Source organism: Thermomicrobiales bacterium, from assembly GCA_041390825.1.
Lineage (GTDB): Bacteria > Chloroflexota > Chloroflexia > Thermomicrobiales > UBA6265 > JAMLHN01.
Genome location: JAWKPF010000095.1, coordinates 1 through 54,627, shown reverse-complemented (window position 1 = coordinate 54,627; position 54,627 = coordinate 1). Strand labels below are relative to the sequence as shown.

Annotated in this window: 51 protein-coding genes; 19 read left to right on the top strand and 32 right to left on the bottom strand. The window is 61.4% G+C overall.

The features are described 5' to 3' along the window. A partial coding sequence (locus R2855_20420; GenBank protein ID MEZ4533372.1) for a DUF4158 domain-containing protein occupies window positions 1-868 on the bottom strand: 868 nt, incomplete at its 3' end. Between the two features lie 154 nt (window positions 869-1,022). Here R2855_20420 and R2855_20415 point away from each other — a divergent pair. After that, window positions 1,023-1,616 carry a recombinase family protein gene (locus tag R2855_20415; GenBank protein ID MEZ4533371.1) on the top strand — a complete coding sequence of 198 codons (594 nt, stop codon included), beginning with the start codon at window positions 1,023-1,025 and terminating at the stop codon, window positions 1,614-1,616. Here the strand turns inward: R2855_20415 and trbB are convergent. Further along, on the bottom strand, window positions 1,613-2,515 hold the full coding sequence (gene trbB / locus R2855_20410) for a P-type conjugative transfer ATPase TrbB (protein MEZ4533370.1): 903 nt from the start codon (window positions 2,513-2,515) through the stop codon (window positions 1,613-1,615). The genes R2855_20415 and trbB overlap by 4 nt on opposite strands. A 14-nt stretch (window positions 2,516-2,529) precedes the next feature. Here trbB and R2855_20405 point away from each other — a divergent pair, with 14 nt between their 5' ends. Both R2855_20405 and R2855_20400 read left to right on the top strand, forming a co-directional pair. Continuing rightward, window positions 2,530-3,249 carry a hypothetical protein gene (locus R2855_20405; protein ID MEZ4533369.1) on the top strand — a complete coding sequence of 240 codons (720 nt, stop codon included), beginning with the start codon at window positions 2,530-2,532 and terminating at the stop codon, window positions 3,247-3,249. Further along, complete coding sequence (locus R2855_20400; protein MEZ4533368.1) at window positions 3,236-3,526, top strand: hypothetical protein; 291 nt, start codon at window positions 3,236-3,238, stop codon at window positions 3,524-3,526. Before R2855_20405 ends, R2855_20400 begins: the two co-directional genes overlap by 14 nt. Before the next feature lie 21 nt (window positions 3,527-3,547). On the opposite strand, the gene R2855_20395 is transcribed toward R2855_20400, so the two are convergent. The 3 genes from R2855_20395 to traA are packed head-to-tail and all read right to left on the bottom strand — an operon-like array spanning window position 3,548 to window position 8,527. Next, window positions 3,548-4,678 carry a conjugal transfer protein TraB gene (locus R2855_20395; protein MEZ4533367.1) on the bottom strand — a complete coding sequence of 377 codons (1,131 nt, stop codon included), beginning with the start codon at window positions 4,676-4,678 and terminating at the stop codon, window positions 3,548-3,550. Between the two features lie 10 nt (window positions 4,679-4,688). Next, window positions 4,689-5,333: a conjugative transfer signal peptidase TraF gene (gene traF / locus R2855_20390; protein ID MEZ4533366.1), complete on the bottom strand. Its 645-nt coding sequence runs from the start codon at window positions 5,331-5,333 to the stop codon at window positions 4,689-4,691. Then, on the bottom strand, window positions 5,216-8,527 hold the full coding sequence (gene traA / locus R2855_20385; GenBank protein MEZ4533365.1) for a Ti-type conjugative transfer relaxase TraA: 3,312 nt from the start codon (window positions 8,525-8,527) through the stop codon (window positions 5,216-5,218). The genes traF and traA overlap by 118 nt, the downstream gene beginning before the upstream one ends. Window positions 8,528-8,781: 254 nt before the next feature. Between traA and traC the strand changes: the two genes are divergently transcribed. Genes traC through R2855_20365 form a run of 4 tightly spaced genes read left to right on the top strand, consistent with a single transcriptional unit; the run spans window position 8,782 to window position 11,518 of the window. After that, on the top strand, window positions 8,782-9,045 hold the full coding sequence (gene traC, locus R2855_20380; protein ID MEZ4533364.1) for a conjugal transfer protein TraC: 264 nt from the start codon (window positions 8,782-8,784) through the stop codon (window positions 9,043-9,045). A 4-nt stretch (window positions 9,046-9,049) separates the two neighbouring features. Continuing rightward, on the top strand, window positions 9,050-9,265 hold the full coding sequence (gene traD, locus R2855_20375; GenBank protein MEZ4533363.1) for a conjugal transfer protein TraD: 216 nt from the start codon (window positions 9,050-9,052) through the stop codon (window positions 9,263-9,265). Next, on the top strand, window positions 9,252-11,174 hold the full coding sequence (traG, locus tag R2855_20370) for a Ti-type conjugative transfer system protein TraG (protein MEZ4533362.1): 1,923 nt from the start codon (window positions 9,252-9,254) through the stop codon (window positions 11,172-11,174). The genes traD and traG overlap by 14 nt, the downstream gene beginning before the upstream one ends. A 47-nt stretch (window positions 11,175-11,221) precedes the next feature. Continuing rightward, window positions 11,222-11,518 (top strand): WGR domain-containing protein, encoded by a 297-nt coding sequence (locus R2855_20365; protein MEZ4533361.1) that lies wholly within the window; start codon window positions 11,222-11,224, stop codon window positions 11,516-11,518. A 68-nt stretch (window positions 11,519-11,586) separates the two neighbouring features. Here R2855_20365 and R2855_20360 read toward each other — a convergent pair whose 3' ends face one another. From R2855_20360 to R2855_20275, 18 genes are all read right to left on the bottom strand, one after another. Next, on the bottom strand, window positions 11,587-11,904 hold the full coding sequence (locus R2855_20360) for a DUF736 domain-containing protein (protein ID MEZ4533360.1): 318 nt from the start codon (window positions 11,902-11,904) through the stop codon (window positions 11,587-11,589). Between the two features lie 620 nt (window positions 11,905-12,524). After that, the gene (locus tag R2855_20355) at window positions 12,525-13,388 is read right to left on the bottom strand and encodes a hypothetical protein (GenBank protein ID MEZ4533359.1); all 864 of its coding nucleotides are present in this window, start codon (window positions 13,386-13,388) and stop codon (window positions 12,525-12,527) included. Next, window positions 13,388-14,317, bottom strand: coding sequence for a zincin-like metallopeptidase domain-containing protein (locus R2855_20350; protein ID MEZ4533358.1), 930 nt, complete (start codon window positions 14,315-14,317; stop codon window positions 13,388-13,390). The genes R2855_20355 and R2855_20350 overlap by 1 nt, the downstream gene beginning before the upstream one ends. 275 nt (window positions 14,318-14,592) lie before the next feature. Continuing rightward, a complete protein-coding gene (locus R2855_20345) occupies window positions 14,593-14,778 on the bottom strand; it encodes a hypothetical protein (protein MEZ4533357.1) in 186 nt (61 codons plus the stop codon). A 315-nt stretch (window positions 14,779-15,093) separates the two neighbouring features. Next, the gene (locus R2855_20340) at window positions 15,094-15,432 is read right to left on the bottom strand and encodes a hypothetical protein (GenBank protein ID MEZ4533356.1); all 339 of its coding nucleotides are present in this window, start codon (window positions 15,430-15,432) and stop codon (window positions 15,094-15,096) included. A gap of 59 nt (window positions 15,433-15,491) precedes the next feature. Then, window positions 15,492-16,016: a hypothetical protein gene (locus R2855_20335; GenBank protein MEZ4533355.1), complete on the bottom strand. Its 525-nt coding sequence runs from the start codon at window positions 16,014-16,016 to the stop codon at window positions 15,492-15,494. Window positions 16,017-16,221: 205 nt separating this feature from the next. Beyond that, complete coding sequence (locus tag R2855_20330; protein ID MEZ4533354.1) at window positions 16,222-16,809, bottom strand: hypothetical protein; 588 nt, start codon at window positions 16,807-16,809, stop codon at window positions 16,222-16,224. A 702-nt stretch (window positions 16,810-17,511) separates the two neighbouring features. After that, window positions 17,512-17,775, bottom strand: coding sequence for a hypothetical protein (locus tag R2855_20325; protein MEZ4533353.1), 264 nt, complete (start codon window positions 17,773-17,775; stop codon window positions 17,512-17,514). Window positions 17,776-17,971: 196 nt separating this feature from the next. Next, window positions 17,972-18,838 carry a hypothetical protein gene (locus R2855_20320; protein MEZ4533352.1) on the bottom strand — a complete coding sequence of 289 codons (867 nt, stop codon included), beginning with the start codon at window positions 18,836-18,838 and terminating at the stop codon, window positions 17,972-17,974. After that, on the bottom strand, window positions 18,835-19,308 hold the full coding sequence (locus R2855_20315; protein MEZ4533351.1) for a hypothetical protein: 474 nt from the start codon (window positions 19,306-19,308) through the stop codon (window positions 18,835-18,837). Before R2855_20315 ends, R2855_20320 begins: the two co-directional genes overlap by 4 nt. Window positions 19,309-19,399: 91 nt before the next feature. After that, window positions 19,400-21,064: a ParB/RepB/Spo0J family partition protein gene (locus R2855_20310; protein ID MEZ4533350.1), complete on the bottom strand. Its 1,665-nt coding sequence runs from the start codon at window positions 21,062-21,064 to the stop codon at window positions 19,400-19,402. Between the two features lie 318 nt (window positions 21,065-21,382). After that, on the bottom strand, window positions 21,383-21,676 hold the full coding sequence (locus R2855_20305) for a hypothetical protein (protein ID MEZ4533349.1): 294 nt from the start codon (window positions 21,674-21,676) through the stop codon (window positions 21,383-21,385). Further along, window positions 21,663-26,765, bottom strand: a complete 5,103-nt coding sequence (locus R2855_20300; protein MEZ4533348.1) for a DEAD/DEAH box helicase family protein — start codon at window positions 26,763-26,765, stop codon at window positions 21,663-21,665. Before R2855_20300 ends, R2855_20305 begins: the two co-directional genes overlap by 14 nt. An 87-nt stretch (window positions 26,766-26,852) precedes the next feature. Beyond that, window positions 26,853-27,263, bottom strand: a complete 411-nt coding sequence (locus tag R2855_20295; protein ID MEZ4533347.1) for a DUF3085 domain-containing protein — start codon at window positions 27,261-27,263, stop codon at window positions 26,853-26,855. After that, on the bottom strand, window positions 27,260-27,856 hold the full coding sequence (locus R2855_20290) for a DUF1419 domain-containing protein (GenBank protein ID MEZ4533346.1): 597 nt from the start codon (window positions 27,854-27,856) through the stop codon (window positions 27,260-27,262). The genes R2855_20295 and R2855_20290 overlap by 4 nt, the downstream gene beginning before the upstream one ends. A gap of 128 nt (window positions 27,857-27,984) precedes the next feature. Continuing rightward, the gene (locus R2855_20285; GenBank protein MEZ4533345.1) at window positions 27,985-28,959 is read right to left on the bottom strand and encodes a DUF3991 and toprim domain-containing protein; all 975 of its coding nucleotides are present in this window, start codon (window positions 28,957-28,959) and stop codon (window positions 27,985-27,987) included. Window positions 28,960-29,158: 199 nt separating this feature from the next. After that, complete coding sequence (locus tag R2855_20280) at window positions 29,159-29,356, bottom strand: hypothetical protein (GenBank protein ID MEZ4533344.1); 198 nt, start codon at window positions 29,354-29,356, stop codon at window positions 29,159-29,161. 336 nt (window positions 29,357-29,692) lie between these two features. Next, window positions 29,693-30,082 (bottom strand): DUF4345 domain-containing protein, encoded by a 390-nt coding sequence (locus tag R2855_20275; protein ID MEZ4533343.1) that lies wholly within the window; start codon window positions 30,080-30,082, stop codon window positions 29,693-29,695. Window positions 30,083-30,490: 408 nt separating this feature from the next. On the opposite strand from R2855_20275, the gene R2855_20270 reads away from it, so the two are divergent. After that, entirely contained in the window at window positions 30,491-30,853 is a 363-nt protein-coding gene (locus tag R2855_20270) for a hypothetical protein (protein ID MEZ4533342.1), read from the top strand. 26 nt (window positions 30,854-30,879) lie between these two features. Beyond that, a complete protein-coding gene (locus tag R2855_20265) occupies window positions 30,880-31,860 on the top strand; it encodes a hypothetical protein (GenBank protein ID MEZ4533341.1) in 981 nt (326 codons plus the stop codon). 10 nt (window positions 31,861-31,870) lie between these two features. Here R2855_20265 and R2855_20260 read toward each other — a convergent pair whose 3' ends face one another. From R2855_20260 to R2855_20250, 3 genes are read right to left on the bottom strand one after another with little or no spacing between them, the layout of a single operon-like run. Further along, window positions 31,871-35,131, bottom strand: coding sequence for an error-prone DNA polymerase (locus R2855_20260; GenBank protein MEZ4533340.1), 3,261 nt, complete (start codon window positions 35,129-35,131; stop codon window positions 31,871-31,873). Continuing rightward, window positions 35,128-36,651 (bottom strand): DNA polymerase Y family protein, encoded by a 1,524-nt coding sequence (locus tag R2855_20255; protein ID MEZ4533339.1) that lies wholly within the window; start codon window positions 36,649-36,651, stop codon window positions 35,128-35,130. The genes R2855_20260 and R2855_20255 overlap by 4 nt, the downstream gene beginning before the upstream one ends. After that, complete coding sequence (locus R2855_20250; protein MEZ4533338.1) at window positions 36,566-37,327, bottom strand: ImuA family protein; 762 nt, start codon at window positions 37,325-37,327, stop codon at window positions 36,566-36,568. Before R2855_20250 ends, R2855_20255 begins: the two co-directional genes overlap by 86 nt. A 183-nt stretch (window positions 37,328-37,510) precedes the next feature. Between R2855_20250 and R2855_20245 the strand changes: the two genes are divergently transcribed. The 4 genes from R2855_20245 to R2855_20230 are packed head-to-tail and all read left to right on the top strand — an operon-like array spanning window position 37,511 to window position 42,569. Then, window positions 37,511-39,580: an ATP-dependent helicase gene (locus tag R2855_20245; GenBank protein ID MEZ4533337.1), complete on the top strand. Its 2,070-nt coding sequence runs from the start codon at window positions 37,511-37,513 to the stop codon at window positions 39,578-39,580. Window positions 39,581-39,592: 12 nt separating this feature from the next. Further along, window positions 39,593-40,267: an SOS response-associated peptidase gene (locus R2855_20240; GenBank protein MEZ4533336.1), complete on the top strand. Its 675-nt coding sequence runs from the start codon at window positions 39,593-39,595 to the stop codon at window positions 40,265-40,267. Between the two features lie 14 nt (window positions 40,268-40,281). Next, entirely contained in the window at window positions 40,282-41,415 is a 1,134-nt protein-coding gene (gene dinB / locus R2855_20235) for a DNA polymerase IV (GenBank protein MEZ4533335.1), read from the top strand. Further along, window positions 41,412-42,569 (top strand): hypothetical protein, encoded by a 1,158-nt coding sequence (locus R2855_20230; GenBank protein ID MEZ4533334.1) that lies wholly within the window; start codon window positions 41,412-41,414, stop codon window positions 42,567-42,569. The genes dinB and R2855_20230 overlap by 4 nt, the downstream gene beginning before the upstream one ends. Here R2855_20230 and R2855_20225 read toward each other — a convergent pair. Genes R2855_20225 through R2855_20215 form a run of 3 tightly spaced genes read right to left on the bottom strand, consistent with a single transcriptional unit; the run spans window position 42,547 to window position 45,073 of the window. After that, window positions 42,547-43,368, bottom strand: coding sequence for a hypothetical protein (locus R2855_20225; protein MEZ4533333.1), 822 nt, complete (start codon window positions 43,366-43,368; stop codon window positions 42,547-42,549). The two genes, R2855_20230 and R2855_20225, sit on opposite strands and share 23 nt — an antisense overlap. Window positions 43,369-43,400: 32 nt before the next feature. Then, on the bottom strand, window positions 43,401-44,270 hold the full coding sequence (locus R2855_20220) for a nucleotidyl transferase AbiEii/AbiGii toxin family protein (protein MEZ4533332.1): 870 nt from the start codon (window positions 44,268-44,270) through the stop codon (window positions 43,401-43,403). After that, window positions 44,267-45,073, bottom strand: a complete 807-nt coding sequence (locus R2855_20215) for a type IV toxin-antitoxin system AbiEi family antitoxin (GenBank protein MEZ4533331.1) — start codon at window positions 45,071-45,073, stop codon at window positions 44,267-44,269. Before R2855_20215 ends, R2855_20220 begins: the two co-directional genes overlap by 4 nt. 164 nt (window positions 45,074-45,237) lie before the next feature. Here R2855_20215 and R2855_20210 point away from each other — a divergent pair, with 164 nt between their 5' ends. The 3 genes from R2855_20210 to R2855_20200 all read left to right on the top strand — a co-directional run bounded on the left by R2855_20210 (window position 45,238) and on the right by R2855_20200 (window position 47,634). Then, window positions 45,238-45,768 carry a hypothetical protein gene (locus R2855_20210; GenBank protein ID MEZ4533330.1) on the top strand — a complete coding sequence of 177 codons (531 nt, stop codon included), beginning with the start codon at window positions 45,238-45,240 and terminating at the stop codon, window positions 45,766-45,768. 86 nt (window positions 45,769-45,854) lie between these two features. Continuing rightward, window positions 45,855-47,147 carry a HEPN/Toprim-associated domain-containing protein gene (locus R2855_20205; GenBank protein ID MEZ4533329.1) on the top strand — a complete coding sequence of 431 codons (1,293 nt, stop codon included), beginning with the start codon at window positions 45,855-45,857 and terminating at the stop codon, window positions 47,145-47,147. Next, window positions 47,140-47,634, top strand: a complete 495-nt coding sequence (locus R2855_20200) for a hypothetical protein (protein ID MEZ4533328.1) — start codon at window positions 47,140-47,142, stop codon at window positions 47,632-47,634. Before R2855_20205 ends, R2855_20200 begins: the two co-directional genes overlap by 8 nt. Window positions 47,635-47,705: 71 nt before the next feature. Here R2855_20200 and R2855_20195 read toward each other — a convergent pair whose 3' ends face one another. Together R2855_20195 and R2855_20190 are read right to left on the bottom strand one after the other, a co-directional pair. Beyond that, window positions 47,706-48,449, bottom strand: a complete 744-nt coding sequence (locus tag R2855_20195; GenBank protein ID MEZ4533327.1) for a DUF1889 family protein — start codon at window positions 48,447-48,449, stop codon at window positions 47,706-47,708. 18 nt (window positions 48,450-48,467) lie between these two features. Continuing rightward, on the bottom strand, window positions 48,468-49,529 hold the full coding sequence (locus R2855_20190) for an alanine racemase (GenBank protein MEZ4533326.1): 1,062 nt from the start codon (window positions 49,527-49,529) through the stop codon (window positions 48,468-48,470). 47 nt (window positions 49,530-49,576) lie between these two features. On the opposite strand from R2855_20190, the gene R2855_20185 reads away from it, so the two are divergent. Next, a complete protein-coding gene (locus tag R2855_20185; GenBank protein MEZ4533325.1) occupies window positions 49,577-52,072 on the top strand; it encodes an AAA family ATPase in 2,496 nt (831 codons plus the stop codon). Here the strand turns inward: R2855_20185 and R2855_20180 are convergent. After that, entirely contained in the window at window positions 52,023-53,138 is a 1,116-nt protein-coding gene (locus R2855_20180) for a hypothetical protein (GenBank protein MEZ4533324.1), read from the bottom strand. The two genes, R2855_20185 and R2855_20180, sit on opposite strands and share 50 nt — an antisense overlap. Window positions 53,139-53,191: 53 nt before the next feature. Here R2855_20180 and R2855_20175 point away from each other — a divergent pair, with 53 nt between their 5' ends. Continuing rightward, window positions 53,192-53,848: a hypothetical protein gene (locus R2855_20175; GenBank protein MEZ4533323.1), complete on the top strand. Its 657-nt coding sequence runs from the start codon at window positions 53,192-53,194 to the stop codon at window positions 53,846-53,848. A 524-nt stretch (window positions 53,849-54,372) separates the two neighbouring features. Further along, on the top strand, window positions 54,373-54,627 hold a 255-nt coding region (locus R2855_20170), incomplete at its 3' end, for a hypothetical protein (GenBank protein ID MEZ4533322.1).

Sequence of the window (54,627 nt, the reverse complement as noted above, 5' to 3'; positions counted from 1 at the left end):
TGAGCTTTTGGCCGAGCTTGATCACCTGCGCCACGATTGTCGCGCGGCGACGGCTGGCATTGAAGTCGCTGGCGAGCCAGGCCGGCGTGGCGTCGCCCTCCCGGATCATCTGGTCCCATCGTCCGGAGGAAATGCGGGCCTGCAAACGAGGATCGATTCCGAGCGAGCGCAGGAACGTAATACGCTCCGTCAAACCGACCAGATTGCCCGCTCCGGGGGCGTCGGGAGCCGAGCGCAGCCAATGAAAGCGCGTCTGTCCGATCGCCGGATCAACGTCCAACAGGGCATCGAGGGTTTCAAGCTTTTCCGGATCGAGATCCGAGATCAGCGCGTGCTCTGCGCGGCGGCGGGCGACAGCGCGCGCTGCCAACCCCATGCGTTCGATCATGTTCACCGCCGGCAGGAGAACCCGGCGCTCCCGGAACGTGGCAATGATTGCCTTTGCGATCACCGCCCCCTTATCTGTTGTTGAGGCTGCGTCGATGGCTGCCATCAGCGCCGCACGACGGTCATCGGCTGTCGGGCTTCTCATTTCCAGATAGCCGAGCAGGTGTGCGATGTGATCGCGGCGAGTTTCCTCACGGCGGGCGTAGAGATCAAATAGTCTGGGATCAGCGTCGATCTGTTCGGCGACATAATTGAGCATCGCGCCCGGAGGAGTCTCGTTCGGCATGAGCGGCCGGCCAGGATGGCGCATCAGACAGAGCTGCACCGCAAAACCGATTTGGTTGTGCTTGCGCCTGCGAAGCTCGATTTCCAGCCGATCGGCCGGCGACAGCGAATAATGGCGGATCAGGCTGTCTTCGTCGGCTGGAATGTCGAAAAGCTCCTGACGATCCTGAACTTTTAGAAGCGTCCGTTTGGCCATCTTTTACTCCTGCAACTCTGTACCGCTGGCCCAAGCCTCTGTTCGGAAACGGACGATTGCGTACAGGGGCAAAATGACCTGTCCACAAACTATCTTGACAGGCTTTTGAACAGGAAGGATATTTCGGACAGCCTATTCGGACGAAATTGACCCCATGCCACGTACCTTCGCCTATGTCCGCGTCTCCACGATCGGGCAGACCACCGAAAACCAGCTTCAGGAAATCGAAGCAGCCGGCTTTCACGTCGAACCGCGCCGCATCGTCACCGAGACGGTTTCCGGCAGCACCGCCATTGCGCAGCGCCGTGGCTTTTCCCGGCTCATGGATAAGCTGGAGTCCGGGGACATTCTCATCGTGACCAAGCTCGACCGGCTCGGCCGTGATGCGATCGACGTCAGCACCACCGTCAGGACGCTGGCCGAAATGGGTGTGAAGGTCTATTGCCTCGCACTCGGCGGTGCCGATCTCGCCAGTTCGGCCGGTACGATGACCATGAACGTGCTCAATGCCGTCGCACAGTTCGAACGGGATTTGCTGATCGAGCGGACACAATCCGGTCTCAAGCGCGCCAAATCGGAAGGAAAGGCCCTCGGCCGCCCTTCGAGGCTCAGTGAAAAGCAGAAGCAGGATGTGCGCGGTGATCTCGCGAAGGGGATGAGCGTTTCAGCGATCGCCAGGAAATTTGCCACCAGCCGACAGACCATTATGCGGGTTCGCGACGAAGGTTCACGATCCGTTCGACCTTAGCGTACGATTTTGCACTGCTCTTGTTCCGACCCCGCAAGGTGCATTTCACCGGCGTCGAGGTCGATCCCGTCGTCCCCGAACAGCGCACCGGCGAGAAGATGCCGAGCCACCGGGTCTTCGTCGGCCGCGCCGAGATCGGCGCCGCCTGGTCGGAACGCTCGGCTGAGGATCGGGCCTACCTCTCGATCAAGCTGGACGACCCGAGCTTCACGCAGCCGATCTACGCCCGGCTCTTCGAGGACGAAGGCGCAGATCTGGCTGACACGTCGCCCTGTGGGCGTCCTCTCGATGAAGATCACCATGTCGACCGCCTCGCCGATCACTTCGGGCATCGGCGTTGTGCTCACTTCCGCGACGAGCTGCTCAAGGCGCGTCAGCGCCGCGTAGGCGCTGTTGGCATGAATTGTGGCGATGCCGCCGGGGTGGCCGGTGTTCCAGGCCTTAAGCAGCGTGAGTGCTGCTCCATCCCTCACCTCGCCAACGATGATGCGGTCTGGCCGAAGACGCATGGTCGACTTGAGCAGCCGGCCCATGTCGATCGTGTCGGAGGTATGCAGATAGACGGCATTGTCAGCCGAATACTGGATTTCTGCGGTGTCTTCGAGAATGACCAGACGATGTTCGGGAGAGATGTCGACGATCTCGCCGATGATTGCGTTGGTCAGGGTTGTCTTGCCAGAGCCAGTGCCGCCGGCGACAACGATGTTGAGGCGGTTTGCAACCGCGTTGCGGATGATCCTGGCCTGCGTCTCGTTCAGAATGTCGTTCGAGATATAGCTGTCGAGTGCAAACAGTCTGGTCGCCCGCTTGCGGATGCAGAACACCGGGGAAGGCACGACCGGCGTCAGCAGGCCCTCGAAGCGATGTCCGCCAATCGGCAATGCCTCGTCGCTCCGCATCCACAGGCAGGGCCATGAGAGCGGTTCTGCTTGCCCTATTGGCTGGCCTTGCGCTCCCGGCTCCGGCCAGCGCCGAATGGAGTTGTGCTGACGCGATTTATGCATCCGAACTTTGCCCGTGGTTCGGTGAGGCTGCCGATGGTTATGCGGCGCCACAGGTGGCGATGCGATGGTCGAGCGACGGCTATCTTCCCGGCAGCGCCGTCGGACGCTGGAACGACGGCATTTATGTCATCGTCAGCCTTCCCTTCACCGGGCCGTCGGACGCCGCCGCGCTATTGCTCGACATCGGATATGAACCGCATTGGCAGCCGGATGAGGCGCGCACGCTCATGCCGGTGGCGGTGGTCGTGCGGCTGGGAGACGAAGAATGGCGTTCCGACACACCGGAGCGTCTGCCGCCCACAGCGACCAAAGTGTCTTGGCACTATCTCGAGCCTTGGCTCTATGTCGAGGAAGACCTCTACCGCTTCACGTTCGGCCCCGATCTTGTCGCCACCATGTTGGCCACGAGCGCCGCCACGCCCCGGAATTATGGAAACCTCTACGACGATGCCGCCCGAGGTGTGCTGCGCTTCGAAATACTCTTCCGCGACGCCGATGGTGGCATGGTTTTATCGGACGACATCATCGAGATCGACAGCGGCATATGCGAGGAGCGTTGTCAGCCGCGCCTGTCTCTTGCCGGCTTTGCCGAGGCATACGAGGAGAACGTGGCGGATGCCAGTAGATGACCATGTGCCGGAAATCGGGCCGTCACCCGCTGTTCCGCCGTCCTGGTTCGACCGCCTGACAGGCGGAGAGATGCCGCCCAGCGTCGCCGCCGCCGCTGCACTCGACGATTTCGCGGTTGATTTGTCCCTGGCGCCGCGCTGGATGCTGGAAACCGGCTCCGGCGGCAGGCTTGCGCTGAACGTCCGCTCCCATCGTCCGGGGGAACATCTCGATGTCCTGGTGGAATACGCCGGGGACCGTGTGCGGGTCTGTGGCGACTTCACCAAACGAGTCTAATTTGCTGTCGGTCCAGTTCTGTCAGCCGTTGAAAGCCGACACGACAGGTAGACCGAAGAGCCGGGCCCAAGCAACTACTGCTGCATGTTGGATGGAAACAATGTTTGTATCCCCAGTCCACCAGCCGTTCCCGGTTGCAACGATGAGATCGGGAGATATCAGCATCGACTGCAGAACAGGCCACATGATCAACTGCTCGTAGCAGATCAACGGTGCGATCGACTTCCCGGAGAAACTGCCAGTTGGATTGTCAAAAAAGTGCGCGACAGCACCACCGGAGGTCCAGGGCCGCCACATTGAAATCGGCACCGGCATGCGCTCACGATAGACGATCTCGCTTCCTCTAGAGGTGAGGGTAACCATCACATTGTCATAACCGTCATCACCGACGACGATCGCGCCGCCGAGGACTGCTACATCGAGTTCGTTCAGGCCGCGCATCCAAAGTCGTTCCGCGCTCGCCGTCCAGATGCCGAGGGCGCTTTCAGGCAAGATGATATGAGTTGCACCGGCCTCAGCCGCTCGACGCACCAAGGCAATCGTTGCGACATGCTGATTGTAATCCGCGAACTCGCCCGCCGCATACTCAAAGTCCGTGTTAATCCCAATCCAACCGCCTGGAACGCTGACTAGCGCCCAGTTCATCACCGACAGCGCCCATGATCCGGCGAGCACTATTGTCGTAACCGTCCACGCCTGCGTCGTCATGGCCAACAGACAAATGAGGACCGCAATAAGCCCAACCCATCCCCATCCTGGAAATAGCACGCCGGCCGCGGTGATCGGGCTGGCCCACCCGACGATCCCGAATGGCGGCACGCTCATCATTATCGCCGCGACCGCGTAACGAACGGCTTTGGGCCATCCGGACCGAGGTGACCACAGTACGGTGTGAACCAAGACGAATGAAAGAGACGCCGCGACCCAAAGCACGAGACCTAGCCACATATCTGTCGCGTAGAAGATTGAAACGCCAACAGGCAAACCACGCGAAGCCGCCATGAAATACGCCATCGAAACCAGACCGGCGACGAGGCGCGACGGCGAGAAAGCCCAAAGCGCAGGAAACAGACACGCGACCGGAAGCAAAAGCACCTCGCCGCTCCATCCAATGGTGCCGACCGCCGCGGCCGCGGCGATGAACATCGCCATGGTGAAGACGCTACGGCTTGAAGGTGAAAACCGGTTCGGCCAGGCCGAGAACACCTTGCGCCGGGATCGGCCCGAAATATCGCGAGTCATAGGACCCCTCATAATCTGAATGAAGAAACAGCATGCCCGTCGGCACCACGCCCCCAGCGAACGGCCGTAGCGATCGCCCTGCTCCGTCGATCGGCTGCAGGTCCGAACTCGGAAGTGGATGCCCGTCTATCGTCACCGATGAGGCGATTTCGATCTCTTGCCCTGGCAGAGCGACGACGGTTTTGATCAGCGGACTGCGCCAACCGGGACAAAGACCTGGGCGGATGTAGCCGCGCTCGGAAGCCAGATTGAAGGTCGCCGTCTGAGGCGGGCAGATGAAGACCAGATCCCCGACACGAACATCACGGTGGAGCGCATGGATGCGCCAGAGACCGAGCGGATAGCTGGGCGATAAATTCACGCGAAGTTCGACGCCATATCCCGCGGCGCATAGCGCGATCGGAAAAGAGGCGAGAGCTGCAACGATTGCGATACGTCGGCGCCGGTTCACTGGTTGAGACCCTGGCTCTGCCGCTGGGATTGGCGAAGGGCCTCGCTCTGTTTCAGTGCCTGTTGCGTTCGCTCGTGCGCGGCGACCTGCTGCCCGGCCCGCATTACCGGCCATGCTGCGGCGACTTTCTGGCGCCCGCCTTGCTGCATCCCCTCCGTGGTCTTTTCGAAGGCAGGACCAGACGCATCTTTGGCGGCATTGCCTAGGAAGGTTCGCTCGCCGAACCGCTCCGAAACCGCCTTGTTGAAGGTGTCGAGCTCAGCCTTCACCATGCGGTCGGCCAGCGCAAATCCGAGCGCGGCAGGAAGGTCGTTCCTGTCGATGGCGTCCCGTACCTTTTCCATTGCGCGCGCCGCCGCCGGCGACAGAGACGGGATATCGATCGAGGTGCGTTTGCGATGTCGTTCCTCTTCCAACCTGTACTTGGCCGTCACCCTCCTCCTCATATCGAGATAGCGTTCGAGGTCCTTGCGCAGTGCTGGCACATTGGCTTCCGCCACACGACGGTCTTCGCGATCCGCGCGACTCGCCAGGAGCCCTTCTCGACCCTTGAGCGCACCGAAGCTCGCCGCATTTCGTTCGATCTCGCCGAGGCGCTGCCAAGCAACATTTGGGTCTTCGACAACGGCCTCCATGCGCATGGCCTTGAAGGCGCCTTCCGGATCCGCATAGACGAGACGAATGCGGTCGGAAAAGTTGTCCCATTGCTTCTGTAATGCCGGATCGGATTGCAGCTTTTCGTCGGCAGCGTCGTTGACCGACATGGTGAAACTGGAAATGCCCTTGACCATCGGCTCGGCCTTTCTGGGTGTTTGAGGAGATTGTTGAAGCGGGCGATCGGCAAGCCCGAGCCGCGCGCCGGCGGCCCGAAGCCGTGCACCAAGATCGACCAGTTTCTGTTTCTGCCGGATCGTCCACTGCACGCGGTCACGCATCAGCGTCCGCGCGACACGCACGAGATGCAGACCGCGGTTGTTGGCGAAGCGTAGCGCCTGGGCGTAGACCCGCCCGCTCGCATAATCGAGCGTGACTTCCTTGGCGTTCTTACGGGACAGAAGCTTCTCGAGTCCGCCGGCGAGATGGAAAGACCGGCTGCCATAATAGAGCGCCGCGTCTTCACGATGCCGCGTCATCGCGACATAGGTCAGATGCCGGTCGAGCGAGAGCGATGCGAGGACCTTCACCCGATCAACGGTCGCGCCCTGGGATTTATGGATTGTGGTGGCGTAGCCATGATCGAGGTTGCGGTAGAAGCGCTGATCCACGGTAACCTGTTGTGCGGCCTCCCCTTCGCCGATGCTCGCAACGAGCCGACCCGAACCGGCTTCCATGACCTTGCCGATCATCCCGTTCTTGACGCCGAGTGAGCCCTCGTTCTTCAGAAAGACGATCTGGTCGCCGGCGGCGAAGTGCCTGGTGCCGTCTTCCGTCTTGAACTCACATCCCTCATCCACCAGGCCGCGTTCGACCAGCTTCGATCGGGCCATCTCATTGAGCTGGCGAACATCGCGGCGCAGATGCGCGAGGATCAATGTCGACTTGTCCGGATCGTATTCGCGGTTCCAATCTTCGATCAGGGTTTCAATGGCATCGGCCTTCAATGCCTTGCCGATGACTTTGTTCTTCGCCTTGTAGGCAGACAGCGCCGCGCCAACGCGCCCGCGGGCCAGGTCGAGCGAGGCGGCACGCATCCAGTCTTCTTTCTGGCGATAGATGGTTTCGAGCTCGGCATAGCCGGTGCGCTCGACGATCGCACGGAAGGCTGCGCCCGCCTCGATGGGCTGCAACTGCTCGGCATCACCGACCAGGATGAGCTTGGCGCCTGATTTCGTGACGGCCTCGATGAATGTGGCCATCTGCTTCGAGGCGACCATGCCCGCCTCATCAAGAACGAACACCGTCTTGTCGTCAAGACGTCGCCTGCCCTGTTGCCAGCTCAATTCCCAGGACGCGAGCGTGTGTGAGGCGATGCCCGCCTCCTTCTCCAGTCCCTCGGCCGCCTTTCCCGAAAGTGCTCCACCGACCACTTTGTAACCGGCCAGTTCCCAGGCCTCGCGAGCGGCTTTCATCATCGTGGTCTTGCCCGCCCCTGCCCGGCCCACCACGGTGGCGATCCTCACAGCACCCGCAACATGCTCGATGGCGATCCGCTGCTCCAGGGACAGCCGGTCGTGACGACCAAACACGGTTTCCAGCACGCGGGATTTGACAGCGAAGCCGCTCTTTCCCGAAAGCCAGGACGCACGGCTGACCATTTCGGCTTCGAGCTTGATCATCGCGCGTGTCGTCAGCCGGGCCGGAACACGCGCCCCTGTAGCGAAATCGACAGTCTCATCGGCGAGCTTCAGGCAATCCGGGCTTTCCATGATCCGCGTAAGCAGTTGCTGGAAGCGCTGAGGATCGTCGATGTAGCGATGCAGCACCTTGGCGATGTCGCGCAGATCGAAAACGCTCTTCTCCGAGGTGAGAATGTCGAGCACAAGCTCGGGGCGGGCCTCGATCCGCTGTGCGTTGTTTCGTCTTTGCGCCTCATGCAGAGCCAGACGCTCGAGATCGGCTGCCTTCCCATCCTTGCCGGCCTTGCGCTGCAGTGCCTTTGCCGCTACCCCGATATGGGTGGTGGGAACGACATCGATTCCACGCTCGGCGTAGGACCGGCCATCGACCCGGATTTCCAACCCGGCCATTGCGAGATGATGGTTTTGCAGATCAAGCCATCTTTGCCGTTGCTCGAGGAACTCGGCTTTTTCACCGGACCAGAGCCGGTATTGGATCTTCCCGGTCTTTGTTCGCAGAGGCTGACCGTCCGGTCCGATCACCGTGACTTTCTTTGGACCGAACCCGTCCTGGGTGAGCGGCCGCAACGTGGTCATCAGGTGGATGTGCGGATTGCCCGGATCATCATGGAAGACCCAGTCGGCGACCTGCCCGCGTGCCAGCACCTGTTCGAGCACGAACTGCCTGACGAGCGCGATGTTCTGCTCGCGGGAGAGCTCCACCGGCAAAGCGATGATGAACTCCTTGGCGAGCTGCGCGTCACTGCGTCTCTCGAAGGCCTCGACCCTGTTCCAGAAGGCTTCGGCGGCTCCCGCCACCGACCGGTCCGCAATCAGTATGCGCGCCCATTCCGGTGCATCGAGCGGGAGCAGGAACTCTTCATGGGCAAGATTCTTCTTGTTGGAATAATCGACCGTGCGTGCTTCCGCCTCGTGCTCCATTTTCGCGCAATGACGGTAGGCGGCCGAAAGAACCGCACTGCGGCCATCACCGCGTGAAATGAGCTGGGGCGTGAAATGCGTGATCGCCACGGGCCATCAAGCTCCTGAGAACAAGTCCAACCTTGTTCCGGGAGGAAGGCCCCTGCCCTCGGCAAGGGCCGCCCGCAGCACGTCGTCCAAGCGACGTATTACTGCGCCCTTGGACGCATTCCTTCGGAACGCTGGGATCATCTCTCAAAGCGTCGGCTTCGCCGACACGGCATTTCTGCCGGGGTGCGCTCAGCGCGCACTCCGGCGATCCTGCTCACGCCTTTCGGCATTCGCACTCAAAGGGAGCAGACGGAATGAAGAAGCCCGCATCGAAAATCCGAGCCGATATCGCCAGGCTACAGGAGCAGCTCAAAGTCGCGGAAACGCGCGAAGCCGAACGGATCGGACGGCTGGCGCTGAAAGCAGGCCTCGGTGAAATCGAGATCGACGATGCAAAGCTCGTCGCGGCCTTCGAGGAGATCGCCAAGCGATTTCGCGGGGGCGGGACCCAGCAAAGAAAGACCACGTCCGCGCCGGACACGACTGGCGCGGCTTCGGGGCAGAGTAGCGAGGCTTGAGCGCATGCGACAGGCAAGCCAGACAGAAGCCCGCAGGAAGGACACCCGCGAGAAAATCCAGCTTGGCGGCCTGATCGCCAAGGCGGGTCTTCGCTATGAAAAGCGCGCGCTCCTGCTCGGACTGCTGATCGACGGCGCGAGCCGGATCAGGTCCGATGACGAAGAACGCAAGCGCCTGATGGCGATCGGCGAAAAGGCGTTTTCCGATGACAGTGAGTAAGCTCCTTGTGCTGATCGCCGCACCGGTTCTGATGGTCGGCACCTGCATCGGCGTCACCGGCATCGAAACCTGGTTGGCCGGGTTCGGAACCAGCTTGCAGGCGCAGCAGACACTCGGCCGGATCGGGCTTGCCCTGCCCTATGTCATTACCGCCGCAATTGGGGTGATCTTCTTGTTCGCGGCGCGCGGCGCCGTTGCGATCCGCGCCGCCGGGCTCGGGGTTCTGACCGGCGCGGTCGGTGTGATCGCGATCGCGGCGATCCGTGAGTTCGGCAGGTTGAATGCTTTTGCCGATTCCATTCCCGAGGGGCACAACATCATCGAATATGTCGATCCCTCTACAGGCATTGGTGCAGCAATCGCCATGATCGCCGGCGTTTTCGCCCTGCGGGTTGCATTGCGCGGCGATGCCGCCTTCGCGACCATGAAGCCGCGCCGGGTAAGCGGCAAGCGGGCGATCCACGGCTCGGCCGACTGGATGGCGATGCCCGAGGCCAAACGCATGTTCGGCGAAGCGGGCGGAATCGTTGTCGGCGAGGGCTATCGCGTCGACAAGGACAGCGTTGCGAGCCGGACGTTTCGCGCTGATGTGAAAGATAGCTGGGGCTCGGGGGGCAAGTCGCCGCTCCTGTGTTTCGATGCGTCTTTCGGATCGACCCATGGCCTCGTCTTCGCAGGATCGGGCGGGTTCAAGACCACCTCGGTGACGATCCCCACGGCGCTCAAATGGGGCAGCGGCCTCGTCGCGCTCGACCCGTCCAACGAGGTCGCGCCGATGGTCATCGATCAGCGGCGGCGGGCCGGGCGCGAGGTCTTCGTGCTCAGCCCGAAGGACTCGTCGGTCGGCTTCAACGTGCTCGACTGGATCGGCCGCTTTGGCGGCACGAAGGAAGAGGATGTCGTTGCCGTCGCGAGCTGGGTCGTCACCGATGTCGGCAAACAGATCTCCATGCGTGATGACTTCTTCCGGGCCTCGGCCCTGCAGCTCATCACCGCGCTGATCGCCGATGTCTGCCTCTCGGGGCACACGGAGAAGGAAAAGCAGACGCTCCGCCAGGTGCGCATGAACCTCTCCGAGCCTGAACCCAAACTGCGCGAACGGTTGCAGACGATCCACGACAAATCCGAGTCCGAATTCGTGCGCGAGAACGTGGCGGCCTTCGTCAACATGACCCCGGAAACATTCTCCGGTGTCTACGCCAATGCGATCAAGGAAACGCATTGGCTAAGCTACCCGAACTATGCGGCCCTCGTTTCGGGGTCGAGCTTCTCCACCGAGGACATCGCAGGCGGCAACACTGACATCTTCGTCAACCTGGACCTTAAGACGCTCGAGGCGCATCCCGGCCTCGCGCGCACGATCATCGGCGCCTTGCTCAACGCGATTTACAATCGGAATGGAGAGACGAAGGGCCGGACGTTGTTCCTTCTCGATGAGGTCGCACGGCTGGGTTACCTGCGCATCCTGGAGACCGCGCGGGACGCCGGTCGCAAATACGGGATCAGCCTGCTTCTCCTCTTCCAGTCGATCGGTCAGATGCGCGAAACCTATGGCGGGCGGGATGCGACATCGAAATGGTTCGAGAGCGCGTCCTGGATGTCGTTCGCGGCGATCAACGATCCGGAAACCGCGGACTACATCTCGCGGCGTTGCGGCAACACGACCGTGGAGGTCGACCAGCTCAGCCGCACATCACAAATGTCTGGCTCGTCGCGAACACGCTCAAAGCAGTTGGCCGCTCGGCCGCTGATTTTGCCTGAGGAAGTGCTGCAGATGCGCGGCGACGAGCAGATCGTTTTCACGGCGGGCAACCGGCCGCTCCGGTGCGGGCGCGCGATCTGGTTCCGGCGGGAGGACATGAACTCGGTCGTTGCGACGAACCGGTTTCATCGGGAAGACCGAAGATGAATGGCGTGAATCGATGACGGGCTATCGATTCACAGAACTGATTGGACATGGGAATCCGTGTCGGCCAGACTCTTCCCATGTCTTCACGCGAAGCCGAGCCAGTCCACCTACGCCGCATCGACCTGGCACAGAACATGCGGCGATTCTACTGCCTCTCCGTTCAGCCGACGCTGTTCGGCGGTGCATCTCTCATTCGCGATAGGGGCAGGATCGGAACGCGCGGCCAGACGATGATGGAGACATTCGATACGGCCGACGATGCCGATCTCGCATTTGACTGTCTGGAGCGAAGCAAGAGGCGCCGCGGTTATCGCGATGCCTTTCTGGTGGAGCAGCACCAATAGGTGCGATCGATGAGCGCTGACACGCGAAAGGCCCCGCCTTGCGGCGAGGCCCTTGTCTTCTGGGGAGATCAGTCGCGCTTGCTGTTCGGGCGCGACCAGATCAGCTGCATGCCGTCTTGACCTTCCACCTCGACCAGGGTGGCGTAGATCGGAGCCGCGAAGCTCGGGTCGTCCAGCTTGACCGATAGGTAGTCGCGTTCGGTCTCCTTGGCCTGCTTCTGCCACCCGGCGCCCAGTTCGACGTTGCCGGAGAAGATGCGGAACTGCGGGCCATTGTCGGAGGGGTTCTCGACGCGCTCGAAGCGGGCCTTGATGTTGAGTGCGAGAGTGTTGATCTGACCGGTGAAACCGTTCTTGGTGGTGGTGAAAGTGCCGATGTTTGCCATTGTCCTATTCCTTTTCAATGTTTCGGGCCGCGTCCATCGCGGCCTCGATGGCTGTCGAAGAGACCGGAAACGATCGGCGCGCATCCCGAAGGGACCGCAATGAAATGGAGGACGGCGGTCCGGGGCTTTCTTGTTTCGCGAGGAATGGCGGCGCAGCCGCCAGGGGAAGAAAGTTCCGGCCCGCCGTTGCGACAAGCCGGGCGAGGCGAAGCCGTTTGCCGGTCAGACATGCCAAATCGAGACCGCGTTGGGCGAGCTCCGTGAGAGACGACGGAAAAAGGAATAGGCCACGACATGGCGAACATGCTCACCGCCACCCGTCACGGACGCACAATCGGCAGATCGACCTCGGCAGAGTGCAAGGCAGCCCATTTGCCGGATCGGGAACTCCGCACCATTGGCCAGCCATCTGCCAATCTCCGGTGACCGAACGCGCGACCGGAAAAAAGACAACAGGCATCCGTCCGAAAGTGGCGTCCCTCTGCAAGGTGCGCGGATGTTGCGGGGGTTCTCCTCCTGCACGGCATGGTGAGTTTAGGCGAGCGCTGCAGGTGCTCCGTCGTCCCGGACCATCGCACCGAACTCTGATGACGAAAACCCGCCGCCAAAGCGGTCTGACATTAAACGCCGCATATTCCCTCGCACTCGTTCGGCCAGAGATCGAGCTGGCCGTGATCGGCCAGCGTCGAGAGATCGGCCTCCTCGAGAGGAACACCGGACCGGTGCAAGTAGACCTCGCCGCGAATGCCCCGGATGCCGGTTCGGATCGCGCGGTCGACATCAATCGCATCGCGCCAGGCCTCCTCGTCATGATCGCGCATGGCCCGCCATCGGGGATTGTCATGGAATGGACAACCGATGCAGGCCGATTTCGGCGGGTCGGGATAGCCGCACTCGCGCAGCCAGGCGAGGCAATCGCGGCGCGTCATACGCTCTTCGATCAGCGGCCACCGGTTGCGCTGCCAGGCCTCCCGGCTCGGTTTCATGCGGATCACCTCGTCAAAGGAAATTCCGATCCATTGCTCGACAACCGCGAAGGTTGGCGAGCGTTTCCGGGTGAGCTGGACCAGTTCGCGGACCTTGCGGCGGATCGGCTCGATCTTGTAATCGCCGGTGCATTGGCGACGGATCATGCCGACGGAGACATTGCCGCGACGATCGACCGACCGCGCGAAGGCCGGGATCGATGCCCATCTTTCGCCGCGACCGGCGGCAAGCAGATTGTCCCGTATGTTGGCCGGCCCGACGATGAAGACCGGAAACGGCAACACGTTCGGCGACATGAGCCAGTCGAGATGCTCGTAGACGGCTCTCGGCTCCCAGCCGGTATCGGCGAAGATCGCGCAATCGGGCATGGGCCCAACCGCGCCATGCGCCGCCATCAGGGCGAGCGTCGTCGACTGGACGCCGGCTCCGAGCGACAGCGCGCGCAGTCGGATGGCGGAGGGCTGGCCCTCCGCATTCGTATTCGGGAGGGGAAACATCAGGCCGCCTCCCGCTCTTCGATTGCTGCGGCCGGTTGGAGCCCATGGAGGTAGGCGACCGCCCGCTGTGCATGCGCTGCTGCCTGGAAGATCGCGCGTTTGTCGTCCTTGAGTACGTGCAACCACGATTGAAGGTAGCTTGCGTGATCGGGTCGGGGCTCGAGTTCCGGCACGATTCCAATATCCGCGCACAGGAAGCAGCTCCCGAGCTCGGCAATGAGTTCTTCGCGGGCGCGTTCGGTGCGATCCTTGTGATAGCGCGACAGATCGCGCCCGACGCGGTGGGCTGGCGCCGTCCAGTGGGTGGCCTCATGGCTGAGAACGGCGACGTAGGATTCCGCATCCCGGAAGCTCTCGAATGGCGGCATCTGGATGTGGTCGCTGGCGGAAGCAAAGAAGGCTTTGGTCCCGCCATGGCGGATCACTGCACCGGTGTTTTCGAAGAATCGGTCGGCATGCTCGATCCGCGACACCGGATCGATGATCCTGTCCGGGCGATGGTAATAGTGCTCGGGAAGGCCGTCGATCTGATCGCAATTGAAGACGGTATAGGTCTTGAGAAACGGGATATCGCGCTCGATCTCGTCGCCACGGGAATCCGTTTCGGTCTTGGTGAAGCGGCTGGCATAGACGACGGTCGCGCCGGTTTCGCCCTTGCGGACCTGCGCTCCGATCTGGCTGGCCTGACGATACGTCATCCAGAGTGGCGCTTCAAAGCCGCGGGCGAGACTTTCCGACCAGAGAAGGAGGACGTTGATTCCTGTGTATGGCTCGCCGGAATGCCGGAGGGGCCGCGTGATCCGGCCCTCCAGCCCGCTTACGCTCCATGGCTTCATCCAGGGGCGGACACCGTTTTCCAGATCGGCGACGATCGTCTCGGTGATCCGCGCATAGATATCGATACGCGGGCTCTTCTCTTTCCTTTTCATTTTCAGACCTTCTGATTTTCAGGACCGCGCCGATCGCGGTCCGTCACGAGGTCCGCCAATGGCGGGGCTTAAGGCCGTAGCGGCACCCGAGCCGGGGCCCCGGTGCGCGTAGCGTGGCCGGGTGGCGAAGGGCCGGAACGAAGAGGAGGACGGCGAAGCCGTTGCCGGTGCTGCCGGCGCCGCCCGGACCTTACCCGGGACGGACCACGGTTGGCGCTGCCGAGCAGCCAAGGGCGCCGCCTCGCGCCGCCCTTGAGGAGTGGGAGGATTGGTGGTTAGTGGACCGATTGACCGCCCGTGTAGGGGTCGTATTCGAAGAGGATGACGATCTCGGCATCTTCGACTTCGTCGGCGGGGAGAACGCCGTATTCGTCGTCGGACCTGAAGAGGACGATCGGGGTCATGAGGGTGCGGGCGAGGTTCCAGGCGTGTTTCTGGGCGAGGGAAAGATCGTGCTGCATCTGAGGGCTCCATCGTTGGAGCGGGCCAATCCCGCTCTTGATGGCTCCGTCAGTGTGCGGCTTAGCGGACGCGATCACCGCGCAGGCCAAAGCCAAGCGGCCGCCGCTTGCGAGCGGACCCTTTATGGGTTGATCGTGGAAGTCCGCGCCGCACCAGGAATGCCATCCCTCAAAGAGCGGGATTGGACTGCGTCCGAGATAGAGGACCGGCCATGTACGATATGATTTTCACGAAGAGGCCGTGAACCGATCTGCACTCGCACCGGCAGTGACGTCTTTGCGTCTGGCTGAGCGAACCGGTAGGCGGCGGGCCAGTCAGGCCTGGAAAGGCGTTCGGAGAAGTTGGAGACGCGTATCCGAGGTCGGCGCAATTCCTTCCATGGATATCGCAAACTCGTCCCAGATCCGGCCGATAAATTGCCTTGCATCGCAGTCTTCGAGGAGAACCGGCATCTCGGGATCAACCTGGGGACAGAGCAAAACGCCAAACTGGCCGTGCGGGAAGTGAATCGCGACGGCATGCCTCATTGTCGACAGCGACCGAAAGTAGCTGGTGCCAAACGCGCCAAATGCTGCCTCGCCGAGCGGAAGGGCAGTCCAAGTTTTTGCCGGAACGTGGATGACCTGGCTGCCGGTGTCGAGCTCACTCTTCAATTCGTAGAGAAAAACGCTGTCATTGTTGGCGTCGCAGATCCGATGATCGAGATACGCCTCTATGTGGAAGTGACGATCTCGGGCAAGTCCGGGTTTTCGATGACTGTCTTGAACGCTGAGCGCATTCTCTCTTGTGTCGTGCCGTCCGCCATCTGGTGAAACGCTGCTTGATACGCTTCAAACCCATGCTGGCTACCGATCCACGCATTAGGCGCATCGGCGTTGATCGCCCCATCCTTGATCGACACGATCACTGGCTTGCGGTCCTCGGACACGCAAAGAACGAACTCGCAGCCCTGGTCTGATTGCCGGTGGATGTCGAAAAGGGCAGCAACCAGTTTTGGGGTGTTCCACTCCGAAAGGTTCGTCGCAATGAAGTCCTTGAGGAACTTCGTTGCGAAGGCGGATTGCCCAGCAAAAGAGAGGCAAACATGAGGATGCAAGAATACCGTTTTCAGCAGTCCGGCGAGTGGCAAATTCTGGCGGAAGTGTCTTTCGGTCGACGCTCCAAACTCGTCGGTGACCTTCGAGTCTGACTGGATAAAGACGTCATCTCCTTCTTTTCGGCATACGACAAGTGTCACGATCAGTTCCTCGGTCCGACATAGCCTTTATACTTCGGAGTCGTGGAAAAATCTCATCATGGTGCCTTATTCTGCAAGGTCGGGTTGGAAGCGCTCGAGATGATTGTCGATAACTCGGGTCATAGCCACGCCACCGAGAACGTGGCACCTGTTGCCAGGATCGAGGCTTGGTAGCCGGGCGGAGCCGAAGCTCCGCCCGAGCGGCTCAGCCCAGAGCCGCCATCTGGAGTTCGGCCGCCCTGCGGTCGACGGTCTGGCCGGGATTTTCGACCTGGCGCTGGAAGGGCTTCCAGGTTTCGCCAACGATCTCTTCGTAAGCCGTTACAGTGCCCTCGGCCGCGCAGCGGAGCGCATGGGCCTGAATGCCCATATCGGCCGCGAACTCTCGCTTGCGTTGGGCATTGCTGTCGAAACCGACTGGTCCGCCGAGATCCTCGTCGCGGGTATCGTTGGCCGACTTCGCAGTCGCGTCCCGAGCTTCTGAGACCGCGCGGGAGTAGAATTGACCGGCACCGTGGGCGGAGCCGACATAGGAGCCGACGATGCGCTGCAAGTGGATCTGCATGGCCCGGTCACCGAGGCCTTCGTTCAGGGATTCGGCCGTGTCGACGATAATCTTGTGATGGAGATCGCGAATGCCGTCGCTGTCGATGACGGGAAGGCCGAAACTTTCGGAGATGAGGGAGGCCTGGGCGCTGTCGGGGCAGGCGAGCCGGACCATTTCAAGGGATGCGCCCTTGCGGAGCTGGACGATCTTGCCGGATTGACGGGAGGGACGAGCGTTGCTGGTCATGTGAGGTCCTTTCCTTCACGATTTGACCGAAGGCTCGAGCCGGCCCCTGCCGGCCCTCCCTTCGGGCGCGGGCAAAAGAAACCGGCGGAAAGACGGGGGCTTCAGGGTCCGCACGGACCGGGACGAGCGAACCTGTCCTGCGGGCCAGCAGGGCTTATCAAGCCCTCGCGCAGTCCCGCGGGGCCGGTTTGGCGAGGATGGTGCGTGCGGCCGCATCGCGGCGCGTCAGCGGCCTTGAAGGCTCCGGCCGCCGGTTTACGACCGCGACCAGAACCGAAGGGAGGCCGGAAGGGGTGGCATTCCACCGGCATTCAATGTGAAGGAAATGACCGTGGCCGGTTGGCATATGCTCCTGCCGTCATAATACGGCTTGCGCATCCGCTTTGGTGGTCGGCCCGTTGCTGATGGTCTTTGCCCTGACGGCGAGGATCGCCCACTCCTGTCGTGAGAGCTTTCGGTTGAGGGCATCGATTTCGCTGCGCCGCTCGAAGCTGAGCTCATCGACATAGGCTCGGAATGTGGCCTCATCGCCCCGGGTCCATCGCGATCCCCCGCGCGTCCGCGATCTTGCCTTCGTCCTGGCGGTCGTGGTCATGCGTTCCGCCCTGGCCGAAATCTGCCGTTCGATCCGTTCAAGGTGCGCCCTCGTCTGCCGGTGCGCCAATTCCATCCGACGCAGCAGTTTCGCTCGCTTGGCGGCCATCATGATGCGGCCCTTTTCGGCACGACTCGGGGCCATTGCGGGAATTGCGTGGTCCCGGGCCTGTAGTCGGACGGAATGGTAACCGGAGCCATGGACGCAGCCAGGTCTTCGCCGGCGACGGCCCAGTCGAGGATGCCGCCTGTAGCCGGCACACGTGCTGCGGGCTGGTCGAGTTGTGCCTCGAGAGCGGCAATGATTTCTGCACGCGGATTTGGGCCGTTCGTATCGACGACAAGGTGGATGGCAACGATGAAGGTGCTCATGAAGAGGGTCTCCCTTTTGGATGGACGAATTCGGGGGCGCGGATCGAGATGAGAACGGCGCGTTTCCATGCGTCGGCGCCGACTAGCCGAGCGCTGTGGCGCCTGTGATGGATGACGAGCCGGGGATGGGCGCCCTCGAGCCTGAAGCCGGCGCGCCAGCCAAAGGCTGAGGCGATGAGTTTCCAGGGAACCGGCATCACCGCCCCCATCCGACAAAGCTCGACGGACCTTCGTAGACTTCGTGCCGATCGGGATCGACGACGAAACCGAAACGACCGATCTCGTATTCGCCGGACGGAACGAGGAACCGGCGTTGCTCGGCCTCTCGGTCCCGGTGGCCGCCGAGGGTCGCGACAACCTCCACATGACGGTCGTGATGTTCGGACCTGATGGCGGAGATCACGATCCAGTCGCCGGCGTGCCGCGCATGAAAGGCACGCCGATCCTTTTCATGAGACTGGCCGGGCGCGAGCACGGTTACGAAGATCGCTTCCCAGGCATCGGGCCAGCTGTCTTTCACGGTCTGCTCGGCGCAACGCCGTTCGAAGCTCGTGAAGAGATGCGGAAAGCTTAGCGCGACGATCGCCCATTCCGCGTCTTCCTCATACCAGCCGCTGGGCCGGCGAAGTCGCCGGTCGACCTTCGCATTGCGGTCGGCGGCAAGATGAAAACCGCCATGGCCAGCGGTCGAATGGCAGACGACACCCTCGGCAAACACCGTCGCGCCCTGCGACGGTCCCCACGGCGTGTTTGCGTGGGAGCGGATTTCTTGCCGTCCGAGCGCATGCTTCTCACAGGCGTGCCCGGCCTGTTCGAGCACCTTGGCGCGGAACGCCTCTTGATCGGCGAGCACACCGCCATGCCCGTAGAAGTCCTTGCGGAGCAGCTCCTCGAGCGGGCGGCGTAATCGCCAGGCATGCCCAAGAAAGTACGTGTCGGCGCGACCGGGCAGCATGGCGAAAGCGGTGTCGCCGAACTGTGCGACCGGAAACCCTTCGACGCTGGTGGCGAAACGAACCTTCGGCCGCGACGTCAAATCTGGCCCTTTTTGATCGGAGGTCATGCCGCCCTCCCCTCACCGCCATCGGTGGCGGTTTCGTCGGCGGTCACTTCCTGCAGCTCGGCTTCGGGATAGCCGTGACGCGACAGCCACTCGTCGGCGGCCTGCCGGTTCTGGGCGACATGGACCAGTTCGCCGGCGTCACCGGGACGATCGAGCACGAGGATCGCGCCGGCCGTCGGCCGCTCGACGACCGAGAACGCGAGCCCGCTATCGACCGAGAAGGTTCTGAAGACCCGGAGTACGATGACGGCCTTGCTGCCGAAGTCCCCCTCGTGAAGCGTGAAGCTGGCCGGTATGGTGGTCTGGCCAACGACGGTGGCGGCCTGTTTCTTGACGAGCCGGCCCGAATTGTTCTTGCGCTCCCAGGCCTGGAGCTTGCGGCGGTGCCGTTCGGGCGGGCGCGGCGTGCCGTCGGAATAGCGAATGATCGCGCCGAGCGGCGCGGTGTCGGAGATCAGTTGCGCGGACATGGGTGATGTCCTCCTGTTTTTCGGGATTGGAAACCGAAACGCCGCCGGACGATGCCGGCGGCGTGATGTGCATTCGGAAGGAAGAAGACCGCTATTCGGCGGCTTCGCGAAAACCCTCAGAGACAGCATCCGGGTCGATGTCGCCCTCGTCCGGTTCGTCGACGGAGCCGTCAACGTCGGCGGCGTCTTCGTCCTCGACGATTTCGTTACTGGCCTTCCAGTCTGCCAGCTCGTTCGCTTCGGGTGCGAACAGCGCGGACGCGTGAACGAAGCGTTCCTCCTGAAAATGCTCGACGAGTGCCGCTCGGGTGTCGCGGACCTTGTTGCGCGGCAGCACCGACGTGTCCGCGCATGCGGCCTCAAGCGCCTGCCGGGACAGGCACAGAAGAAAGTCCTCCGTCCCCATATTGGGCAGGAAGCTGTCGGCTCCGACAACCGCGCCGGCGATGCGCGAGACGATGCCGCTGTTGGACATGCTGCGGCGGCACGACAGCACCTCGATCAGCACCGAGCGCACGGCGACGCGGAGCGTGTCCTGGTCGAAGGCGAGACTACCGGTCTCGTCGACCAGCTTGGCGGCATGGGGTGCGATCTGGCTGCGGAACGAACCGCTATTGCCCGAGCCGGAATCGACGCGAACGTTCTGACCGGCAAAGGCGATGACGAGCAGTGCCATCAGCGTGTCGTCCTCGATCGGCGCGCGTTGAAGCGCCTCGTGAAGCGCGTCGGTGCGGAAATCGCCGATCATGTCCTGGCCCTTCTGGGTGACATCGGGACGCTGCGCCGGCGCGATGGCGCCGCCCTCCCCCACCTTTCCCTTGGTCGCTTTGGGCTCGGGCATCCGGTAGACGACCGACTGCACCTTGCCCTCACGGTCGAGATACATCGCCGTGCAATCGGACTTCTTCGTCTTGCCGTAGACGCGCTCGGCCTTCTTCGGCAGTTCCGGCTGGCCCCAATTGTTGGACTCGGTGATGATGCCGTTCTTCGGCAGGTTGTTGGTCATCCACTCCTGCTGGGCACCGAGGAAGGCCTCGACATCGGTCGTATAGCGGCTGTCTTCGTCGGCAGGCGCAAAGAGATCGTCGACCCAGGCGATGCCGTAGGCTTGCGCCAGCTCGTCGTCGAAACTGGCGTCACGGGCATACATGCGCGTCTTGGAGAGGCCGTTGGCGACCGACCACCAAGAGGTGGTCTCGCTCTTCTTCGGCTTGTGGGCCTTCCAGACCTCCTTCTGCTCGGCAATCGACGCGGCCGCAATGGTCCGGAGCTGCCGCTCGTCGGGCATGTCGCCCTTGGCCATTTGGTCCAGCATGGCGGGAAGCACATTGGCGAGCAGCCGGAGCTTCTTGATCTGGCGCACCGAAAGCGACAGCGCCGCGGCGATCCCTTCCTCGGTCCAGCCAAGCGCGACAAGCCGCTCGATGGCCCGCCACTGATCGACCGGGTTGAGCGGTTCGCGGGCGATGTTCTCGACCATGGAGCGCATGGCGCCGCCATCCTCGGCCGCATCGGTCACGATGACCTCGATCTCCTCGAGCTCGGCGGCGATCGCACCCCTGGTGCGGCGATGGCCGGCCTGGATGATGAAGCCGTTGCCGCCATCGGCTTCGGGAGAGACGACTGGCGGCTGGATGATGCCGACGGCCATGATGGTCGCGGCGAGCAGCGCATCGCCCTGCGGCGTGGATTTGGACTTGCGGGCATCGTCGGGATTGTCCTTGAGCGCGCGCGGGTCGATCTTGATGATATGCATGGGAAGCTCCTTGTTGGGTTTGAGAACCCGGCATGCCGCCGGTTCCCTTTCTCGTCTTCTTCTCGAAGACACTCACGGGACCGCGGAGCGGGCGGGCCGGTGCAACTGCGGCCGAGCGTCCCTGCCCGGCCGGACAAGCGGGGCTGACAAGCCCTGCGAAGGATGACGGGCCGGGATGGCGCAGGCGGCGGTTGAGCGCCAGCGTCTCCGGTCCAACCGGTCTGCGACCGGTCCCTGCTTTTCCGCCTTTTTCTTCTTTCTGACTTTTCCGGCGTCACAGGCATTGCTGCGCGATGAGCGACCGGTGATCGGCGGGCGTTACCACTCATAAATATCCAGACCGTCGACGGTGTCGCCGTCGCGGTCGAGAAGGAGGTAGTGGCACCCTTGCGACCGCGCCCATTCCATGACGGCCATCAGATCGTCGGGAATAGCGTCGGCACCGGCACCGCGATTCTCGTCGTGGGCGTAGAGAAACCAACCATAGGTTCCGTAGGGTCCACCAGCCCAGGGCCGGTCCTCGACATGGCCTGTTTCGAGGCATCTTGGCGTCGCCTCGGATACGTGTGCAGTCGATATGACGACGAAAGAACGGATATCAAGCTGCGGCATTGCGGGCCTCCTCGATCACTTCGTCCGCCAGATCGGCCTCGATGGCATCGAGCTGCCGGCGCTTGTCGGCAAGCTCTTTCTCGAAACCAAATTCTCCACCCTGGCGGGACTGGTAGGAGGCCAGCCGGCGCTTCGCGTCATCGAGCCTGAAACGGTATTGCGACCGCTCGTCCTCGAAACTTGAAAGCACATGTTCGATGCGCGAGATCGCGCCGAGCGGCGTGACCGTCAGGGCGAGATCGATGTCGGTCTCCGCACCGGTCCGCGCGAGCGCGACATCATATTGGAATTCGTCGTTGCCGAAGCGGTGGCCGGAGAAGACGAGATCGAAGTCGCCGATATTGGCGATGGTCTTTTCGTCTTCCTCCCGCAGATGTACCAGCGTCATGATTTCCTTCATCAGCGCGCGGCCCGCGGGCTTGCGCTCGGCGAAGGATTGCCCGGCAATAGTCATGGCGAAGGCGTCGCCTGTCGTTGGAATCCGGCGCTCGATATCCTTGCCGATCTCAGCGATCCGCCGCGTATCGTGCGCGATGTCGCGCTCGGCATTGCGGATTTGCCGGCGGACGGCGAAGAGATCGTCGCGATGCGCGGCCCTCAAACGTTCCAGCCTCGCAATATCGGCTTCAAGTCCCGCTTTCTGCATCAGGCGCTGATCGCCGGAGGCAATGGCCTTGGCCATGGCGAACTGGTTGGCCTGGCCTTCGCCCAGGTCTTCAAGCCGGCGCACTGATGTGTCGCCGGAGAGCGCTGCGGCGATGAAGCGGGCCTTGCGCTCGTTGTTCTGCCACATCTGGGCATCCATCGAGCCTTCGGTGGCGTAGGCGAAGATATCGATCTCCCCATGCTGATTGCCCTGCCGCTCGATGCGGCCTTCGCGCTGTTCGATCTGCGAGGGCAGCCAGGGCACGTCGAGATGGTGGAGCGCCTTGAGGCGAAGCTGCGCGTTGACGCCGGTGCCCATGGTTTCCGACGAGCCGATCAGGAAGCGGATTTTTCCCGCATTGACGTCGGCAAAGAGCCGGTGCTTGGCCTCGGTCTTCTTGTAGTCCTGCATGAAGGCGATTTCAGAGGCCGGGACACCGAGGCGGACGAGCTCGTCGCGGATCCAGCGATAAGCGGAAAAGCCACGGGATTTCTCGACACTGATCGTGCCGAGATCGGAGAAGATCATCTGTGCCGCGCCCGGCAGATCGAAAGGCTTGCCGTCCTTGGTGAGATAGGTGTTTGCGGCGGTGTCGGACCAGATGCGATAGGCGTTGGCGACCAGCTTGTTGAGCTTGTTGTCTGGCTCATTGTCATTGTCGGGGTCGACCAGCCGAAGATCGATCGCTGCATGGCGCCCGTCGGTGATGACGGAAAGCAGGATGTCGTCGCCGGGTTGCGCCGGTCCCTCGCGCTTTTCGATGGCCTTGATGCGCGCCTCGAGCACCTGTTGATAGAGCTTGAAGTCATTGGTCGGCTTGGCGGTGACGATCTGACGCTTGCCGGTCGAGACGGCCGGGATTTTCACATATTGCTTCAGATCCTCCGGCAGCACGACATCGGCGAAGGAGCGGAACATGGCGATAAGTTCCGGCACGTTGACGAAGGTCGCGAAGCGCGAGACGGGCTTGTATTTGCCCGATGGCTGCAATTCGAGCTCGGTCGCCACATCGCCGAAGGTCGAGGCCCAGGCGTCGAACTCGTGCAGCCCGCGCTCTTTCAGGGCTTCGAATCCGAGGAAGCGCTGTACCGAGAACATCTCGCCAAGCGTGTTGGTGATCGGCGTTCCGGAGGCCAGCACCAGTGCGCGGCCGGGGTTCTTCGTCTCGATGAACCGCGACTTCACATAGAGGTCCCAGGCCCGCTGCGATCCGTTCGGATCGACGCCCTTGAGCGTCGACATGTTGGTGGCAAAGGAGAGTTTGCGGAACTCCTGCGCCTCGTCGACGATGATCTGATCGACGCCAATCTCCGAAATCGTCAGCAAGTCGTCCTTGACGGAGCCGAGCGCATCCAGCCGGTCACGCAATCCCTCCTTCAGTCGTTCAAGACGCTTGCGCGACACCCGGTCGTCGCTTTCGACCCGGGTGAGCAGTTCTTCGTAGAGCGCCAGCTCATCCTCGATCATCTGCTTCTCGAATTCGGCCGGGACCGCGATGAACTTGAAGGCGGAATGCGTGATGATGATCGCATCCCAATTGGCCGTCGCGGCGCGCGACAGGAAGCGATGACGCTTGTCCTTAGTGAAGTTGGTTTCATCCGCAACCAGGATCCGCGCCGTCGGACAAAGCGCCAGGAATTCTCGGGCGGCCTGCGCCAGGCAGTGGCCGGGCACGACCAGCATGGCTTTCGAGATCAGGCCGAGCCGGCGCTGCTCCATGATGGCGGCCGCCATCGTCATGGTCTTGCCGGCGCCGACGGCGTGCGCGAGATAGGTCGCGCCCGCTGAGATGATCCGCCAGATGCCGCGTTTCTGGTGGCCATAAAGAACAAAGGCGCCTGAGGCGCCCGGGAGTTGCAGATGGTCCCCGTCGAAGGATCGGGGCGCGATATTATTGAAGGTGTCATTGTAGACCCGCACCAGCCGGTCGGTCCGGTCCGGATCGGACCAGACCCATGTCTGGAAGGCGGTCTTGATCTTGGTCAGCTTCTCCTTGGCTGCCTCGGTGTCGACGACATTGAGGACACGCCGTTCGCTGTCGCCGTCCTTCACCGTATCGAAGATCTGCGGGATCCGGCTGTTGAGCGCATCGGCGAGCAGTTCGCCGGCATGCCGGCGTTTGGTGCCCCATTCCGACGTACCCTCGGCGCGGTAGGCGAGCATGCGGGCGTCGACCGTCCAGGAGGCGAGTTCAGGCATGTGACGGATTCGGATGTCGGTCCCCATCGTCTCCTTGACGAAGTCGACGACATCGGAGGCGGGAACCCATGGCGCGCCAAGCCGCGCGGTGATCTCGGACGGGGTGAGGTCGGCCGGCTGCACTCCTTCGAGCGCCTCGACATTGCGTCTGTAGGCCGGGTCGAGCTCGGCGGCGGCTTCGGCGATCGCCAGCTTGTCGCGCACGGGACCGGAAAGATAGGCGTCGGACGTCTGCCAGGAGCCGTCCGCCGGATCGCGATAGATCGCGCTGCCGAGTTCCTCGATGACCGTCTCGCGGTCTTCATGCAAGAGCTCGGCGATATGGTCGGGATCGACATGACCGCGTTCGTTCAGGACGACGGCGAGCGCATCGGCGGCACTGGTGATCACGGGCGGCGATGGCGGGGCGATGACCCGTTCGGAAAAGATCGGGCCGGGCTTTGCCGTGTCGGTGTCGAGATCGTAGGCCTCGATAGAGGCGACCAGCCAGCAGTCCGGATCATCGAGGAAGGGCTGCAGGTTCGGGCGGCGATGCGTTTCGCGGGTCTCCCCCGTCGCAGCGTTCTCCGTGATCGACACCTTGGTGTGATTGATCGGCCCGAAGTCGCGGACGAAGCTCGACCAGGCGATGCGCAGCTTCACCTGCAGGTCGCGCCATGGCTGATCGGTCTCCTGGGCCTTCAGGACCGCGCGCACGGCGTCGCGCACGGGGATCAGCTTCCTGACGATGTTGATCTGCTTCTCCGAAAACCCTTCGCCGGACCGGCCCATGCGGACGGGAACCGGAAGGGGTTTGCCGTCGAGCACCTGCATCAGGCCCCTCGACGCATCGAAGACAAAACTGCCCTCGCGGACATGCGCATCCTCGGTTCTGACGATATCCGTCAGGCTGGCCCCAAGTTCGAGATCGACATCGATCACGTCAGGTTCGCCGTCATAAAGGGCTTCCGGAAGGGAAAGGATGGCAGCGTCGAGGTCGGCTTCGAGGTCGCCGGCGCCGGCGAGGCAGGTGTAGGTCTCGCCGAAGGGACCGGATGTGGTCGCGTGGCGGCCGAGCACATGGTCTGAATGCTCTGCGAACCAGCGATTGACGCGGATCGCTTCGCTGTTTTCGGTCGCTGAGATGACCTCGGCAAGATCGAGCCAGCTTGCGTCGCCCTGCGGCTCGCCCGGCTTGCGCTTGCGGAAGAACAGGATGTCGACGACGACGTCGGTGCCTGCATCCTGCCGAAAGCTGCCTTCGGGCAGACGGACCGCGGCAATCAGATCGGCCGAGTTGGCGATGTGCTCGCGGGCCCCGGCATCCGCCTTGTCCATCGTCCCCGACGAAGTGACGAAGGCTGCGAGCGCGCCGGGTTTCAAAAGATCGATCGAGCGGGCGATGAAATAATCATGCAGCCGCAGACCCATCGAACGGTAGGCGCGATCCGAGCGAACGATCCGGTCGGAAAACGGCGGATTGCCAATGGCCAGATCGAAATGCGCCGGTATATCGACGCGCGCGAAATCGCCCTCGATGATGCGGGCGACCGGCTGCAGGAGCCGGGCGATCCGCGCGGTGACCGGATCGAGCTCGACACCGGTGACAATGGACGCATCGTGGAATGCCTCCGGCATCAGGGCTGGAAACAGTCCCGTCCCGATGCCCGGTTCGAGCACGCGGCCGCCGCGCCAGCCGAGCCGTTCGAGACCCTTCCAGATCGCCCGGACGATAAACTCGGGCGTAAAATGGGCATATTGCGTGCAGCGGGCGAGCGAAGCGTAGTCGGCCTCGTTCACGGACGCCTGCAGCCCTTCGCCGAGGTCTTCCCATCCCTTGCGGAACCCCTCCTCGCCGGGCCGGGTGAAGATGGTGTTGGCGAGATCGGACGCACCGAAGCCGGTGAACCGGATGAGACGAGCCTGCTCGTCGTGCGTCGCGGGCCGGTCCTCGGCCGCGATCGCCGCGGCAAGGGCAATGGCGTCGAGATTGTCCCGTGCCCGGGCCTTCCAGCCCTTGGCCAAGCCCCGGCTTCCGGAAAGATGGAAGTTGCTGCCGCGTTCGGCTGCTTCGCTGACATGCTGATCAGCTGATCTCTCGAATGCTGAGGGTCTGGAACCATCCGCCACCTTTGGAGGATCGGCCTCGACCGTCTTGGTCATCGGGGTTTCGGCGAAGGCGGTAACGCCAAGGCCGAGTCCGGATGACAAGGCATTCTGCGAACTGCCGAACATGTCGAGGGTGAAGGGATCGTGGTCTGACATTGATGGTTTCTCCTGTGATGCGGGCGCACGAAGCCGCGCCGCCGGGAGACCCGGCAGCGTCAATGACGTGCGGATTTGAGAAAGGGGTTAGCGGGTGATCAGCGAGAACGAGATGTCGTTCTCGGTGAGCTGGATGCCGAGATGGGTGATCCCGAAGCTGCGGTTGAAGCTCGGAACCAGCAGATCGGCATCGATGAACTCGATGCCATCATCGCCGCCGAAGTGCCGGCGCTTGTAGTCCCACCAGTCGGTATCGCCCTTCGGATGGCATTCGGTCGAGTAAACGACGAGTGGTTTCTGACCCTCGGCGAGCTTGCCGTTGGAGATGATGTAGACGCCCTCGTCGCCAACGAGCCAGAAGCCGGGCTTCTCGCCCTCTCCCGGACGGGTGCCATAATAGGGATTGCGGAAGCCGCCATTGGCGGCCGCATCCTCTTCGCCGCGCGCGATGACCTTGCGCACCGCAAGAATGGGAAATGTGAACATGAGGGACCTCACGCGGCTTCGGGCAGCGGCAGGTGGCGCAGATGAACCGGCAGCTTTTCGGAAATCTGCTGATCAGTCAGGCTCTCGAGCAGTTCGAACCGCGTGCCCGGCTTGCCGTAGACGATGACAGTCCGATTGCCGCGATGTTCGGGCCGGAAATCCGCGCCGGCATAGCCGCGATAGCCGTCATGTGTGGCGCTCCAGATATGCTCGATCCGCTCGTCGCGGGTCATCGCCTTGACCGGCCGGCGCTCGCGCTCGACGATGGCGTCGCGCATCTCATAGGGCGAGCGCGGGTCGGACAGATCGCAATAGGCGTGGAAGTATCGCGTCACGCCGTTGATGCTGAGCGTGTAGAAGACGCTGGTGATGCTGCCGGTCAGGAATTCGCGCATGGCGAACATCTCGCCGCGCATCCAGAGCGGCGGCAGGATTTCGAGCATGTAGTCATGCTCGGTTTGCGCGATCTCGAACCATTCGCCGGTGTAAAGAGCGCTGCCGTCGGTCTGCCAGCGATCGGGCCGCTGCGCATGGCGGTCGAAGAGTCTGAACATCTGGTAGCGGTCGGCGATTCCGAACTGGATCTTGCGGATGGGAGAGGTCATTGCGGGCTCCTTTGAGGCCTGTCCCGGGGCTGAAGCGCGGCGCACCTTTCCAGCGTCACCATCTTCTTCAGCCCTTCCGGACCGCTCCCCGCGGCCGCCTCTCCGTGCGGCCGGGTCAAGGGCCGGCGTCAGCCGGGCGGAGCTTCACCCTTGACGCGGCCGGCGGGCATGCGGCAACCGTCCCTCTCCTCCTCCCTTCCATCCTTCTTTCTTCTTTTTGCCTTCAGATCCTCGTTCCAGTCCTCCAGCTCCGGCCGCAGCCGCACGAACCCGCAACCGGCATCGGCGGCGAGCGTCTCAAGCCTCGCGGCAAAGCTCTCCCCTTGCGCATTGTTGTCGGTGGCCGCGACCAGAAGGGCGTCTGCCCGAACGGCGAGGTCGAGCAGGGCTTCGGAACTCGCCGGCGACCAACCGCCCCCGGTGCTGAGATAGAGCGTGTCGGGGCGCTGTTCTTCGAGCGCGGCGAGGCTCATGGCATCGATCGCGGCCTCGGTGACGCAAAGGCGCAGCCCGTCGACGGTCCCGAACCGGAAGAGGACCTTCGCGCCGCCGGTTGCAAAACCACGCCAGTCCGGCCCGCGCTCCTCCCAGCCGGTCACGGCGCCGGAGCCAGAACAATGGGCAGCCCACATGCTCCCGTGGGGGCCTTCCCGCAGGATGTCCTGGGCAATCGCGGCTCTCAATATGGCTTCGGGGATGTGACGCTCGTCGCGCAGATAGCGCCATGTCAGAGAACCGCGCCACGGCTTGCGCCGCGCTTTCCAGCGTTCGGGGATGGTGAGGTCGGCCGCGGGCGCGCGTGACGGCCGCTTCCATTCAGGCTCCGTGGGCACGAAACCGATGAGATCGGCAACGACATAGAGCGCGGCCGCAAAGGGAAGGCCGTCGAGATGTTCGACCAGTCGGAAGACGTCCCCCTTGGCGTCGGACAGCGGATCGAACCAGCCCTTGCCCTCGTGAATGACGATGATGATGTCGTCGCCGCGGCGGTATTTGACCGCCTTGCGGGTGCTTTCCTTCAGATCGACGGCAAAGCCGGCGGTCTCCAGGACCGCGCCGCAATTCACCTTGTCTCTCAGCTCTTCGAGCTCGGCTTTTTCCATTTTTTTTCCGCGTCTTGCGCGGTCCTCTATCCGGTTTCCGCTCCCCTTTTCTGTAGGGGCGGGATCCGGACGCCACGAAGAGCAAGGCAGGCCAGGGCGCGGCTGGCAAGCCGGCAATTGTGCCGGGGTGGATTTATTCGCAGCCAGGCGCGGCACAGCTTCCCTTGCCTGCCGCCGCACGCAAGCGGCAGGCCCAACCTCACATCCTCTTGGTTTCCTCCTCGACCGCGATCCGCCGGACGACTTCGATGTTCATTTCGGCGCGGGGACTGAGGCGCGCAACCTCGGCCGCAACTTTGGCCCAGTGATAAAATTCGTCCCGGTCCTCGTGATAACGGGCACGCGCGGCGCGGCGTTGCGCCTCGTAATAGGCGTTGACCTCATCAGTAGCGACCAATTGACGGGCGTCAGATCGCCACCTGCGCCGGATCGCTCTACGATGCTGAACCCATCGGTGAATGGCCGGAAACAACGATACCTCCGTCCCTAATGTTTAAACATGGGCCCACATGCTGTTTTGGTGTGAGACGCTTTCAGCAAGCCCGTCAATGAGCAATGCGGTTGCCATGCTGCACCATAGAGCGATGCGCGCGCATCTGGCAGAGTGATCGTTACCCGAAGGGGCCGAAACCGGTGCAAGCGGGTTCGGTTGGAAGCCGGCGCGCCGGCTGGAAATAGAGCACGGTCGCGCGCCAAGCGCGGCTGCCACAACAATTTCTCCGGAGCCGGACGATCAATCGGATCGCTCCGAACGCATGATTTTTGCACTCGCCCATACGATCGAGACTGGCAGCACGAATTCGACGATCATCATGGTCACATAGAATGGATGCGGTAGCCCCACAATCGCGATAGACACTAATCGAGCCAATCCGCCGACGAACAGGATGGCCGCAAGGACGCGGATTTCGCGGAGTTTGGAACGCCAGTCCTTGAGACACCAGAGGACTGCGCCGCCGTAGCATAGAAACAGGGCGGCAAAGAAGCGATCCTGATTGTCCATGGTCGCGTTGCCAGGAACAGAGCCGGGTATCACCTCCGGTCCCAGTGCAATATGGCCAAGAGAAATCACGACAGAAGCTGCACCGAGAATGAGGAGCAAGCCCCGCAAGAAAGTTTCCATCTTTGCCATCCGTTGTCCGCAACAATGATGCCAGCTTAGCGTCTGGAATGGCGCCTTGAAATAGATGACCTTTTGCGACGGGCTCGACGGACCTCGTCTCTGATCGCACAAACCTGCTTTGACATTTTTGCTCTGAGTACAGGAAGGGTGGCCGTCCGCATGGTGTAAGAACTTTACGCGGGACTCCCGACCCAGCTATTGTTGCCGCATTGGCGCATGAACCACTTCTGGTCGAGGATGATGAGCATCAGCTGGAATGAAATCGTTGCGATCTACCAAAGCCAACCCTGGTGGGTCTGGCCGTTGGGGATGTTGGCGATCTGGTTTGCGGCGAAGTGGCTGCGTCAGAGATGTATCAGCTATGTCGAGAGGCCGGTCATAACCGCAGATGGTTTCAGGCAATGTGGCGTGCAGGTGGATTTTGCTGCGGGCACGATCACGCTTCCAAGGGGCGACAGCTATCCGGTTTCGTATGTCCGGGGATTGCGCTGGGAAGATTATTCGACTGCCGGAAAGTACCGCGCCTATATCGATGTCGATGATCTGGAGCGACCGCTCCACCCAGTCTTCTTCTCGACCGCTGATGCGCCGGAAGCGTTTGTGGCTCGGCTGCGAAGCACCATCGAGAAGGCTGGCGGACCGCGATTTGCTGCAAGTGGCGCGGACAGGTTCGATATCATCGAGCGCGATCTCAGCGATCCGGTGACCGCCGCCGTCGCAACGCGGGTTGCCGGACAGGGCCGGCGGGTGTCCTACGCGCGGGTGGGTTGAACCCGGAACAACGTGTGGTTCGCGCGATGAATGAAGCGGTCAGATGCCTCAATCTTGATGGAATCCCGTCGGAGGCGCCGCGCGGCGATGGCCTGCCCTATTTCAGGTTCGACCCTCAGGGGGCCTGGCGGGTCTCTGCAGGCAGCCGGCTGCATGACATCGAGGATCGCTGTGTTCGTCTGCACGAAGCGTTCAAACGGGCGATCATGAAAGGGATAGATTATTCGGGAATGCTCCGCGCAGTGCCCGAATTCGTCAGCGTTGCGGGCCACAATTCGGAGGCTAGTCTGACGCGCGAGCTGTTTGAGCAGTCTCTCGCAAAGACGGCTGGTTTTCCTGAAATCAACAGGTTCCTCTATCTTTATGACTGCCAGCACTTGGTCGCCTCGATCCAGGAATGCACGAAGGAAATCGAGCAGGTTCTTGGCGAATTCTATTTCACACTGAATACGGAAAGCCTCTTCTTTCCCCCTATGAAACATGAGGACGGGCTTCGGTATTCGTCATCGCCGGTGACGACAAAGCTTTTTGCCTATCTGGGCTTCATATTCATTCGGATGCACAGCCTGCTCGACTACACGGTCAAGGTTGCATTTGAGGCCGAGCACCTTCGTCAGGACTTCAAGCGTTATCCGAAGCTCTCCAGCGGGAACATGCAATTTGGCGACCGCAAGCGCGTAAGCTTCGACAAGGCGGCGGGGACCCTGTTTGAATCCTGCGAATTCATGACCACGGTGGAAACGCTGCGCAATCACGTCATCCATGACGGGCTGCTGGACGATATGCCGAAGGCCTATGAGCATATCCGGGACGGCGTTGCGATCGAGAAGTTCGTGCTCTTCCCGGACATGACGAATGGGCGCTTCGATCGGTTCGTGAACCGCAACCTGTTCTTCGGCCGGGAGGACAAGATCAATCTGCGCCTGCCTGCAATTGTTGCCGAGTTCCAGGCTCGACAGGTCACCACATTTGAGCGTGTCCTCGCCCCGCTCCTTGCACTCGGCTAGGGGCACCGCCTCACCGAAAATCCCGCGTCTTCACCTTGATCTCGTCGATGTGGCCATAGGGATCGGCCATGTCGCGTGGCCTGGCGATCCCGCGCGGATCTGGCGCCGGCGACCCATGATGAAACCCGTCGCCGCGCCCATGCGGCAGCGGAAACTCCCCAACCCGACTGCCGACGCTCGCAAGCTCTGAAGACAGGTCGATCAGCTCCCGGGCGACGATATGGACCACCTCCCCTTCCCGCTGAACCCGCCCTTTGACGCCGAGCATGCCCGAGCCGAGTACCGTACGCCGATATTTCTCGAAGACTTTTGACCAGACGACGAGATTGGCGACCGAGGTTTCGTCCTCGAGCGTGATGAACATGACGCCCTTGGCCGAGCCGGGACGCTGGCGCACCAGGACGAGCCCAGCGACATTGACCCAACGGCCGTCGCGCAAGGCGACGGCTTCCGCGCAGGTCACGAAACGCTGGCGGGCCAGGTCCGACCGGAGGAAGGAAACCGGGTGGCGGCGCAGGCTCAGGCCGACATGCCCATAGTCCTCGACCACCTCGCGGCCCGCCTCCATGGGTTTGAGGTAGACCTCCGGTTCGGACTGCTCGGGAACGACGCCGGCCTCGCGATTGGCCGCGGCGGCGAAGAGCGGCAGGGGCTCGTCGCGCAGCGCCTTGATTGCCCAGAGCGCCTCGCGGCGCGCAAGACCGAGCGAGGGCCTAAAGGCATCGGCTTCGGCGAGTTCGACAAGAGCAGCGGCCGGGATGCCGGCGCGGCGCCAGAGATCGTCAACCGAGACGAGTGGGTCCTCCTCCCGGCAGGAGACAAGCCGGGCCGCTTCGGCTTTGCCGAGGCCTTTGACAAGGCGTAAACCGAGCCGAACAGCAAAACGGTTGTCATCACCGTCGATCGGCTCCAGCGTGCAGTCCCATCGGCTCGCATTGATGCAGACGGGACGGACCTCGACACCATGGTCGCGGGCATCACGCACGATCTGGGCGGGCGCGTAAAAGCCCATCGGCTGGGCATTCAGAAGCGCGCAGCAAAAGGCGTCCGGATGCCAGCATTTCATCCAGGACGAGGCGTAGGCGATCAGGGCGAAGCTCGCAGCGTGGCTTTCGGGAAACCCGTAGGACCCAAAACCCTCGAGCTGCCTGAAGGTGCGCTCGGCGAACTCGCGGTCATAGCCATTGCTCACCATGCCCTCGATCAGCTTGGTGCCGAATTTCGAGACCCCGCCGGTGTGTTTGAACGTCGCCATGGCGCGGCGGAGCTGGTCGGCCTCGCCGGCGGTGAACCCGGCGCATTCGATGGCGACGCGCATGGCCTGTTCCTGAAACAGGGGCACGCCAAGCGTCTTGCCGAGTACGACCTCGAGCTCCGGTTTCGGAAAGGTCACCTCTTCCTTACCCTCTCGCCGGCGCAGATAGGGATGGACCATGTCGCCCTGGATCGGGCCGGGCCGGACGATGGCGACCTCGATGACGAGATCGTAGAAGGTCCGCGGCTTGATGCGCGGCAGCATCGCCATCTGGGCGCGGCTCTCGATCTGGAAAGTGCCGAGCGTGTCGGCCTTGCGGATCATCGCATAGGTGCGCGGATCCTCGGCCGGGATCGTCGCGAGGTCGAGCCGAATATCCTTGTGCGCGGCCAGAAGGTCGAAGGCGCGGCGCATGCAGGAGAGCATGCCGAGCGCGAGCACATCGACCTTCATGAATTTCAGGACATCGATGTCGTCCTTGTCCCATTCGATGGCCTGCCGGTCTTCCATGGCCGCTGGTTCGATCGGCACCAGCTCGTCGAGCCGGTCATGGGTCAGGACAAATCCGCCCGGATGCTGGGAGAGATGGCGCGGCGTGCCGACGAGCCGATGGGCGAGTTCCATGGCGAGCCGGAGCCGCCGATCGCCCATGTTGAGGTTCAGTTCCTCGGCGTGTTTCTGCTCGACGCCCTCCGACCAGCCCCAGACCTGTGACGACAGCGTCTTGGTTAGATCCTCGGTCAGACCGAGCGCCTTGCCGACATCGCGCAGCGCACCTTTGGAGCGGTAGCGGATGACGGTGGAACAGAGCGCAGCCCGTTCGCGGCCATAGGTCCGATAGACCCACTGGATCACTTCCTCGCGCCGTTCGTGCTCAAAATCGACATCGATGTCTGGCGGCTCCCGCCGTTCCTCCGACACGAAGCGTTCGAAGAGAAGGTCGTTGCGATCCGGATCGACCGAGGTGACGCCGAGGACATAGCAGACGGCCGAATTTGCGGCCGATCCCCTGCCCTGACAGAGAATGTCTTTTGAGCGGGCGAAGCGCACGATCGCGTTCACCGTCAGGAAATACGGCGCGTAGTCCAGCTTCTCGATCAGCGCCAGCTCGTGATCGAGATTGGCCCGCACCTTGTCGGGCAGGCCTTCGGGGTAACGCTCGGCGGCCCCTTCCCAGGTGAGCTTTTCGAGCGCCTGTTGCGGCGAGAGGTCCGGAAAGAGCTTCTCCTCCGGGTATTGATAAGCGAGCTCCTCGAGCGCAAACCGGCAGCGGTCCATGATCTCGGTCGTGCGGGCGAGCGCTTCGGGGTAGCGATCGAACAGCCGGTGCATCTCCTCCGGCGGTTTGAGAAAGCGATCGGCGAACCGCTCGCGGCGATGGCCGAGCTCGTCGATGGTGACATTGTGCCGGATGGCTGTGACGACATCCTGCATGAGCTGTCGGCCCACCTCATGGAAGAGCACGTCATTGGTGACGACGGTCGGAACCCGCGCCGCGGCGGCCAGGTTCGAGAGCTGCCAGAGGCGGAGCTGATCGTTGGGCCGTCGGCGCAGCGTCAGCGCCAGATAGGCGCGGTCGCCGAAGGCTTCCCGCAACCGTCTCAGATGCAGCGCGCAGTCATCATTTGCGCGGTTCGGCACGAGGACCGCGATCAAGCCCTCCCCGTATGCCACCAGATCGGCCCATTCGAGATGACATTTTCCCTTGCCCGCGCGGCCTTTGCCGAGCGACAGCAAACGGCAAAGTCGGGCATAGGCCGGCCGGTCGGTCGGATAGACCAGGACCGGCAGGGTGTCGGCGAGGTCGAGGCGGCAGCCGACGACGAGCCGGACGCCGGTCTGCCGGGACGCTTCGAGCGCCCGGACGACACCGGCCAGCGAGTTTCGATCGACGACGCCGAGCGCTTCGATGCCGAGTTCGGCGGCGCGTGCGAAGAGCTGGTCGCAACTGCTGGCGCCGCGCAGAAACGAGAAATGCGTCGTCACCTGCAATTCGGCATAGCGCGGCCCGCTCATCCAAAGATCCCGTGCAGAAACCAGCGTTGCGAGCCGCTGTCCTCATGCTCGCCGTCGCCCGACCGGAAAAGCCAGTAGCGCTCGCCGGTCTCGTCCTCGACCCGGAAATAATCCCGCACGGTTGTCAGCTCGGCATCGCGTTTCCACCACTCGCCGCGGATGCGTTCCGGACCGTCGGCGCGGCGGACGCGGCGGCGCACGCCGCGCCAGGTGAACCAGACGGGCGGATGGTCGGGCAAGAGCGCCATGGTCTCGACGGGCTCGGGCCGGGGCAGGAGCCGCGGCGGACGCGGCCAGTCGCCCTCCCAGGTCAGCCCGGTCTCCGGCGCCAGCGGCGGGATGCGCGCGACGGATCGCTCGGGCACATCGCTTTGGACCGGCACGAAGCGGCAGAGCCGGTTTTCTCCAACCCGGTTGGCGAGCACGTCGACGAGGTCGGAGACATCGGGTTCGGGTTCCTCGACAAGGGATGAGATCGTCTGCTTCTCGCGCACCGGCTCGGTCTGGATGGCGATCAGCACCATGATCTCGATCCCGAACCCCGGATCGACGGTTTCCAGCTTGTCTCGGAAGAGCCGGGTCAGGCGTTTGGGATCGCGCACCGGCTGTGCCATGCCGATCCGGATGAATTGCATGGTGTTATCGACCCGGTGAAACAGGAGATCGAGTCGCCGCGCGCCACGCCCGGCTTTCTCGAGTTCGACGCAAAGGGCATCGACCAGTTTTGCGATATAGCGCGCGATGGTTTCGGCGGCGCCGATCGGCTCCCCAAAAACCTTGCGCGCTTCGATCAGCTCGGGCGACCGGACGGGATCGACGGGTTCCGCGATCCGGCCAAGCGCCTGGTCCAGCCTTCGCCCGATCTCCGGGCCGAACCGCAGCGCCAGAGGCGCGCGCGGCTGATCGAGGAGCTCGCCCACCGTCTCGAACCCGAGGGTGCGCAGGCCGGACACCGGCCCGGGATCGAGGCGGAGCGCCTGCAGCGGCAGGGTCCGAAGCATCGCCTCGCCCTCGCCGGGCGGAACGATGATGGCTGGCCGCGCGATAAACCGCGCCGCGGCATGGGCCGCGCCCCAGGTATCGGCGACTGCCGCGCGCGCCTCAACGCCGGAGGCGGCAAAACGCTTGATCATATCGGCAAGCATGGCCGCCTCGCCGCCATGCAGATGATCGGCGCCGGTCGTATCGATCACCAGCCCATCGGGCGGATCGGCCATCACCACGGGCGAAATCCGCTGCAGCGCCCAGAGCGCCAGCTTGGTCAGGCCCTCGGTCTCCGCGGCGGGATCGGAATCGGCAATGATCAGTCCCGGCACCAGGGCTTGCGCCTTGGTGACGGCCATGCCGATCCGCACGCCAAGCCCTTCGGCATTGGCATCGAGCGCGGTGATCAGTCGGCGGCGGCCGGTCCGTCCCGCCATGACGAGCGGCGCATCATCCGGAGGCGATGCGTCGCCCGATTTCCTTCTGAGGCGATCTGTCGGCCACCTCGGAAGGAAGAGCGAGACGACCCGTGTCATCGCATGCCTCCACTTCAAAATCTGCACTTTCGCCGGCGCGGCACCGGATGAGCTCGACCAGCCAGCGGGCGCGGCCCAAACCGGGCACCGGCAAGGGCCGCGACGGCAGGACGGACACCCGCCAGCGGCTGACGCTCGCCGTTGGTTGCCCGAAATCCCCGGCCTCGGTCTGCCGGCGCCACCGGCGCAGCGCCAGACCGATCGTGTTGGAGCTCTCGGCCGCGAGCTGAAGGCGGCGCGAGGCGGGCATCGACAGGCGCGCGGTTTCGGCGACGACAGCGCCAAGCCCGCCATGACGCAACCCTTCCTCGAAACAGGCGAGCAACGCCTTCTCGTCGCCGGCCTCGACATGGATCACCCGGTCGGGCGCAAGTCCGGCCTGGGCGATCGCCGGTGCGAAGAGATCGGGCCGCGTGACCACCCAGAGCACCTTGCCCTTGGTGCGCGCCGCGATCCCGGCCGTAAACAGCGCGGCCGCAGCCCCATCCACGGCGCCATTGCCGCCGCCCGCCACCTCATGCAGACAGCCAAGCCCCAGCCCTCCTCCCGGAAGCCTTCGGTCGATGTCTTTCAGGCCGAAGGGCAGAACCGAGCGCGCACGTCCCCCCGGACCTTCGAGATGCGCGATGCGCTCTCGAAGCTCGGCAATAGCGGGACTGACCGAATGGCTCGGCATGACGCGGAAAGGTCTCCTTTAAGGCTTTGCAACGGCGAAAATCTCCGGTATGTTCATTATTTGTTCTCTTTCCGGTTTTGAGTCAATCGGACTCTTTGACGGGCTCAGGCCACCTCGACCGGCAGAAAACACCGATGCGTGGGACGCGCATCGTTGATTCCCAAGGGTTTGAGGCGGGACGGGATGAGCGCAGCGCATCTGGAAAAATTGAATGACAATCAGCGGGCGGCGGTCCTGCACGGGATCGATCTGCCCGACGGGGGAATCGGCGGACCGCTTCTGATCATCGCCGGCGCGGGCTCCGGGAAAACCAATACACTCGCCCATCGTGTCGCCCAGCTCGTCATCTCCGGAGCCGATCCGCGCCGCATCCTCTTGATGACCTTTTCACGCCGCGCGGCCGCCGAAATGGGAAAGCGGGTCGAGCGGATCTGCGCGAAAGCGCTGGGAGACAAGGCGGGGATCATGGCGGACGGGCTTGCCTGGTCGGGCACGTTTCACGGGATCGGCGCGCGGTTGCTCAGGGAATATGCCATCGAGTTCGGCCTCGATCCGCAATTCACGATCCATGACCGCGAGGACTCGGCCGACCTGATGAACCTCGCCCGGCATGATCTCGGTTTCTCGAAGACGGAAAACCGGTTTCCGTCCAAGGGGACGTGCCTCTCCATCTATTCGCGCACCGTCAATGCCGAGGCGCCGCTGGATGAAATCCTCGGGGCGAACTTCCCGTGGTGTGCCGCGTGGGAAAAGGAGCTGAAGGAGCTGTTCGCGGCCTATGTCGAGGCCAAGCAGATCCAGAACGTCCTCGATTACGACGACCTGCTCTTGTACTGGGCGCAGACCATGGGCGATCCCGTGCTTGCCGATGAGATCGGCGGACGCTGGGATCATGTCCTGGTCGATGAATATCAGGATACGAACCGCCTTCAGTCCTCCATCCTGATGGCGCTCAAGCTCGGCGGTCGCGGCCTGACGGTCGTCGGCGACGACGCCCAGGCGATCTATTCGTTCCGCGCCGCCACGGTGCGCAACATCCTCGATTTCCCGAATGAGTTCTCGCCGAAGGCCGACGTGATCACGCTCGACCGCAATTACCGCTCGACACAGCCCATCCTCGCCGCCGCCAACGGTGTCATCGGTCTTGCGCAGGAACGCTACACGAAGGACCTCTGGACGGAGCGCGCCTCCAACGAAAAACCAAGACTGGTTACGGTCCGCGACGAAGGCGACCAGGCGCGCTTTGTCGCCGACGAGGTGCTCGACAATCGTGAAGGCGGCATGCGGCTGAAAGACCAGGCCGTCCTGTTCCGGGCGAGCCATCACAGCGGCCCGCTGGAAGTGGAGCTGACCCGCCGCAACATCCCCTTTGTGAAATTCGGCGGCCTGAAGTTCCTCGATTCCGCCCATGTGAAGGACATGCTGGCGGCGCTTCGGTTCGCCCAAAACATGCGTGATCGCGTGGCGGGCTTCCGCCTGATGCAGCTCCTGCCAGGCGTTGGCCCGGCGTCGGCGCAGATCGCCCTTGATGCGGTCAGCGAAACCGCCGACCCCGTTGAGACGCTCGCCGCCCTGCCCGCGCCGCCGCGTGCCGCGGCCGACTGGCCCGGGCTCGTTTCGTTGATCGCGGACCTCCGCACCTCCAACATGGGCTGGCCGGCCGAGATCGGGCGGATCAGGTCGTGGTATGAGCCGCATCTGGAACGCATCCACGAAGATTTCGAGATGCGACGCGCGGACCTCCTGCAGCTCGAGGACATCGCCGCCGGCTATCCGTCGCGCGAGCGGTTCCTGACCGAACTGACGCTCGATCCGCCGGATGCGACCTCCGGCCAGGCCGGGGTACCGCTGCTCGATGAGGATTATCTGGTCCTTTCCACCATCCATTCCGCCAAGGGCCAGGAATGGCGGTCGGTGTTCGTCCTCAATACCGTCGACGGCTGCATTCCGTCCGATCTGGGCGTCGGGACAACCGACGAGATCGAGGAAGAACGGCGCCTGCTCTATGTCGCGATGACGCGGGCGAAAGACAGTCTGAACCTGGTCGTCCCGCAGCGTTTCTTCACGCATGGACAGTCTTCGACCGGCGACCGGCATGTCTATGCCTCGCGGACACGGTTCATTCCCGCTATGTTGTTGCAGTTTTTCGAGAATAGGACCTGGCCGGTGGTCGCGCCGGGCCAAGCCAGTAATGCCGGACCGCGGCAGATGCGCCTCGATGTGGGCGCGCGCATGCGCGGGATGTGGCGCTAACGGGAGAAGGATTTGTGCAATCTCTATAATCTGACGACGACGCGGGACGCGGTTGTCGAGTTCACCAAGGCCATGGCCGACAAGGCCGGCTGGAACGAGCCCTCCTTGAACGTCTATCCGAACACGCTGGCGCCGATCGTGCGTGTTGGCGACGATGGCAATCGCGAGATCGTCAGCGCGACCTGGGGCATGCCGACGCCGCCGGCCTTCGTCAAAGGCAAGGCCGATCGCGGCGTCACCAATATCCGCAATGTCGGATCGCCACATTGGCGCCGTTGGCTCGGACCGACAAGCCGCTGTGTGGTCCCGTTCACGTCGTTCGCGGAGCCCGATCCCGCCAGCAAGGTGGAAGGCGGCCGCGTGCCGAATGCCTGGTTCGCGCAGAACCCCGACCGGCCGCTGATGTTCTTCGCCGGTTTCTGGACGCCCTGGAAGGGGGTGCGGAAGGTCCGTGATGGCGAACAGGAATATGAGCTCTATGGGTTTCTCACGACGACGCCGAACGAGATCGTCAAGCCCATCCACGAAAAGGCCATGCCGGCAATCCTGACGACACCGGAAGAGGTCGATCTCTGGCTCACCGGGGAATGGGCGGACGTCAAACATCTGCAGCGTCCGCTGCCCGGCAACATGCTGGTCATTGTGGAGCCACCGGCCAATCCCAAGGATGACGATCTGCTGCTCTGAGGCCATGCCGCACCATGTTGAATGATGACGAGGACAGAGGCGGGCATGAGCGGGAGAGCGAAGGGATCGACGCCGTCGTCCCGGTCCGCAAGATACTGCACGTCGACATGGATGCGTTCTATGCGTCGGTCGAGCAGCGCGACAATCCAGAGCTGAGAGGCAAGCCGGTCGCCGTTGGCGGGTCGGCGGCCCGTGGCGTCGTCGCGGCCGCAAGCTACGAGGCACGGGCATTCGGTGTGCGCTCCGCCCTGCCCTCGGTCACGGCAAAGCGCCGTTGTCCCGAGCTGATATTCGTGAAGCCTCGCTTCGATGTCTACCGGGCGGTCTCGGCTCAGATCCATGAGATATTCGCCGAACATACCGATCTGATCGAACCCCTCTCCCTCGACGAGGCCTATCTCGACGTCACCGAAAACAAACAAGAGATCGAGTTCGCCACCGAGATCGCGACGATCATTCGCGCCCGAATCAAGGAGGTGACCGAGCTGAACGCTTCGGCCGGGATTTCCTATTGCAAATTCCTGGCGAAGCTGGCGAGTGACCTCAACAAGCCGAACGGCCAGGCCGTCATCACGCCGAAGAACGGGCCGGCGTTTGTTGCCGAGCTCGCGGTGAAGAAATTCCACGGAGTGGGCCCGGCGACGGCCGAGAAGATGCAACGGCTGGGCATCGTCACCGGTGCCGATCTGCGTGAGAAATCACTCACCTTCCTGCGCGACAATTTCGGGAAGTCGGGAACCTGGTATTACGGGATTTCGCGCGGCATCGATGAACGCCCCGTTCAGCCGGACCGGCAGCGGAAATCGATCGGGGCGGAAGACACTTTCGCCGCTGACATCTTCGATCTTGAAGCGGCAAAGGCCGAGTTGACACCGCTTGCCGAGAAAGTCTGGCGCCACGCTACCAATAAACAGATCAGCGGACGCACTGTCACGCTGAAGGTGAAATATGCAGACTTTCAGCAGATCACCCGGAGCCGGACGATTGGACGCACTTTGCAAAGCGAACGGGAAATCGGTGAACTCGCGGGCGCGATGCTCACCGAACTGTTTCCCGTGCAGAAAGGCATTCGTTTGCTCGGTGTGACGCTGTCGACGTTGGTCGATGGCGCCGAGACTGCCGAAGACGATCAGATGAGCCTGCTATGAGCGACAAGCCGGAAGGAAAGCAGGTCCATTTCACATTCAAGACGACGCAGGAGTTCCTCGACAGGCGCGGCCTGAACCTGGACGACATCAAGAACGTGACGCTGACACTTGCCCGAATTTTCGGGCTCAACTATCCGCGTTTTTTTCCTCTCGATATCAAGACGCCCGACATTGACCGGATGCGCAATGTCGCGGCCATCCTGGAGCCGGTTGAGAGCTTCGCAGGCTTCAAACGGCACATTCTCGGATACAGCAAGGAATCGTTCGACAATCACCTCTTCACCGCCAAAACGGCTCTATGGCTCTCGCGGCAAGGCCTGGAGATCGAGTTTGAGCCAGAAATCGAGGGACAGCCCTCGAAGCCTGATCTGAAATGTACGACCGCGGGAGCTGAGGTCGTTTTTGTCGAATGCAAGCGCGTGATGACCGACAAGTTCTTCGATCTCAAAGAGAAGCAGGAACTGGCGGATCTAATCTACGAAAAACTGCCGACCTGCGACCAGTTGAATTTCTACCTCCTGCACGAGAACGCGGCCGACAAGGTCCGGCAGCTGGTTCCCGACAAGAATTTCGCGACCCTGATTTTCGCCGCCGGAATGAAGGGGGACGAGACGGACGTTACCGTCGAGGGCGAGTTCAATGTCAGGGTCATCCGGAAACCACCGATCATAGGCGGCGAAGAGGATTTCCTGAACGTGACGATGGCGGGTTGGCTGGAAGACGTCGAAACCGGCGTGCGGATGCCGGGCTACACGTTCATGCGCGGCGGCCGATCGATTGCCATTCACGGACCGCCCCCGAGCTACCGGAAGATCTTCGAAAAGAACCGCCGTCGCAGCCGCAAGCAGTCGGCGCCGGGTTTTCCGTTCATCACCTTCATCCACGACGACGATATTCTCGGCGATCCTGCCGATCACGACCGCTATTTGAAAGAGGTTTGGCTGACCAAGGAGTACCCGGAATTCAGCGGCGTCGCGCTTTTGGGATTCTACGATCTGGCGGGCCAGGGCCAGAGGGCGCAATTCCGGTTTCTTCCAAATCCGGATGCAGCTCATCCGCTGCCGGCAGAGTTCTTCAAGGAGCAGGAAACCGACTTCAAGGATTGGGAGGTCGAGGACGGCTCAGGTGACGTCAGTCGGCAGAGAGACGAATAACCTCTGACGGCCATTTGAACAGATAGGTCTCGTCAAAGTTGGACGGGATTGGCCGCGTCACGTTGACCTTGCCAAACGTGGTGGCGAACGATGAAAGGGCGACATTGGCGCGTTCTGCATCGGGGCTGTGACCTTCAAATTGCGTCACCCGCGATACGATCACCAGCCAGGACCGGTCGAAGGCTGCATATTTCTTCAGCCGATCGTTCTTGTTTCTCAGGATCGGCAAGAGAACGCTGTCGTCGAAGTCCGGCGTGATGCCGCCCCGTCCGCCAGTGACCTTGATGTCATGATTCCCGTCCCTGTAGAGGCAGACGTTCTGAATGAATTCCGGCAACGGAGCAGACGGCTCGGAGCCCGCGCTTCGCATTCCCGCGTCATCGCGGATGCGCGCCCATTTCTCGGACCAGATCGTTATGGCGCCAGGATTCGGCAGCGTAGCCGCGGCGTCGGAGATGATATCCGCGACACGCGGCAGGGCGTCCTTGTCGTCGGTTCTGACAGGAATTCCGTCTTCAAAGGCAATGCCGATGATCAACCCGTCGTCGCCCTCCTTTGCATTGTCCTCGACGCATTTCCGCAGCTCTTTCGCATATTCGCTTTGCGCATGTTCGATCTGCAGCGCACCGAATTTCCCCGCTTCATGCCGCGCAATCGTCAATTCGATTCCGACTGTCTGCCCGTCAATGACCGCGATAAAGTCGGGGCATTCGGAGGGTTCGAGCTTCTCAGGCACAACGTCTGTGGCTCTGAAAAAGTCGATGAGATGACGAAGTTCTGCTTCTTTGACTTTGTTCATGGCGCGACCATTCGGTGTTCCGGTGCTGCGGACTAGAGATGTTCGGCGAGGCCCAGCTCTTGCGCCACGTCCTCAGTGCGAGCCCATCGCTGACCTGGCATCTTCTCAATGAAGAGCTTGAACACCCGGACAAAGGCCGCTTGTCCTGCAGCTTCGTCCAAGTGATCCGCAGCATCGGGTGGCAGCAGGGCGTGGATGTCGCCGAGAAGGCTGGGCTTTCCGAATTTGGCAAGCATTCGCATTTCCGCGTCAGAGCGAGAGATGGCGTGACCACGGATGTCCAGATACCGTCCGAAGATAGAGATGGCGCGCTCGATGTCGAGGTCGGGAAGAACCGTTAGGGCATGGTCCAGATCGAACAGATCCCGACCCTTGTCCCTTTGCAAAAATGCGCGGAGTTTCGTCGCGATCAGCTCTTCCGGAGAGAAGGTCGCGATCTTTGTCGATCCGCTGAACCAAGGGTTGTCGACGCTGTAGTCAACCAAGACCGGTCCATCGAAAGCTTCGATCTCCGATGTGTTGATCTCGATTTTGAGGCGGATATTGACCTCGGGATCGTCCTCGGCGGGGACGCGGAAACGTAGTTTGGGCGCAACCTGACTTGCCGCAAAACTCCCCTGCCCCAGCCACGGCTCCAGGACCTCGCGCAGTGCATCAAGAACGGGGCCGATCGGACCTGCTTCCGTGCGAACGAGATCGATGTCCTCGGAGTAGCGAAGCGGCTTTGGAAAGATGATCTTGTTGAGCGCGGTTCCGCCGCGGAACCGTAGCACCGAACCGAGAAGCTCATGATTGAAGATGTCGACGAGCGCGCGGGAGATGATCAGGTCCTGCTCGATCTGGCGAGGTTCGCCCCAAGGTGCGATCTGACTCCATGCCGTGATGTTCGTTTCCGGTATCATTGTTCGTCGATCTCGATCGGTCGCCGAACAACGACATGCCAGCGTTGGTCACGTTCGGGTTCACCTGCCCATTCGGGTCGGCTCGTTTCGCCGGGATCAAGCTCGATCCATGGGAGGCTCTGGCTCGAAAGATAGTCAGACAGTACGGAGGCAGAGGCCTCGTGTCCGGCGGTTTGCAGGACATAGCCCAACCGTTGCACGACAGAACGTTCGAAGGCTGGCAAGAGCTCGCGCAGCTGCACCGGGTCGATCTCCGGCGCCAGTTCGTTCAGCACACTTGCTGCGCGATCGAGGCCTCCGCTTGCCTGGGGGTAGCGGATCAGATCCAGTGCGGTGAGCGCGGGAGAAGAGACCCTCATCGAACCCGTGTCCGTTTTCCGGTCGCCTATTCCCATCTGGATGGCGTCCAGATCCTTTCGGAAATAGAAGGCGATCTTCGAGCGGCCCGCGCGGATGGGTTTCCACTGCCGGTCGGTGACGATCTGGAATTCCATGACCGCCTGATGAGCGGCGCCATGCAGTTCGGCTGCTTTCAGCAGTGCAACGTAATATGGCCGCCCCGCTTCCTTCATCATGGCGTCGATATACCAGTTGGGGGGCGGCGCACCCCATTTCAGGAATCGGGTCGGCGTAATGACGTAGAACCCACGGCGCGGCATGACGATGCGTCCGCGCTTGGCAAGGCGGGCGGCGGCGTCGAGAAACGCCCCGTGGCTTGTTCCAAGCACTTCCATGGCGCCTTCGCGCGTGAAGTAGGTTTTCCCGGTCGATTCGAGCTCTTCGGCATAGCTTGCCAGGCTCATTGATCGCGCCGCAGTCATATTTCTAACTCCGCACTTTGCGCCGGTTTTATAATATGATATTTGAACTGCGGCAAGTTCTATAATGTAGACTCCGTGATTTTCGCGTAGTTAGAAATATGATACAGACGACGTAACGTCCAAGCCAGGCCGGAAAGTCAGAGCCCATGAGCATCAGTTGGAACGAAATCGTCGAGGTATACCGGAGCCAGCCCTGGTGGGTTTGGCTTCTTGGCCTCGCCTTGATTTGGATCGGTCTCAAGTGGCTCAAAGCGACCGTGATCGCCTATGTGGAACGACCGATCACAACGCCCAATTCATTTTCGCAACGCCGTGTGCGCGTGGACTATCGTGCCGGAACAATCACCATGCCCAGGGGCAACACCTACCCGTTGTCCAGCGTCCGCGGACTGCGTTGGGAGGACTTTCCAAAGTCGGGATCCTTCCACGCCTATGTGGACGTTGATGACCTGAACAGACCGATCCACTCGGTTTCGTTTTCGACTGTGGGCGGACCGGAGAAGTTCGTTGGTCGACTGCGGACAGCGATCGAGAAGGCTGGCGGAACACGTTTTGCGGCGACCGGGAGTGACCGGTTCGATCTCATCGAAGGAGATTTCAGCAATCCGATCACTGCCGCTATGGCAACGCGGGTGGCTAGTCACGGTCACCGGGTTTCGTATGGCCGCGGAGGGTGACCACGAATCCCGCAAAGTTGAGAGACGGCGAACATGTCTGAATCAAATCAGACGACCACAGCGCCCAACACAGCCAAGGAGTTTTGGTGGGAACGGAAATTACATTGTCGGTCGGCGGCATGGATGTCGCGTGGAGCAAGAACCATCGCGGCATAGACCATGGCGCGCTCTTTCAGGAGCGCGATCGCACCCGTGCGCACTCCGATCAGGTTGACTACAAATACTTCGAGGAGCGCGACGACGCTGAGCTGGCTTCGATGGAAGCCGCGTTCGTTCGCAAGCTTGCCGACCTCGTTCCTCGCCTCGAACTTCTCGGCTTCACGATGCAGTCTATTGAAGCAGAGTACGCCCTCGCCACCAAACGATGGCTCGAGCGTTCGGATGAAGAGGAAGAAGCGCCGAAGGCGGCGATGGCCTTCGAGCAGTTCCTGGCGTTTGCTCTACGAACCTCAATTGCTGACCTCAACAACGAATACGATCCAGACCTCGACGACGAAAAATCGAAAGGACGCTTTGCGGGTCTTGCGGAAATCGACCAGGTTCCAAATGCGGATCTTTGGGACAGAGACCACTACTCGGAGCGATCCTACTTCGGGAACGTAATCGACTTTCTTCACCCCTATAGCGTTCTACGGCTCCTTGCCGGGACCCCTTCAAACCGAGGGCTGGACGTCGTCTGGCAATATGGGCCGCTTGTCGATGCCGGCTGGGCTGAATTGAGCGAATTCACAGGCGATGCACGCCGCTCCGAGCGCTTCCTGATTGCCACAGAGGGCAGCTCCGATGTTCACGTTCTCCGACATGCCATTGCCGCGCTCCGTCCGGATGTCTGCGATTTCTTCCACTTCGTCGATGTAAGCGAAAGCCATCCCTTCTCCGGGACTGGCCAGCTCCGCAAGTTTGCCGAAGGGCTTGCAAAGATCGACGTGCAAAACAAAACGCTGTTCGTGTTCGACAATGACGCCGAAGGCGTGGAGGCCTCTCAAAAGGTCGAGGCAATGCGATTGCCGCTCAATATGCGAAGTATGGTGCTGCCTGACCGCCACGAATTTTCCTCGTTTCCAATTCTTGGGCCCGACGGGCTGACCAATGCAGACATCAATGGGCGCGCGGCAGCAATTGAATGCTATCTTGATCTGAACCTTCCTGGGCGACCGCCAGCACAAGCGACGTGGAGCAACTACAAAAAGAATCTCGGCCGCTGGCATGGGGCGCTCGACTTCAAGGAAAGCTACGCGCAACGATTCCTTGAGACGTCATCAGCGGAGTTGGCGAAATCAGACCACGATACGGCCAAGATCGAAGCCGTCCTCGACGCAATAATTTCTGAGTGCAGCTTGATCGGGTCATCGGAACGAATGGCAAAGTGGAATGAGTGAATATCGTATCGGGATAGAGGGCAGCTTGAAGCCTGTTGCGCTTGAGTTTTTTGCGACGTTTTCGCGCTTCGAGTTTGCACTCAAACGCGGGGGTTATGTCAGAGGCACAGCCGGCGACCGCGCAAGTCCCAATTGGATCCAGTTCGCCACCGATCTCGGCAACGACTTCTTCGCATCAATGAAAGAGGCCGATGCCGCGAAGATCTTTTTCGAGGCTCCCCCGAAGCGATTGACGGTCAAGCAGGACGGGGGCGTTGAGTTCACGGAGCAAGCCGCGCTAGCAAACACACAAATGCTGCTGGAAGCCATTGGGCTTGTTCGTAACAATCTTTTTCACGGGGAAAAGGCCTGGATCGGCGAACGTGACGAGCGCCTTTTGCGGGCGTCTCTCTTCGTGCTCGATAGCGCCTTCAGTGCCGCACAGCAGCGCAATGACATGCGCGCCGTCTGCGACGCTTTCCGTCATGCAAGTATCAATCCGCACTGAGCAACGGAAACAACATCGTGATGCTCTGACCGTCTCGAGAAGCCGACAGACATCTGACCATGCACTGGCAATTACTCGGACCAGCTCTGGTACCGCCCTTCCCAGTTGTGGATGCCAGAGAGCTTGGGTTTGGATTTCAGCGATTTGATTTTTTCAGCGAGTTTCCCCAGCTCGCTGGCCTGATCAGCGCGCCACCCTTGTTGAATCGCCCGGGACCGGATCGTCTCCGGGTTCAAAGTGTGACCTTTGGCGCGGAGGATACGCAGAGTTTCATCGGCCATCTGCTTGTCTCTTGGATGACCGATACCCGTCGTCGGGTTGACCATTGAAAAGAGGCGTGACAGCGCATTTTCGACAATCTGATCGTCGATTAGTCTTTTCGCCGGCTGGCGTTCCGCACCATGCACGATTGCTCCCCAACGCGCGACCCATTGATCCGCGTCACCAGGCAAATCCGGCACTGCGACGACGCCTACGACACCGCGGAGGCTATCGACGGCATCGAGCATTTTGGCGTCGGCGAAGAAAGCGATGATAATCGCATTGTTCAGCATCTGGCCCATCGTATTCAACGTCTTGAGATTGAGCCTCGCGCCGGATTGCAGCTGCAGGCTCTTGCCACCACTCAATGCCTTGGCTTGTTGCCGGCCCATGTGGCCGGTTAGGCTCGTTCCATCTATCTGCCGCTTCGTATGTACAAGGAGGACAATATCGGTTGGATTGTTCTGCTGTTCGCCGATCTTTTGCGCATAGGCGAGAGCGTACTGCCACGACTCGGGATCCTGGCTATCGATCGGAATGAGAACTCGGTGCATCTTTTCTCCTTGGCAGGTTCAACCCGCTACGGCCTTGCTATCGATCGCTGCAGACAGACCTAGGTGTCCAATTGATCCTTGGTGTCGTATGAGCGCTCGCTCGGTTTCGCTGTAATCTAGTTGCAGTTCTATTTTGTCTTTCAACGAGTTCGCCCAATCATCCGGAAGAGAAATGACCGACACTTGAGAACCAATCGACTCGAATTCTACGCTAGTATTTTGCCGAGTTCTTCGAGCTGCGTTGAGAACATAGCCGCCGACGTTGATGAGCAAACGTTGCCGGTTGGAGGAACTCCGAGGCAAGACCTGGAGTATTTCGGCACGGTAGGAGGCTGTCCGTAGCAAATTTGAGCTCGTCTCCTGACCTGGTATCGATCCGGCAACGATCGCCTCCCCGATGCGCAACTCAGGCCTGAATATGGCTGGTATTTCCAGCTGGTCCAGAACCGGCAATAGCGCTGACCCGCCGAGGGAGAGCAGGGGATTGGCGATAGGAAGCGTCAGTAACTCCTGAGCCAGCTCCTTTATCAGCACATTGACTGCCGGGGCATCAGGTGCCTTTTCCGCCACACAGCCGTAGTTGAGCTGGAACCCGTCAATCTTCACGCAATTGCCAAATGCCTTCCTGATGATCCAGACCTGTTGTCGAAGATTTCTGGGGTCCAGGCCCTCGCGCTTCTCGCCGGTCTCGATTGCCAGGAGCACACGATGAGCCTCTGCTCCTCGAGCCCAAGCACGCATTCCCGATGTGCCGACTTCCGTTGTTCGAACGACATTGCTGAATGCCTCGACTGGGATCGAAGAGCTCGGATATAAGGTTGCTACTGCCATGTTGTTCACGACCGGCAGGGATGCCTCTGCCACAGTGCCCACCGCAAGGGAAATGCCGTCCAAACATGCGAGCCGCTCGACAATTTCCGGGAGGATGTAACCGCCCTTGAGAACAGCACGCAGTTCAAACCCGTTCTGTTTTGCGGCGACAAAACAATGCTTGGCATTGTGGATCATTGCATCAAGGTCATAGTTCAAGCCGTAATTACTCTTGAGGGGCTCGTTTTGACCTTCGTTTTGTTTGATCATCCGGAGCACTCCCGTATAGTTTCGGGACTACGAGGGGGATCCACTTTTTGTCGCTGACTGCCGAAGCTGATTTGAAACCGGACGTCGTCTTTCTCGACCGAGAGGGAGAGCGCGACACCCTGCTGTCTTGCCTGCCGCCCTCGGCGACGGCTCCGGCGCTGCTGGTGGTGCGCGGGCCTACGGGGGTTGGCAAGTCGTCTTTGACGGACTGGGTGACTGATAAGATTGCCGGGTCTACCTTGAGCGTAAAGGTCGATCCATATCTTCGGGGCCAGAACATTGACCCGCATCGTGCCTACGAAGGCTACTATATCCAGCACTGCGTTTCGGCGATTTCCGAAAGCGTTGCAGCTCCAAGTCGAAGCATCGACACATTCGCCGAATTCGTAAGATCCCGCGGATTGAAAAACCTCAAAGGCTTTGACGTCAGAGGAACCGTGCGGGAAGCGGCAAGCGTTCCGAAACTCGTTGGGCGCGCCATTGATGCGACCGAGCGGGTGACAGCGTTGGGCGGATATTCCCCTGAGGCTCTGCTCAAGAGCGATAACAGAAACGCTGTCGAGGTTTGTGCGGAATATTTTCGATACGTCGCCAATCTGGCCGAATTCGTACTCGTTGTCCGCGAGGCGCAACACTGCGACACGACAAGCCTTCGCACCATATTGCGCTGTTTTGCGGATGACGGAAAATTCTACCCGCTGCTGGAATATACGACCGAGACCAGAAGCTTCCAAAAACGCCATCACGTTCAGATCGAACAGTTCGCGGTTCCCAAGATCTGGGACATCGAGATGTTGCCTTGGGCCTATGTGGTTGAACTGCTTGAGCGGCTCGGCCACCACGACCAGAAGGTCGTCGGCGAATTCCAGGCCCGCTGGGACGGCAATCTCCGATCGCTTGATGAGTTGCGCTTCCGCGTCGCTTACGGCTCTGCGAATATCAGCACGCAGCCGAACGCCCAGATCCCGCATAGCGCAGTCGATGCCATCAAAGAGCGCCTCGGCGAACTCGGACGCGCCGAGCGTTTGGCGCTGGCAATTTTGCGCGAGCACAACGAACCGATAGCGCGGGAGGCGTTCGACGCAATTTGGCGGACAGTGGATCCAAGCATCGGCCTTCCGCTGAGGCTTCCTGATGTGCTCGCGGGGCTGACCGGCAGCCTCCTTTCGGTTTCGAGCGCCCAGATCGGACTCAACAACGATGACGTGGCAAGCGCGATCTCGGGGATGGAGGACGAGGCCCTCTACAAAACGGATGCGAGACGGCTTCTTGTCGATCACTACCGAAAGATCATCGAGAATTCTGCTGAAGGCAGCGTCGAGCGTGCAGTAGCGTTGCGACACACGACGCGTCTCGCGGCCTTGTTGGAAGATCCTGCCCTGTTGGAGACCATTCTCGAAAAACTCGACGGTGAGATCGAAAGCAAGGGCGATCCGACGTTGTATGTCGACCACGTGATCGCCTGTATCGAGAACACCCAGGATCTCGGACACGGCGAACGGAGTGCTTTGGCAGCGTGGGCTGCTCGCCACGCCTACCGATCCAGCAATTTCGGCCTGACTCTGACTGCAATCGACAAAGGTGATCTCGAGGGGCCCATCTGGGAAAGCATTTTGGCGCACGCCTTGATCGAAGAGCTTCGTGAACCCGAGGCCCGCGAAATCGCGTCGGACATGCGCGCTCGTCTCCCGTTTGCGGATGCCGATCTGATGAGCGATCTGATCCTGGGGAACCTCGATCTCGTCGAGGAGCAACTTGCGACTTGCGAACGAAGGCTGACGCAAACCGCTGCCGAGGCTCAGCGCCGAAGAAGCGTTTTGCTCGGGCACGCCTACCGCCTTCTGGAGAGCGCGGTCCCGATGGAAGAGGCGATTGAATATTGCGACAAGAGCGCCGAAGTGTATGAGCGAGCCGCCTTGCAGCGCTCGGCAGCGCAGTCGAAGCTGACGGCGACCCGGCATCTCGCCCGCCTCGGGCGAACAGACGAAGCAAAGGCGAATATCCAAATCGCCGAGAGCGGACTGAAAGACGCTGCCAGCTCGCGGCAGTTCCTTTTGAACAATCACGCTGCGGTCGAACTCTTGGCAGTGTCTCCCGATTTTGAGGCGGCTGAAGGCAACCTTCGCAGCGCGCTCTTGCTCAGCCGCGACAAATTCAGCGACCTGACGATCCTCCAAAATCTCGCGATCGCGATATGGCAAGCCCGTGGTGCTCGCGAGGCCGTCGCGTCCGTAGACCAGGCCTTGAGGTCCATGCGGGAGGTGGATTCCACAACAAGGTTGCTGGCGGATGCGATAGGGCACACCGCGTTCATGATCCTGCGCGAAGCCGGCGATCACGAAAGGGCCGACGACGTCGTCCAGTTCGTCACTGACACCGTCGGTGTGGATATCCGCGGCAGCGAGTACTGGTCCTGGAGGTTCGGCCTGACCGGAGAAGCCCCCGGCATTTACGCCCCGCACGTGTTGGCCAAACCCTACCATCCAAGTTTCCTCAGCCAGTGGCAGTTGGATTGGGAAGTCGCGTCCGTGCTGTTTCAATGATGGCCGCAAGGACTTCGGGGTAAGTCCAGCCATCATTGACGAAGCCTTGGGCAAGTTGCCCCCCCTGCCCCAGCCATGCGTCCGGGGTGGCTTCCAGGAAATGGAAACAGCCGTCCTGAAGTCTGCCGTCGATCCGGATGTAGCCGAAGTCCCCGAGCGCGGTCAGGAACCGCCCAATCGCGCAGCGATCCTCATCCTTCAGTTCATCGTCGATCGATCTGACGCGCCTGGGCAGATCGCGATGATATTTCTCGTGCGCGTCCCAGACGCGGTTACGAAAGTAGTCGGGCTCGCCGTCCACGGTGACCTCGTTGAAGGAGGAATACGCGCCATTGGGTCCCTGGATCACAGCGACCGACACTTCCCGTCCGGGGACGAATTCCTCGATCATTATGGAGGCGTCCAGTACCGCAAGAAGACCCTCGGCTGTCCTCTTCAACATCTCGGCGGAGTTGACGATACTGGCCTGACTAATCCCGATCGATGATCCTTCAGCCGATGGCTTTACGATCACCGGATATGCCCAGTCATCGATATGACGGATCTCCTCGATGGTGTGATATTCGCGAGCGCGGGGTGTCTTCAGTCGGGATTGCTTGGCAAGTTGCTTAGCCGCCATTTTGCTGTGACAGAGGCTTTGTCCGTAGGCATCCAGGCCGACATACGGAATGCCATAGGCCTCGCAAATCGCCGGCGCCCAAGAAGTGCGGCTGCGAGCAATCTCGCCACCATAAGTCGACAGCACGACGTGACGGCGGCTCCACGACAGGTCGTTCGTAAGGGAAGATGGATGTTCCAGATGGTGCGCGCGGTATCCAGCTTCTTGAAGGCCACCGAGAACGTCGTCACGCGCCTGTGGCGTTGTCTTCTCGAGGTCGCGCCGATCGGGGAACTCTTTGTTGCTCTCAGTGACATCGATCATGTCGGCAAGGAAGATCACGCCGTCAGTTTCAAGCGGATCGGACAATAGCGGCATATGGCGAATAAGGTTGACCATGTTGTACAACATAGTCCGTGTTAACCATAAAGGCAAGTGGAAGACGAAATAGCCTTTTTCCGCCATCATTGCGCTCTTGGCGATTCCGTACTAATATGACCGTGACAACCAGGAACTGAACCATGGCGGATGAGCACGTGATCGTCTCTGTAAGTGCAAGGATGCAAAGCCTCATCCGTGCCCTTGATAACGCCGAGTTCGAGACTGTGGTCACATTGATCGAACAGCTTCCAGAGAGCCTCGACGAGTTCCTGAACGCTCATCCCGCAGCCCTGTCGGCAATCACGCGTGTCTCGCGATATGCGTTTGTGTGCATCCGTAAGCCGGGATCCAACAATGAGTGGATTGTCGTCGACATTTACGAGGATGGGGATCCTGACGGCCCGCCCCATGGCGGCGGTCGCGGCGCGTTCGACGGCGGCTGGCACGTCCGTTTGTCATTGTTTCCGAGCTTGCCGCAAGAATTCGTCGAGCTCTTTGATCAAGCATGCGATGTAGAAGAGATACCTGTTCTTCCAATTATTTGGACAGATGAAATGGTACATTCTGAAAATGTTTCTTTTGAATTAGAGAAGGAAGCAGACGATGAATTACTTTATTCGCTTCGGTCTTTTATGTCGCACAATCCGACTATGCTGACTTTCGACCAGGCCCCTACGCTCCCTGCGAAGACCTCCGTCTTTCAGAATTGCGTCACGTCGGCTGCATCGACATCAAAACCAACTTCACCAAATGTCATTGCCAGGGACTTTCTTTGGCATGACCGCAACCCAGGCTAAGAGAACAAAATATGCTAAAAGCAAAGTCTAATCGCTCGGCTCGGAGCGGTGCGGAAACTATCGTTTTTCCAACGACAGAGGGGCGCCGCCGGTTTCCAGATTTCATTCAGGATTCATATGGGAGCAAGACGATTACCGGCTTTGATCGATACGGACGGTTCCTCGGTGCGATCGTCCCACCCGAGGCCGTCTTTCTCCTCGCGGAGGAGGATGGTGAGATCGACGAATTCGCAAGACACAAAATCCGAGAATGCGCGCGAAAACTCATCAGGGAACTGCATGCGCGCGAAGAGGATATCGAAGGTAGTGTATCAACCGACGAACTCAGAGCCGAACGCGCTCAAATGCGCAGTCCCAACTAGACGGCCGTTCATACCCTTCTAACTCCGCAGACAGTCTTCGATACCGTTCCGGTTGGACGGTGTATGCGGAACGCGTGTTCGCACATGGAAGCGGTAGAAAGAGCGCCGACCCGCAGTCAATTGAAGTGAGCGGGCGAAGCCCCGTCACCAAGCAGCCAGCCCATGTCGACCACTATTCTTCCACGATTGATCTCATGTGACGAGGCCGGTTTCACTGGAAACCGCATGCTTGACGCTGCCCAGCCCTATTTTGCCTACGCGTCCGTCGATCTGCAATTGGACGAAGCCACTGCAATCGTGAAGGACTTGCGATCCCGGCACCACCTGCAGATGGCGGAGTTGAAGGCAGCTAAGCTGCTGAAAAGGCCGCGCGGCCGCGAGATCATTGCCGAAGTCCTCGAGCAGATCGAGGGTCGC

Bases quoted from the DNA above. Each gene is read 5' to 3' on its own strand.
- R2855_20245 (MEZ4533337.1), top strand. From the start codon at position 37,511: ATGAGCGCAGCGCATCTGGAAAAATTGAATGACAATCAGCGGGCGGCG.
- R2855_20355 (MEZ4533359.1), bottom strand. From the start codon at position 13,388: ATGTTTCCCCTCCCGAATACGAATGCGGAGGGCCAGCCCTCCGCCATC.
- R2855_20395 (MEZ4533367.1), bottom strand. From the start codon at position 4,678: ATGGCGATGTTCATCGCCGCGGCCGCGGCGGTCGGCACCATTGGATGG.
- R2855_20180 (MEZ4533324.1), bottom strand. From the start codon at position 53,138: ATGATGGCGGAAAAAGGCTATTTCGTCTTCCACTTGCCTTTATGGTTA.
- R2855_20255 (MEZ4533339.1), bottom strand. From the start codon at position 36,651: ATGACACGGGTCGTCTCGCTCTTCCTTCCGAGGTGGCCGACAGATCGC.
- R2855_20305 (MEZ4533349.1), bottom strand. From the start codon at position 21,676: ATGCCGCAGCTTGATATCCGTTCTTTCGTCGTCATATCGACTGCACAC.
- R2855_20190 (MEZ4533326.1), bottom strand. From the start codon at position 49,529: ATGATCAAACAAAACGAAGGTCAAAACGAGCCCCTCAAGAGTAATTAC.
- dinB (MEZ4533335.1), top strand. From the start codon at position 40,282: ATGTTGAATGATGACGAGGACAGAGGCGGGCATGAGCGGGAGAGCGAA.
- R2855_20195 (MEZ4533327.1), bottom strand. From the start codon at position 48,449: ATGCACCGAGTTCTCATTCCGATCGATAGCCAGGATCCCGAGTCGTGG.
- R2855_20285 (MEZ4533345.1), bottom strand. From the start codon at position 28,959: ATGGAAAAAGCCGAGCTCGAAGAGCTGAGAGACAAGGTGAATTGCGGC.
- R2855_20360 (MEZ4533360.1), bottom strand. From the start codon at position 11,904: ATGGCAAACATCGGCACTTTCACCACCACCAAGAACGGTTTCACCGGT.
- R2855_20275 (MEZ4533343.1), bottom strand. From the start codon at position 30,082: ATGGAAACTTTCTTGCGGGGCTTGCTCCTCATTCTCGGTGCAGCTTCT.
- R2855_20200 (MEZ4533328.1), top strand. From the start codon at position 47,140: ATGAGTGAATATCGTATCGGGATAGAGGGCAGCTTGAAGCCTGTTGCG.
- R2855_20315 (MEZ4533351.1), bottom strand. From the start codon at position 19,308: ATGTCCGCGCAACTGATCTCCGACACCGCGCCGCTCGGCGCGATCATT.
- R2855_20320 (MEZ4533352.1), bottom strand. From the start codon at position 18,838: ATGACCTCCGATCAAAAAGGGCCAGATTTGACGTCGCGGCCGAAGGTT.
- R2855_20215 (MEZ4533331.1), bottom strand. From the start codon at position 45,073: ATGAGCCTGGCAAGCTATGCCGAAGAGCTCGAATCGACCGGGAAAACC.
- R2855_20290 (MEZ4533346.1), bottom strand. From the start codon at position 27,856: ATGACCTCTCCCATCCGCAAGATCCAGTTCGGAATCGCCGACCGCTAC.
- traD (MEZ4533363.1), top strand. From the start codon at position 9,050: ATGCGACAGGCAAGCCAGACAGAAGCCCGCAGGAAGGACACCCGCGAG.
- R2855_20415 (MEZ4533371.1), top strand. From the start codon at position 1,023: ATGCCACGTACCTTCGCCTATGTCCGCGTCTCCACGATCGGGCAGACC.
- R2855_20265 (MEZ4533341.1), top strand. From the start codon at position 30,880: ATGAATGAAGCGGTCAGATGCCTCAATCTTGATGGAATCCCGTCGGAG.
- traF (MEZ4533366.1), bottom strand. From the start codon at position 5,333: ATGGCCGGTAATGCGGGCCGGGCAGCAGGTCGCCGCGCACGAGCGAAC.
- R2855_20365 (MEZ4533361.1), top strand. From the start codon at position 11,222: ATGGGAATCCGTGTCGGCCAGACTCTTCCCATGTCTTCACGCGAAGCC.
- traG (MEZ4533362.1), top strand. From the start codon at position 9,252: ATGACAGTGAGTAAGCTCCTTGTGCTGATCGCCGCACCGGTTCTGATG.
- R2855_20225 (MEZ4533333.1), bottom strand. From the start codon at position 43,368: ATGAACAAAGTCAAAGAAGCAGAACTTCGTCATCTCATCGACTTTTTC.
- R2855_20330 (MEZ4533354.1), bottom strand. From the start codon at position 16,809: ATGACCAGCAACGCTCGTCCCTCCCGTCAATCCGGCAAGATCGTCCAG.
- R2855_20405 (MEZ4533369.1), top strand. From the start codon at position 2,530: ATGAGAGCGGTTCTGCTTGCCCTATTGGCTGGCCTTGCGCTCCCGGCT.
- R2855_20175 (MEZ4533323.1), top strand. From the start codon at position 53,192: ATGGCGGATGAGCACGTGATCGTCTCTGTAAGTGCAAGGATGCAAAGC.
- R2855_20300 (MEZ4533348.1), bottom strand. From the start codon at position 26,765: ATGTCAGACCACGATCCCTTCACCCTCGACATGTTCGGCAGTTCGCAG.
- R2855_20260 (MEZ4533340.1), bottom strand. From the start codon at position 35,131: ATGAGCGGGCCGCGCTATGCCGAATTGCAGGTGACGACGCATTTCTCG.
- R2855_20220 (MEZ4533332.1), bottom strand. From the start codon at position 44,270: ATGATACCGGAAACGAACATCACGGCATGGAGTCAGATCGCACCTTGG.
- R2855_20325 (MEZ4533353.1), bottom strand. From the start codon at position 17,775: ATGAGCACCTTCATCGTTGCCATCCACCTTGTCGTCGATACGAACGGC.
- R2855_20310 (MEZ4533350.1), bottom strand. From the start codon at position 21,064: ATGCATATCATCAAGATCGACCCGCGCGCGCTCAAGGACAATCCCGAC.
- R2855_20250 (MEZ4533338.1), bottom strand. From the start codon at position 37,327: ATGCCGAGCCATTCGGTCAGTCCCGCTATTGCCGAGCTTCGAGAGCGC.
- R2855_20350 (MEZ4533358.1), bottom strand. From the start codon at position 14,317: ATGAAAAGGAAAGAGAAGAGCCCGCGTATCGATATCTATGCGCGGATC.
- R2855_20345 (MEZ4533357.1), bottom strand. From the start codon at position 14,778: ATGCAGCACGATCTTTCCCTCGCCCAGAAACACGCCTGGAACCTCGCC.
- R2855_20230 (MEZ4533334.1), top strand. From the start codon at position 41,412: ATGAGCGACAAGCCGGAAGGAAAGCAGGTCCATTTCACATTCAAGACG.
- R2855_20400 (MEZ4533368.1), top strand. From the start codon at position 3,236: ATGCCAGTAGATGACCATGTGCCGGAAATCGGGCCGTCACCCGCTGTT.
- trbB (MEZ4533370.1), bottom strand. From the start codon at position 2,515: ATGCGGAGCGACGAGGCATTGCCGATTGGCGGACATCGCTTCGAGGGC.
- traC (MEZ4533364.1), top strand. From the start codon at position 8,782: ATGAAGAAGCCCGCATCGAAAATCCGAGCCGATATCGCCAGGCTACAG.
- R2855_20210 (MEZ4533330.1), top strand. From the start codon at position 45,238: ATGAGCATCAGTTGGAACGAAATCGTCGAGGTATACCGGAGCCAGCCC.